The 57,671-nt window shown below is 65.8% G+C and carries 51 protein-coding genes (1 of these 51 running past the window's edge); 30 read left to right on the top strand and 21 right to left on the bottom strand.

The window, feature by feature from the left end; genetic code table 11:
* Window positions 1-428 carry the 3' portion of a mycofactocin-coupled SDR family oxidoreductase gene (locus ACFVJ3_RS27270; RefSeq protein WP_378455026.1) on the top strand. 388 nt of this gene lie to the left of the window's left edge, so 428 of the gene's 816 nt are visible here — the last part of the coding sequence; its start codon lies off the left edge, out of view; its stop codon occupies window positions 426-428.
* Between the two features lie 235 nt (window positions 429-663).
* Here ACFVJ3_RS27270 and ACFVJ3_RS27265 read toward each other — a convergent pair whose 3' ends face one another.
* The 3 genes from ACFVJ3_RS27265 to ACFVJ3_RS27255 all read right to left on the bottom strand — a co-directional run bounded on the left by ACFVJ3_RS27265 (window position 664) and on the right by ACFVJ3_RS27255 (window position 3,061).
* Complete coding sequence (locus ACFVJ3_RS27265; protein WP_378455084.1) at window positions 664-1,062, bottom strand: acyl-CoA thioesterase; 399 nt, start codon at window positions 1,060-1,062, stop codon at window positions 664-666.
* Window positions 1,063-1,115: 53 nt separating this feature from the next.
* On the bottom strand, window positions 1,116-1,997 hold the full coding sequence (locus ACFVJ3_RS27260) for a hotdog domain-containing protein (protein WP_378455025.1): 882 nt from the start codon (window positions 1,995-1,997) through the stop codon (window positions 1,116-1,118).
* A 182-nt stretch (window positions 1,998-2,179) separates the two neighbouring features.
* A complete protein-coding gene (locus ACFVJ3_RS27255) occupies window positions 2,180-3,061 on the bottom strand; it encodes a PaaX family transcriptional regulator C-terminal domain-containing protein (protein WP_378455024.1) in 882 nt (293 codons plus the stop codon).
* Between the two features lie 380 nt (window positions 3,062-3,441).
* On the opposite strand from ACFVJ3_RS27255, the gene ACFVJ3_RS27250 reads away from it, so the two are divergent.
* The 4 genes from ACFVJ3_RS27250 (at window position 3,442) to ACFVJ3_RS27235 (ending at window position 11,332) form a co-directional block, all read left to right on the top strand.
* Complete coding sequence (locus tag ACFVJ3_RS27250) at window positions 3,442-4,719, top strand: nitrate/nitrite transporter (protein ID WP_378455023.1); 1,278 nt, start codon at window positions 3,442-3,444, stop codon at window positions 4,717-4,719.
* 1,025 nt (window positions 4,720-5,744) lie between these two features.
* Window positions 5,745-6,371 carry a TetR/AcrR family transcriptional regulator gene (locus tag ACFVJ3_RS27245; RefSeq protein WP_378455022.1) on the top strand — a complete coding sequence of 209 codons (627 nt, stop codon included), beginning with the start codon at window positions 5,745-5,747 and terminating at the stop codon, window positions 6,369-6,371.
* A gap of 33 nt (window positions 6,372-6,404) precedes the next feature.
* Window positions 6,405-8,114 (top strand): AMP-binding protein, encoded by a 1,710-nt coding sequence (locus ACFVJ3_RS27240; RefSeq protein WP_378455021.1) that lies wholly within the window; start codon window positions 6,405-6,407, stop codon window positions 8,112-8,114.
* A complete protein-coding gene (locus tag ACFVJ3_RS27235) occupies window positions 8,111-11,332 on the top strand; it encodes a carboxyl transferase domain-containing protein (RefSeq protein WP_378455020.1) in 3,222 nt (1,073 codons plus the stop codon). The genes ACFVJ3_RS27240 and ACFVJ3_RS27235 overlap by 4 nt, the downstream gene beginning before the upstream one ends.
* A 21-nt stretch (window positions 11,333-11,353) precedes the next feature.
* Here the strand turns inward: ACFVJ3_RS27235 and ACFVJ3_RS27230 are convergent, their stop codons facing one another.
* The 10 genes from ACFVJ3_RS27230 to ACFVJ3_RS27185 form a co-directional block, all read right to left on the bottom strand.
* Window positions 11,354-12,355 (bottom strand): MDR family oxidoreductase, encoded by a 1,002-nt coding sequence (locus tag ACFVJ3_RS27230; RefSeq protein ID WP_378455019.1) that lies wholly within the window; start codon window positions 12,353-12,355, stop codon window positions 11,354-11,356.
* Window positions 12,356-12,443: 88 nt separating this feature from the next.
* Window positions 12,444-13,514, bottom strand: coding sequence for an L-idonate 5-dehydrogenase (locus ACFVJ3_RS27225; protein ID WP_378455018.1), 1,071 nt, complete (start codon window positions 13,512-13,514; stop codon window positions 12,444-12,446).
* Window positions 13,515-13,549: 35 nt separating this feature from the next.
* Complete coding sequence (locus ACFVJ3_RS27220; RefSeq protein WP_378455017.1) at window positions 13,550-14,488, bottom strand: sugar kinase; 939 nt, start codon at window positions 14,486-14,488, stop codon at window positions 13,550-13,552.
* Window positions 14,485-15,102 (bottom strand): bifunctional 4-hydroxy-2-oxoglutarate aldolase/2-dehydro-3-deoxy-phosphogluconate aldolase, encoded by a 618-nt coding sequence (locus ACFVJ3_RS27215; protein ID WP_378455016.1) that lies wholly within the window; start codon window positions 15,100-15,102, stop codon window positions 14,485-14,487. The genes ACFVJ3_RS27220 and ACFVJ3_RS27215 overlap by 4 nt, the downstream gene beginning before the upstream one ends.
* Entirely contained in the window at window positions 15,099-16,478 is a 1,380-nt protein-coding gene (locus ACFVJ3_RS27210) for an MFS transporter (RefSeq protein ID WP_378455015.1), read from the bottom strand. The genes ACFVJ3_RS27215 and ACFVJ3_RS27210 overlap by 4 nt, the downstream gene beginning before the upstream one ends.
* Before the next feature lie 50 nt (window positions 16,479-16,528).
* Window positions 16,529-18,064: a mannitol dehydrogenase family protein gene (locus ACFVJ3_RS27205; protein WP_378455014.1), complete on the bottom strand. Its 1,536-nt coding sequence runs from the start codon at window positions 18,062-18,064 to the stop codon at window positions 16,529-16,531.
* A gap of 5 nt (window positions 18,065-18,069) precedes the next feature.
* Window positions 18,070-19,287, bottom strand: a complete 1,218-nt coding sequence (manD, locus tag ACFVJ3_RS27200) for a D-mannonate dehydratase ManD (protein WP_378455013.1) — start codon at window positions 19,285-19,287, stop codon at window positions 18,070-18,072.
* Complete coding sequence (locus ACFVJ3_RS27195; RefSeq protein WP_378455012.1) at window positions 19,284-20,288, bottom strand: 2-hydroxyacid dehydrogenase; 1,005 nt, start codon at window positions 20,286-20,288, stop codon at window positions 19,284-19,286. The genes manD and ACFVJ3_RS27195 overlap by 4 nt, the downstream gene beginning before the upstream one ends.
* Window positions 20,289-21,305 carry a LacI family DNA-binding transcriptional regulator gene (locus ACFVJ3_RS27190; protein ID WP_378455011.1) on the bottom strand — a complete coding sequence of 339 codons (1,017 nt, stop codon included), beginning with the start codon at window positions 21,303-21,305 and terminating at the stop codon, window positions 20,289-20,291.
* A 112-nt stretch (window positions 21,306-21,417) separates the two neighbouring features.
* Window positions 21,418-22,392, bottom strand: coding sequence for an LLM class flavin-dependent oxidoreductase (locus ACFVJ3_RS27185; protein ID WP_378455010.1), 975 nt, complete (start codon window positions 22,390-22,392; stop codon window positions 21,418-21,420).
* A 141-nt stretch (window positions 22,393-22,533) separates the two neighbouring features.
* On the opposite strand from ACFVJ3_RS27185, the gene ACFVJ3_RS27180 reads away from it, so the two are divergent.
* On the top strand, window positions 22,534-23,661 hold the full coding sequence (locus ACFVJ3_RS27180) for a nitric oxide synthase oxygenase (RefSeq protein WP_378455083.1): 1,128 nt from the start codon (window positions 22,534-22,536) through the stop codon (window positions 23,659-23,661).
* Here ACFVJ3_RS27180 and ACFVJ3_RS27175 read toward each other — a convergent pair.
* Entirely contained in the window at window positions 23,649-24,119 is a 471-nt protein-coding gene (locus tag ACFVJ3_RS27175; RefSeq protein ID WP_378455009.1) for a group II truncated hemoglobin, read from the bottom strand. The two genes, ACFVJ3_RS27180 and ACFVJ3_RS27175, sit on opposite strands and share 13 nt — an antisense overlap.
* A gap of 68 nt (window positions 24,120-24,187) precedes the next feature.
* On the opposite strand from ACFVJ3_RS27175, the gene ACFVJ3_RS27170 reads away from it, so the two are divergent.
* A complete protein-coding gene (locus ACFVJ3_RS27170; RefSeq protein WP_378455008.1) occupies window positions 24,188-24,766 on the top strand; it encodes a TetR/AcrR family transcriptional regulator in 579 nt (192 codons plus the stop codon).
* An 8-nt stretch (window positions 24,767-24,774) separates the two neighbouring features.
* Here the strand turns inward: ACFVJ3_RS27170 and ACFVJ3_RS27165 are convergent, their stop codons facing one another.
* Both ACFVJ3_RS27165 and ACFVJ3_RS27160 read right to left on the bottom strand, forming a co-directional pair.
* A complete protein-coding gene (locus ACFVJ3_RS27165; protein ID WP_378455007.1) occupies window positions 24,775-26,199 on the bottom strand; it encodes an MFS transporter in 1,425 nt (474 codons plus the stop codon).
* Entirely contained in the window at window positions 26,196-26,651 is a 456-nt protein-coding gene (locus ACFVJ3_RS27160; protein WP_378455006.1) for a MarR family winged helix-turn-helix transcriptional regulator, read from the bottom strand. The genes ACFVJ3_RS27165 and ACFVJ3_RS27160 overlap by 4 nt, the downstream gene beginning before the upstream one ends.
* Window positions 26,652-26,909: 258 nt before the next feature.
* Here ACFVJ3_RS27160 and ACFVJ3_RS27155 point away from each other — a divergent pair, with 258 nt between their 5' ends.
* Window positions 26,910-28,106 carry an Ig-like domain-containing protein gene (locus ACFVJ3_RS27155; RefSeq protein ID WP_378455005.1) on the top strand — a complete coding sequence of 399 codons (1,197 nt, stop codon included), beginning with the start codon at window positions 26,910-26,912 and terminating at the stop codon, window positions 28,104-28,106.
* Between the two features lie 9 nt (window positions 28,107-28,115).
* A complete protein-coding gene (locus ACFVJ3_RS27150; RefSeq protein ID WP_378455004.1) occupies window positions 28,116-29,525 on the top strand; it encodes an FAD-binding protein in 1,410 nt (469 codons plus the stop codon).
* On the opposite strand, the gene ACFVJ3_RS27145 is transcribed toward ACFVJ3_RS27150, so the two are convergent.
* Complete coding sequence (locus ACFVJ3_RS27145) at window positions 29,513-30,769, bottom strand: lipase family protein (RefSeq protein ID WP_378455003.1); 1,257 nt, start codon at window positions 30,767-30,769, stop codon at window positions 29,513-29,515. The genes ACFVJ3_RS27150 and ACFVJ3_RS27145 overlap by 13 nt on opposite strands.
* Window positions 30,770-30,805: 36 nt before the next feature.
* Between ACFVJ3_RS27145 and ACFVJ3_RS27140 the strand changes: the two genes are divergently transcribed.
* The 7 genes from ACFVJ3_RS27140 (at window position 30,806) to ACFVJ3_RS27110 (ending at window position 36,868) form a co-directional block, all read left to right on the top strand.
* The gene (locus ACFVJ3_RS27140) at window positions 30,806-31,786 is read left to right on the top strand and encodes a zinc-binding alcohol dehydrogenase family protein (RefSeq protein WP_378455002.1); all 981 of its coding nucleotides are present in this window, start codon (window positions 30,806-30,808) and stop codon (window positions 31,784-31,786) included.
* 54 nt (window positions 31,787-31,840) lie between these two features.
* Entirely contained in the window at window positions 31,841-32,371 is a 531-nt protein-coding gene (locus ACFVJ3_RS27135; RefSeq protein ID WP_378455001.1) for a MarR family winged helix-turn-helix transcriptional regulator, read from the top strand.
* A 226-nt stretch (window positions 32,372-32,597) separates the two neighbouring features.
* Window positions 32,598-33,752 carry an acyl-CoA dehydrogenase family protein gene (locus tag ACFVJ3_RS27130; RefSeq protein ID WP_378455000.1) on the top strand — a complete coding sequence of 385 codons (1,155 nt, stop codon included), beginning with the start codon at window positions 32,598-32,600 and terminating at the stop codon, window positions 33,750-33,752.
* A gap of 25 nt (window positions 33,753-33,777) precedes the next feature.
* Complete coding sequence (locus tag ACFVJ3_RS27125) at window positions 33,778-34,575, top strand: SDR family NAD(P)-dependent oxidoreductase (protein WP_378454999.1); 798 nt, start codon at window positions 33,778-33,780, stop codon at window positions 34,573-34,575.
* A gap of 153 nt (window positions 34,576-34,728) precedes the next feature.
* Complete coding sequence (locus tag ACFVJ3_RS27120; RefSeq protein WP_378454998.1) at window positions 34,729-36,051, top strand: cytochrome P450; 1,323 nt, start codon at window positions 34,729-34,731, stop codon at window positions 36,049-36,051.
* 69 nt (window positions 36,052-36,120) lie between these two features.
* Entirely contained in the window at window positions 36,121-36,438 is a 318-nt protein-coding gene (locus ACFVJ3_RS27115) for a 2Fe-2S iron-sulfur cluster-binding protein (RefSeq protein WP_378454997.1), read from the top strand.
* Window positions 36,439-36,442: 4 nt separating this feature from the next.
* Window positions 36,443-36,868, top strand: coding sequence for a DUF2834 domain-containing protein (locus tag ACFVJ3_RS27110; protein ID WP_378454996.1), 426 nt, complete (start codon window positions 36,443-36,445; stop codon window positions 36,866-36,868).
* 63 nt (window positions 36,869-36,931) lie between these two features.
* Here the strand turns inward: ACFVJ3_RS27110 and ACFVJ3_RS27105 are convergent, their stop codons facing one another.
* Complete coding sequence (locus ACFVJ3_RS27105) at window positions 36,932-38,245, bottom strand: NlpC/P60 family protein (RefSeq protein WP_378454995.1); 1,314 nt, start codon at window positions 38,243-38,245, stop codon at window positions 36,932-36,934.
* A gap of 366 nt (window positions 38,246-38,611) precedes the next feature.
* Between ACFVJ3_RS27105 and ACFVJ3_RS27100 the strand changes: the two genes are divergently transcribed.
* The 14 genes from ACFVJ3_RS27100 to ACFVJ3_RS27035 all read left to right on the top strand — a co-directional run bounded on the left by ACFVJ3_RS27100 (window position 38,612) and on the right by ACFVJ3_RS27035 (window position 54,054).
* Window positions 38,612-39,715: an NAD(P)-dependent alcohol dehydrogenase gene (locus ACFVJ3_RS27100; protein WP_378454994.1), complete on the top strand. Its 1,104-nt coding sequence runs from the start codon at window positions 38,612-38,614 to the stop codon at window positions 39,713-39,715.
* A gap of 52 nt (window positions 39,716-39,767) precedes the next feature.
* Window positions 39,768-40,562, top strand: coding sequence for an MlaE family ABC transporter permease (locus tag ACFVJ3_RS27095; protein WP_378454993.1), 795 nt, complete (start codon window positions 39,768-39,770; stop codon window positions 40,560-40,562).
* A gap of 141 nt (window positions 40,563-40,703) precedes the next feature.
* A complete protein-coding gene (locus ACFVJ3_RS27090) occupies window positions 40,704-41,480 on the top strand; it encodes an MlaE family ABC transporter permease (RefSeq protein WP_378455082.1) in 777 nt (258 codons plus the stop codon).
* 1 nt (window position 41,481) lies between these two features.
* Window positions 41,482-42,645, top strand: a complete 1,164-nt coding sequence (locus tag ACFVJ3_RS27085) for an MCE family protein (protein ID WP_378454992.1) — start codon at window positions 41,482-41,484, stop codon at window positions 42,643-42,645.
* Window positions 42,645-43,646 (top strand): MCE family protein, encoded by a 1,002-nt coding sequence (locus ACFVJ3_RS27080; protein WP_378454991.1) that lies wholly within the window; start codon window positions 42,645-42,647, stop codon window positions 43,644-43,646. Before ACFVJ3_RS27085 ends, ACFVJ3_RS27080 begins: the two co-directional genes overlap by 1 nt.
* Complete coding sequence (locus ACFVJ3_RS27075; protein WP_378454990.1) at window positions 43,646-44,647, top strand: MCE family protein; 1,002 nt, start codon at window positions 43,646-43,648, stop codon at window positions 44,645-44,647. The genes ACFVJ3_RS27080 and ACFVJ3_RS27075 overlap by 1 nt, the downstream gene beginning before the upstream one ends.
* The gene (locus ACFVJ3_RS27070; RefSeq protein WP_378454989.1) at window positions 44,647-45,861 is read left to right on the top strand and encodes an MCE family protein; all 1,215 of its coding nucleotides are present in this window, start codon (window positions 44,647-44,649) and stop codon (window positions 45,859-45,861) included. Before ACFVJ3_RS27075 ends, ACFVJ3_RS27070 begins: the two co-directional genes overlap by 1 nt.
* A complete protein-coding gene (locus ACFVJ3_RS27065; RefSeq protein WP_378454988.1) occupies window positions 45,858-46,997 on the top strand; it encodes an MCE family protein in 1,140 nt (379 codons plus the stop codon). The genes ACFVJ3_RS27070 and ACFVJ3_RS27065 overlap by 4 nt, the downstream gene beginning before the upstream one ends.
* The gene (locus ACFVJ3_RS27060; protein ID WP_378454987.1) at window positions 46,997-48,484 is read left to right on the top strand and encodes an MCE family protein; all 1,488 of its coding nucleotides are present in this window, start codon (window positions 46,997-46,999) and stop codon (window positions 48,482-48,484) included. The genes ACFVJ3_RS27065 and ACFVJ3_RS27060 overlap by 1 nt, the downstream gene beginning before the upstream one ends.
* Window positions 48,460-49,056: a hypothetical protein gene (locus tag ACFVJ3_RS27055; RefSeq protein ID WP_378454986.1), complete on the top strand. Its 597-nt coding sequence runs from the start codon at window positions 48,460-48,462 to the stop codon at window positions 49,054-49,056. The genes ACFVJ3_RS27060 and ACFVJ3_RS27055 overlap by 25 nt, the downstream gene beginning before the upstream one ends.
* Window positions 49,053-49,583 carry a hypothetical protein gene (locus tag ACFVJ3_RS27050; RefSeq protein ID WP_378454985.1) on the top strand — a complete coding sequence of 177 codons (531 nt, stop codon included), beginning with the start codon at window positions 49,053-49,055 and terminating at the stop codon, window positions 49,581-49,583. The genes ACFVJ3_RS27055 and ACFVJ3_RS27050 overlap by 4 nt, the downstream gene beginning before the upstream one ends.
* Before the next feature lie 56 nt (window positions 49,584-49,639).
* The gene (locus ACFVJ3_RS27045; protein ID WP_378454984.1) at window positions 49,640-50,680 is read left to right on the top strand and encodes an ABC transporter ATP-binding protein; all 1,041 of its coding nucleotides are present in this window, start codon (window positions 49,640-49,642) and stop codon (window positions 50,678-50,680) included.
* Between the two features lie 61 nt (window positions 50,681-50,741).
* The gene (locus tag ACFVJ3_RS27040) at window positions 50,742-52,187 is read left to right on the top strand and encodes an aldehyde dehydrogenase (protein WP_378454983.1); all 1,446 of its coding nucleotides are present in this window, start codon (window positions 50,742-50,744) and stop codon (window positions 52,185-52,187) included.
* A gap of 199 nt (window positions 52,188-52,386) precedes the next feature.
* Complete coding sequence (locus tag ACFVJ3_RS27035; protein WP_378454982.1) at window positions 52,387-54,054, top strand: AMP-binding protein; 1,668 nt, start codon at window positions 52,387-52,389, stop codon at window positions 54,052-54,054.
* Between the two features lie 141 nt (window positions 54,055-54,195).
* Here ACFVJ3_RS27035 and ACFVJ3_RS27030 read toward each other — a convergent pair whose 3' ends face one another.
* From ACFVJ3_RS27030 to ACFVJ3_RS27020, 3 genes are all read right to left on the bottom strand, one after another.
* Window positions 54,196-55,344 (bottom strand): response regulator transcription factor, encoded by a 1,149-nt coding sequence (locus tag ACFVJ3_RS27030; protein ID WP_378454981.1) that lies wholly within the window; start codon window positions 55,342-55,344, stop codon window positions 54,196-54,198.
* Complete coding sequence (locus tag ACFVJ3_RS27025) at window positions 55,341-56,420, bottom strand: response regulator transcription factor (RefSeq protein ID WP_378454980.1); 1,080 nt, start codon at window positions 56,418-56,420, stop codon at window positions 55,341-55,343. Before ACFVJ3_RS27025 ends, ACFVJ3_RS27030 begins: the two co-directional genes overlap by 4 nt.
* Window positions 56,421-56,628: 208 nt before the next feature.
* Window positions 56,629-57,468, bottom strand: a complete 840-nt coding sequence (locus ACFVJ3_RS27020; protein WP_378454979.1) for an extradiol ring-cleavage dioxygenase — start codon at window positions 57,466-57,468, stop codon at window positions 56,629-56,631.
* Between the last annotated feature and the right edge of the window lie 203 nt (window positions 57,469-57,671).

Below are 57,671 nucleotides of genomic sequence, written 5' to 3'. Positions count from 1 at the left end.
TCACCGGCGCCTGGAACACAATGGTTGTCTCTGCACCACATCTGATCTCAAATGGCGGAGGATCCATCGTTTGCACGGGTTCTACCTGTGGAGTCAAGGGCCTGCCATTCTTTGCCCCCTATGTAGCGTCTAAGCATGGGTTGGTCGGCATCACGAAAACATTGGCCAACGAACTTGCCCAGCACAACATTCGGGTCAATATTGTGCACCCGGCGGGTGTCGCCACCGAGCTCACGAGTGGGCTGGCACGCATCGGTGAGCTCATCGATTCCAACCCACGGTTCGGGGGAACCTTCATGAATGCGCTTCCAGTCGAACGACTCGAAGCAAATGACATCAGCAATGCGGTCCTTTTCCTCGCGTCCGACGACGCCCAGTTCATGACCGGCACCGAGCTTACCGTCGACGCAGGGAATACCAACTTCTAACTCTCACGGCTCAGTTTTGCGGCACCCGGCCCCGGCCCGGTGAACGTGTAATGGCTGGCCTAGTACCCCTGGTTCAGCTCGATGTAGACGACGTCCAGGCTCGCCGCACTCCCTGACTGCGCCGGGTCCGGCACGTCGCCGTGCGGGCAGGGGGTCGGTGGGCGACGGAACCGTCGGGGAATATTTCGGAATCGACCTCAGCCGATTGTCCGGCTGAGCACCCTGATCTCGGTGCTCAGACAGCGGCCGGACATGACTGCTGCGGGTCTACAAGGTTCAAGATGCTGTCCGGCCACGGCGTCGCTCGAGAGTCGGTAGGGAGGACATGCACGGAGGTGAACGTTCCGTGGGCGGCACGAGCGCGAGGTTGTCCGTCGAATTCTTCTCCGTAGACGTCGAATTCGAATGTGATAGAGCTTCGTCCCACTGCGCGTATGCGGACTGTTGTGGTGACCTGCTGGCCGAACCAGAGCTTCGATGTGTAGTTCACAACTTGCTGAACTCTGGGCATGCTCGGGAAGTGCTCGAGCAAACCCACATGGCGGTACAAGCGGACCTCACAGGCCTCCACCCATCGCAAAATCGATGAATTGTGGTGATGCCCTGCAGCATCGGTGTCGGACCACTCGACCATCGTTGATAGTGTCGCCGATCGTGGCGGGAACTGTCTGTCGGTGCCGCTGCTGGTCACGGGCGCTCCTCCGTTGCGGACAAGAATGTGCCTTGCCCTGAGGTCAGGACGCGGCCCGACAGGGTCTGCACGGCAGCGTTTACTGTGGTGATCCGTCGGCCCCGACGTTCGGCCGTGGCACGAAGAAGCACCGTGGCGTCAACGGCCGGAACGATGGGCCGCTGATAAGTCAGAGTGAGGTCGAGCAGTTCCGGAGCCCCAGGTGCGCGTTGAGTCCCGGAGTGCCCGACGAGGGCTCGCATGGCGTGGTCGATCAGGCTGATATGAAGCCCACCGTGGACGATGCCGTGCTTGTTACACAGCGCCGCGGGAAGTTCCGCGGTCAGTGTCGATGTTTCTTCGTGCCGGACCGACGCGGTGATGCCGAAGATCTCGTCCAGGGACGGTAAATCCGGGACCACATTGGTCCGGACGGCAGAGTCCCTCACGAGCGGGGCCGAGGGCCCAGGCGGGGGCTGTCCGGGAACAACGAGGAAGCGCGCAGTTCCCACAGCGATATCCATGCCATCGGGCCCGCGGAGGCGAACGCTGCTCAGACCGGTTCGGTGGTCGGACGAGATCGTCTCTCCGTGCGCCGTCACCACGGCCCCAGGCGCGGGAACCGCTCCCACAGCATCGAGACGCAGGTCGACTGTTCGCACGTCGAATCCCTGCGCGAACAGTCGGCCCAGAGCCTGCGCCGCAGCGGAATCCGCCAAGATGCCCAACCAGCCCAGCGGTATCTCCGGCGCCGAGTCGAACCGCGGAAGGACCATCGCAGCCGTAGCCCAGTCCTCGCCGCGGGCCGTCACTCGACAGCCGGTGAGAATTTCAGCTGGGTGCCGCGGTTCGTGTAGACCGATCTCGAAGTCACGCGGTTCGAGAGACAGCGACGTCACAACCGGTTCCTTTCAGAAGGGGGAGAGTGGTAGCGATCGGTTCGGCCACACGCCGCCCCTTTCTAATATTCTACAAATACCTTTCGTTAGTCAAGTGAAATGTAGAATTTTTACTCGCTGGCCACATCGCCGGCCGGAGCCGCCGCCCGGAGCACGGGTTGAACCCGATGGAAACCCGGCCGTCAGCCAGCTTCTTCCGCGGCCCAGGCCTCCCACTGAGCCTGGGCTGCGTCGTGCCAGCGCGCATGGCCTTCGATGAAGGCGTCGACCGCGCACGTCGCAGGCCAGTCCGAGGGCAATAGCGACGCGGGCAGGACAGGATCGAGGAAGGGAAAACGGCGCCACTCATGGACGAGTGCCACCTGAGCCACAAATGTCTCCGCCGGGGTCAAAGGCGCCATTCCCGCGACCCAAGTAGTGAAGTCGCGATATTGTGCCGCGAGCTCGTCGAGTGTCCAGGCCGCAGAGATCAGGCTTTGAACGTCCTCGACGGGAACCCAGCTGCCGATCCAAGCAAATGCGTTGGATCGAAGACCCAATTCTTCGAGGACCCCGAGGACGGCGCCTTCCTTGTCGGCGTCCGGGATTACCCAGAGACCAGGTGCCGGCGATCCCATGCCAAGCCATGTGAGCTGCGTCCGCAGACGGTGGCGCAGACTGCGTTGAACCTCGGGCACCGCGACGTTCACGACCAACCACCGGCCGTCCCAGCTCCGGTCTTCACGCAAGAATCCGTAGATTCGGTCTGCACCGTCGCGAAGCAATGTGGCACCCCGCTCGGTCAGAGACCACCGCACGCGTCGGCCCGAGCGCTCCGACTCGAGCAGACCCTCCTGCGCCATACGGGAAATCGCCTGACGAGCAGCTTTGTGCTCCACGCCTATTGCAGCGAGGGCGCGCAGCAGCGTCGAGGTCCAGACCGCTTGCCGTCGCGGACCGACGAACTCGCCCAGAATGGTGAGCAGAGCGGACCTCGCACTGGTCGAGGCAACTCCGAGCGGGCGAGCACCCACGGCAACGTCCAGGGGCGCCGCATCCGAATCGGGATACCGGACGTCAGTCATGCCTCACCTTCCCACGTTCCCAAGCCTTCAACTCAACCGCTCACCGCGCCAGTCGCCGAAGACAAGAGCCTCCTCGACCGGTCGACAGTTCCTAATGTACAAACCGACAAGCGCCATAGTCGCAGCTCGGCACGGTCGCGCGCTGTGATCCTGCCATGCACATCGAAGCATTCCAACGAGTACTTTCTACGTATCTATTACGTGTCGCAATGCTTATGTTGACTATCGGGCTCGTGCGGACTTACTGTGATTCACACAACTTCGGCCTACCTGGGTGACGTGACGCACCCCCGAGGTAGGCGCTCACACCTCGAGTACGTACACCGGTGTCGACCAGAACAGAGCTCTGCTCGACCAGGGTCCCCGAAAGGATCAGCGCCATGAGAAGCGACACCTCCATTGACATGGCAGAACGATTGACCGCCGCGTCTGCGCCGATCTCGCGGTACCGCTGGGTCGTCCTGGGTCTGTGCTGGCTGGCACTGGTACTGACCTCGGTCGACCGGTCAACATGGGGACCCGCATCAGTATTCGTCGGCGAGGACCTCGGGGTCCCCCTGGCAAGCCTGGGCACCTTCGCAACCGCCTACTACATCGGGTATGTCCTGTCGAACGCTGGCAACGGCTTCCTCACCGACTGGGTGGGTGGGCGCGCGATCGTCACCACCTCCCTGATCGGGGCCGGCATCTTCATGATGATCTTCGGATCGACGACCTCGGCGTCCGTCGGCATCGCGGTACAAGCAGCTGTCGGACTCTTCGCCGGCGCCGACTACGCTGCAGGCGTCAAACTGATCACCAGCTGGTTCCGCCCCGAAGAGCTCGGTAAAGCCATGGGCATATTCCTGTCCGCGACATCCATCGGCGTCGTGGTCGCGAACTCCACCGTCCCGATGCTGATCGAGCACTTCGCCTGGACGACGTCCTACCACGTCTTCGGCGCCCTCTCCGTCGTCGCCGGCGGCATCTGCTGGATGTTGCTCCGTCCCGGCCCGGTCGACTTGCGGGCCGAAGCCGCGGAGTCCAGCGCCACCGGCGCGGTCATCATGACGATCCTGCGCAACCGCAACCGCAATCTCATGCTCGTCGCGGTAGCAGGCTTCGGCGGATGCTGGGGAACCTACGGCTTCATCACCTGGTCGAACACCCTGATGATCAAGGGACACTCGGTAACGCCCGCAACCGCAGGCTTCATCGTTGCGCTCTTTGCCGCACTCGGCGTATTCGGCAAACCCCTCATCGGCATTATCTCGGACCGTTTCAACGGCGCACGCAGAGTTCCCGCCATGATCGTCCTCGGATGCTTCGCGGTTACCCTGCTCATCTTCGGCATGCTCAGCACTCCGCTCGGCTTCCTGATCGCGGCCCCCTTCCTCGGACTGTCCGCGTACTGCTACCTGCCCTTACTCGTGGCACTGATCCCGCGACTCGTGTCAAGCCATGTCGTGGGTTCCTCCGCCGGCGTCTCCAATGCCTTCTGGAACATCGGCAGTGTGCTCGTCCCGATCACGGTCGGAGCCGTGTTCGCGGCATCGGGTAAGTCCTTCCTCGCCGCGTTCGCGACGCTCGCCGCCGGGCCACTCGTGGCAGTCGTCGCGTTGTGCTTCGTCAACGAACGACCTGGCTCGGTGTCCGTCGTCGTCAACCGCAACGCTTGACCGCAGGCCTGTCACAGGGTTCCGTCCACTGAATCGCGCAGACAACTATAGTTACGATGGCGACGGGTTGTATGCCGCCCGGATATGAGGGGCGCGTACAACTCTCATCGGGTCACAACTTATGCACCAGTGTCCGAAACAGGGCTTGGGGTGACGGCCCGGCTCCTTCCCGGCCGGCCCAGCAAGGCCCCCACCAGCGGTCCAGACTCAACGATGCAGTGCAAACCCGTCAGCACGCAACGAAGTCCGATCCTCAGCCGCTCCGCGTCGGTAACCGCAAAAGGAGACCGGGCGGTCGTTCCTACGTATTTCATGTGAGGACCCGTCCACGAGTCTCTGGCATCGGTCAGGAACTCGTGCAGGTCGATATCGTGGCAGTGGTCATCGCGTGGTCCTTCCTCGAGTGACTTTGGACGGTCTCTCACAGAGTCACTCGATGGCCGCCGTCATTAGGCTACGACACGCCGGTCAGAGCCGAATCTGATTATTACACCACTGTTTTGGACGCAACCCCGTCGCCTTCGCCTTCCTCATCCCTGGAATGCTCCCGCTCCGACGAGCGGTAGCGCCGTCGTCATGGCAGCGGCCCTGGGTGAGCACCATCCGATGAATGATTACCTTTAAGCTCCCGGTTCCCGGTGCGCGAGAGCCGATGTCGAGCACCGTTCGACGACCGCACCGGTAACGGTGCGGTCGCATTGCTCCGAGCGAACGCATCCTTCGTATGGGAGCACTTCCCACCCGCCGTATCGCCGGCACCGACGACCCGGATCACCCGCTCCCTCGCAAACTCGTGCTGCCGACGCTCGAGTGCGGTTCCCGCACTCGACCCCGACCGCGCACTGGCTCGCCGACACACTGTGAAACGCGGGACCGAGAAACGGGCGGGATCAACTGGGCGTATGACCGACCCGCTGGCAATGGCGATGGCCGCGCATCTCATCGGCCAGCGCGAGTCGGCCGTGCCGCAGCGACCACGTGGGCCTCCGCAGCTATTGACATTGACGTCAACATCAACACATACTGTGACCGTGACCACAAGCGAGGCGCAGGAACGGGCGCGGTCGGCGCGTAAGGACAACGACGGCCCCCGCCGCCGCGAACTCCTCCGCGCCGCGAGCGCCTGCTTCGCCGAACTCGGCTACGACCGGACGACCGTCGAGGTGATCACCACCCAGGCCGAAGTGTCGCGGGCAACGTTCTACGCCTACTTCTCGTCGAAGGACGAGGCGTTCCACGCCGTCGCCGCCGACGTGTGCGAGGAGTTCCTCGAGTCGCAGCACGTGGAAGGACCGGCGAGCGAGGACCTGCGAGAGGTGCTGCGCACCACCACCAAAGCGTTCGTGGAGGCCGTGTATGCCAACGGACGCGTCCTCGAACTGATCAGGCACCGCGCCCGGCTCGACCCCGAGGTCGGCCGAAGCTGGACCACCGTGCAGACCCGGCTCATCCGCCGCTACACCCGGTTCATCGAGCGCATCATCGCCACGTGTGACGTCACGCCGTGCGCGCCGCCCGCCCGCATCGCGCAGACCCTCGCCGACGCCCAACTCGCGGGCGCCGCCCGACTGGTGGACGCGACGGCCCGCGAACAACGCCGGTACACCGCCGACCTGACCGCCATCTCCGAAAGACTCATCGGCTTCGCCTAGCAACGACCATCCGCACAGAATCGGGAGTTCGGTATGCCCACTTCGCCTTCGAGTGACCCCGCGGCCCTGGAATCGGCCCTCGCCGAGATACGCGAACTCCAGGACGCCGCGTGGCCACCGCAGGTACCGCGGACAGTCGAGTACCCGATCGAGGGCCGCACCGTGATCGACTACTTGCGGCACTGGGCGACGGCACGACCGGAGACGGTCGCGATCGACTTCTACGGGCGTGCCATCACCTACGCCGAACTCGACGAACTGTCGGACCGCTTCGCCGGCTGGCTCCTGCAGCGGGGCGCGGCCGCCGGCGACCGCGTCGGCGTCCATCTCACCAACTGTCCGCAGTTCCATGTCGCCTTGCTCGGGATCCTGAAGATCGGCGCCGTCCACGTCCCGATCAACCCGTTGTTCCGGGAGCACGAACTCGCGTACGAACTCGACGACGCCGGCGTGGAGATCCTGCTGACGCAGGATTCGTTCGCACCCATGGTCGACTCCGTGCGCGGCCAGACCGCGTTGCGGCACGTCGCGATCACCGCCCTGTCGGACCTGCTGCCCGCCGAACCCAGCGTCGCACCGCCGTTCCCCCTCACCTCCGCACCCACCGATTGGGTGGAGATCGTGAACTCCCCACGCGCCGAACCGATTCCGATGGAGCCCGACGCGTTGGCGGCACTGAACTACACCGGAGGCACCACCGGGATGCCGAAGGGCTGCGAACACACGCAGGCGCACATGGTCTACACCGCCGCCACCGCGACACTGGCCGGCGGCAGGCAGGTGGGCGAGGCTCCCCCGGTGATCCTCGGGTTCCTGCCCGTCTTCTGGATCGCCGGCGAGGACTTCGGCATCCTGTATCCGCTGATCAACGGCGGCACCGTCGTGCTGCTCAACCGCTGGGATCCGGAGGCCGCGGCGACGCTCGTCAAAAGTCGTGGTGTGACGTCGATGGTGGGGACGGTCGACAACTATGTGGAACTGATGGATCTGCCCGGCTTCACCGAACGGGACTTCTCCACCCTGGACAACGCGATGGCCGTGTCGTTCGTACTCAAGCTCGACCCCGCGATTCGCGGTCGTTGGCGCGACGCCACCGGTCACGTGCTGCGGGAGGCCAGTTACGGAATGACGGAGACGCACACCGCCGACACCATCACGCTCGGTTTCCAGACCGACGACGAGGATCTGCTCAGCGAGCCCGTGTTCTGCGGACTTCCGGTTCCGGGCACCGACGTGCTGATCGTCGACGAGGCCGGGGCACCGGTGCCGTTGGGGCAATCCGGACAGATCATCGTGCGCAGTCCGTCGCTGCTCACCGGTTACTACGGCAAACCCGACGCCACCGTTGCCGCGCTGCGCGACGGATGGCTTCAGACCGGCGACGTCGGCAAGCTGAACGACAAAGGCGCACTGCACTATCTGGCGCGCAACAAGGAAATGATCAAGACCAATGGAATGAGCGTGTTCCCCTCCGAGGTGGAGGCACTGCTCATGCTGCATCCCGACATTCAGTCGGCCGCGGTGGTTCCGAAGCCCGATCCGGGCAAGGGTCAGGTACCGTTCGCGTTCGTCCAGCTCCTCCCCGACCGTCAGGTCTCGGGTGAGGAACTGCGGGAGTGGGCGGCCCGGAACATGGCCACCTACAAGGTCCCCACCGTCGAGGTGCTCGACGCCCTACCCATGACGGCGACCGGGAAGGTCCGCAAGGCCGACCTGTTCGCTCTGGCCGAGGAGTACAAGTGATCCTGCTGGTCGCCAATCGTGGCGAGATCGCGCTCCGCATCATCCGCACCGCCGAGGAGATGTCGGTCGACACCGTCGCCGTCTACGCGGAGGACGACGCGGACAGTCCCCATGTGCGCGCGGCGACCGAAGCGGTCGCGCTCCGCGGTGCCGGCCCGTCCGCCTACCTGGATACTCCGGCCATTCTCGACGCGGCCGCGGAGTTCGGTGCCACCGCGGTGCATCCCGGCTACGGATTCCTCAGCGAGAATGCCGAATTCGCACGCGCCTGCGCCGAGGCCGGGCTTGCCTTCGTGGGTCCGAGCCCCGAAGTGCTCGACATCTTCGGCGACAAGTCGTCGGCACGCGAGGCCGCCGTGGCCGCGAAGGTGCCGGTGCTCGCCGCAACGAACGGTCCCACCGACCTGGACGGCGTCCGCGCGTTCTTCGCGGATCACCCGGGCGGGATCATGATCAAGGCGCTCGCGGGCGGCGGCGGTCGCGGCATCCGTGGCGTCCGGAGTGCGGACCGGATCGAGGAGGCGTACCGGCTGTGTGCGTCCGAGGCGCAACTCGGATTCGGCAACGCGGCACTGTTCGCCGAGGCACTTCTCGACGGCGCCCGGCACATCGAGGTGCAGGTGGTGGCGGCACCGCAGGCGGGCGTGACGCGGGCCCTGGCCGTCGGTGACCGCGACTGCAGCGTGCAGCGCCTCCACCAGAAGCTCGTCGAGATCGCCCCCGCGCAGGGGCTCGACCCGGGACTGCGCAGCGAACTGCACGAGGCAGCGACCCGACTGTGTGCCAGTGTCGGGTACCGGGGACTCGCCACCGTCGAATTCCTGGTGTCCCGCAACGGCTTCGTCTTCCTGGAGGTCAATCCCCGAATCCAGGTGGAGCACACGGTCACCGAGGAAATCACGGGCCTCGACCTCGTCGCCGTGCAGATCGACATCGCCCGGGGAGCCGACTACGGGGAACTGTCGCTGCCCGACGGGATCAGCGCCATGGGGCTCGACACGTCGGGCACACACGCTGCCGCGCGCGGAATCGCCATCCAGGCCCGGGTGAACATGGAGACGATGCGCCCCGACGGTCAGGCCGTCCCCGCCGCGGGCACCCTGTCCGTCTTCTCCCCGCCGACGGGACCGGGTGTCCGCGTAGACACCTACGGGCGGCCCGGACTGTCACCGAGCCCGCGGTACGACTCGCTCCTCGCGAAGGTGATCGTGCATTCGCGGGGCGCGTCGTTCTCGGCCGCGGTGCGCAAGGCGGATGCGGCGCTCGCCGAGTTCGTCGTCGAGGGCGTCCCCACCAATATCGGCTTCCTCCGGGCGATTCTGGCGGATCCGGGCTTCGCCGACGACGTCGTCGGCACCGACCATCTCGCCGAGCGGATGAGTGCGCTCGTCGACGCCGCCCAGGTGCACCAGCCGGCGGAGGTGGCGTCGGAGGCGCTCGAGTTGCGGGCGGGTGAGGACGTGCTGCGCGCCCACCTGGCCGGGACCGTCGTGGAGTCGACCGGCGAAGGTGCGGCCGTCGAGTCCGGTGCCCAACTCGTGGTGCTCGAGGCCATGAAGATGCAGCACGTGATCGCCGCCCCCGCGGGCGCGGTGGTCGAGCGGAATCTGGTGTCGCCCGGGCAGACCGTCAACGCCGGCGACCCGCTGATCGTGATCCACCGCACGGGGTCGGACGCCGGTGACGTCGCCGACAGTGCAACCGATCTGGATCGTGAGCGCGCGGACCTGGCAGAGATCCGGCAGCGACACGAGGTGACCCTCGACGCCGCCCGGCCCGCCGCGATCGCGAAGCGCACGAAGCTCGGGAGGCGCAGCGCACGAGCGAACATCGACGATCTGGTCGACCCCGGCAGCTTCGTCGAATACGGGCCCCTGGTCCTGGCCGCGCAGCGCAGCCGCCGCTCCGAGCAGGACCTGATCGAGAACACCCCCGCCGACGGTCTCGTCGCCGGGCTCGCCACCGTCAACGGTGACGTGTTCGGTCCGCACGACGCCCAGGCGGTGGTGCTGTCGTACGACTACACGGTGCTCGCCGGAACCCAGGGCATGCGCAACCACGCGAAGACGGATCGGGTGATCGAACTCGCCGGCCGCAAGCAGGTCCCGGTCGTCCTGTTCGCCGAGGGCGGCGGCGGACGGCCCGGCGACACCGACGCCGGCCCGGCAGCGGGATTGGACCTGAACACCTTCCGGTCGCTGGCGGCACTGAACGGGAAGGTCCCGCTGGTGTCGGTCGTCTCCGGACGCTGCTTCGCGGGCAACGCCGCCCTCGCCGGAGTCTGCGACGTCCTCATCGCCACCCCCGACGCGAACATCGGCATGGGCGGCCCGGCGATGGTGGAGGGCGGCGGACTCGGTGTGTACCGGCCGGAGGACATCGGTCCCGTCGACGTGCAGCGGCGCAACGGCGTCATCGATCTGCTCGCCCGGGACGAGGCGCACGCGGTCGAACTGGCGAAGAAATACCTGTCGTACTTCCAGGGCGCGCTTCCCGAGTGGGAGGCACCCGACGAGCGGCTGGCACGCCACGTCGTCCCGGAGAACCGGTTGCGCGCCTACGACGTTCGCAGTGCCGTGGAGGCCATCGCCGATGTCGGCTCGGTCCTCGAACTGCGCCGCGACCACGGCGTCGGCATCGTCACCGCACTGATCCGGGTGGAGGGTGCGCCGTACGGGCTCGTCGCGAACAGCAGCCACCACCTCGGCGGCGCGATCGACGCGGTCGCGGCGGACAAGATGGCCCGCTTCCTGGAGCTGTGCGAATCGTTCGGCCTGCCGGTCGTCTCACTGTGTGACACACCGGGATTCATGGTCGGCCCCGACTCGGAGAAAGAAGCCACGGTTCGCCGGTTCGGCAAACTGTTCGTCGCGGGCGCGCGGATGACCGTCCCGTTCGGGACCATCATCCTGCGCAAGGGGTACGGCCTCGGCGCGATGGCCATGGCGGGCGGCTCCTTCCACGCGTCCGAGTTCACGGTCGCGTGGCCGACCGGCGAGATCGGGGCGATGGGACTGGAGGGCGCGGTGCGGCTCGGATTCCGGAAGGAACTCGAGGCCATCGACGACCCCGCCGAGCGCGACACCGCGTTCGCGCAACTCGTCGACGCCGCCTACCAGCACGGGAAGGCCCTGAACGCGGCGACGATCTTCGAACTCGACGACGTGATCGACCCGGCCGACTCCCGTGCCTGGATCGTGCGCCTCCGGCGCCCGTGAGTACTTATTAACCGCGGGACGTTAATAAGTACTCACGGGGGCGAAGCCCACAACGGCCCGGCCCGAGTAGGTGCCGGCTCGCACCTGGTCGATCACCGAGACGACGTCGGCGATCGGAACGTCGTGGGTGATCGATTCGAGCCGGGACGGTGCGAGGTCGGACGCGAGACGGCCCCACAGCCGACGTCGCTGCTCGATCGGGTACTGCACCGAGTCGATGCCGAGCAGGCTGACACCGCGCAGGATGAACGGCAGGACCGTGGTCTCCAACTTCGGTCCGCCCGTCAGCCCACTCGCCGCGACCGCGCCGCCGTACTCGATGGTGCTGAGCACATGTGCGAGGGTGGCGCCGCCGACGCAGTCGACTGCGGCGGCCCACTCGGCCTTGCCGAGCGGGCGCGGCTTCGTGTCGGGCTCCGGGAGGCGTCCGATCACCTTGCTCGCACCCAGTTCGGTAAGCAGTTCCGCCTTCTCCGGCTTTCCGCTCGACGCGACCACCTCGAAGCCCGCCGCCGACAGCAGGTCGACGGCGACGGTGCCGACGCCGCCACTCGCGCCGGTCACGAGCACCGGACCGTTGCCCGGCTCGACGCCGCGGGACAGCAGTGCCTCCACGCTCATCGCGGCCGTGAAACCGGCGGTCCCGATCGCGGCGGCGGTGCGGGTGGACATGCCGTCGAGTTTCACCACCCAGTCGGCCGGGACGCGGGCGAACTGCGCGTACCCGCCGTGGCGGGCGGTGCCGATGTCGTAGCCGTGGGCGATGACCGTGTCACCGACGGAGAACTCCGGCGACTGCGACTCGACGACGGTGCCTGCCACGTCGATGCCGGGCACGATGGGGTACTCGCGGACCACTCCGCCCTTCGGCGTGAGCGCGAGCGCGTCCTTGAAGTTCACGCTGGAGTATTCGACCTGGATCGTGACCTCGCCCTGCGGCAGGAACGACTCGCCGACCGTCTCCTGGGAGAGGCCGATGGCGCCCTCGTTCTCGCGAGCGATCCAGGCGGTGAATTCCTTCATCAGCTTGCTCTCCTGACCTCGGGGGTGCGTCGAGACCATCATGCGACAGCCGTGCCCCGCAGACGAGGCCGGGGCGAGAATCCCGGGATCAGAACCGGAGGAGCACCTTGCTCGACGAGGACGCATCCTTGGCCGACGCGAACGCGGTGAGCGCATCGGCGACGTCGTACTCGGCCGTGACGATCGGATCCACCACCAGCGAGCGGTCGGCGAGGGCGGCCACCACCTCGTCGATCTCGTCGTTGAACCGGAACGAGCCGACCAGATCCAGTTCCCGGGTGATCGCGATCGATACGGGTACCGGCTGATCGCCGGAGGGAAGCAGTCCGACCATCACGACCCGGCCGCCGCGTGCCGTTCCGTGTATCGCCGACGCCAGACCACGATGGTTGCCGGAGCATTCGATGGTGACATCTGCTTCCACCGCGGCGACGGCGTCGGCGTCGGTGGCGGTGAGGGTCGCGTCCGCGCCCACGGCGCGCGCGATCCTCAGCGGGTACTCGTGCATGTCCACCGCCGTGATCTTCCCGGCACCCGCTCGCTTCAGTACCGCCACCACGAGCGCGCCGATGGGTCCGGCACCGATGACGAGGACCGACCGGTCCTTCACGTCCCCTGCCCGCGCGACCGCGTGCCACGCCACGCTCGCCGGCTCGGCCAGTGAGGCCAGACGAAGATCGAGACCCTCGGGAAGAACCCGGAGCATGCGAGTCGGGACAGCGACGTGGCTGACGAACAGCCCGTCCGCGTGCGGAAAATGTGCCGCGCTGCCCAGGTACGTGCATCCGGGGGAAATATTGGGGCGATCGGCCGGATATTTCGCGCTGTCGCCGCCGGGCGTCGCGGGATGGATGGTGACGGGAGTGCCGACGCCGGGACCGCTTCCGTCCGTTGCGCCGATCAGTACCGTGCCGGACGCCTCGTGTCCGAGCCGCATCGGTGCGCGGAGGATCGACTCGCCGGCGGCGCCGTGCTGCCAGTAGTGGAGATCCGATCCGCAGATCCCGCCGTAGGCGATGCGGATCACCGCTTCGTCCGGCTTCGGTGCGGCGATCGGCACCTCCTCCACGCGCAGGTCCTGCGCACCGTGGGCGACGACCGCCTGCGCGTGCGTCGGAACCTCGGCGGCTTCGGAAGCGGTGGTCGGGCTGGTGTTCATCGGTGAAGTCCAGTTCTGTCGGAGATCGGAGCTTGTCATCGGGTGACGGGTTCCGCGGAGGTGAGGAGGCCGAGTTCGTCTCGTCGGGGCATGCCCTCCCAGTCGCCGGACACGGTGCACGCGAACGCCCCGACCGTGACAGCGGTTGTCAGCCGGTCGGCGGGTGCCACGCCGGCCAGGCGTTCCGCGAGGTAGCCGGCGACGAAACCGTCTCCGGCCCCGACGGAGTCGACCACGCTCACCGGCACCGCGGGCAGGGCGTACGTCTCTCCGTCGATGATCGCCAGGCACCCCTGGTCTCCCAGTTTCAGGATGCTCTCGCGTGGTCCGAGGTCGCGGACACGGGCGACGAGTTCGGCGGGGGTGCCCTCGCCCACCGCGATCGCGGCCTCGTCCTCACCTGCGAAGACGATGTCCGACAACGCGATCAGCTCACGGAAGACGGGACCCGCATCGTCCGGCGACCACAGCGCGCGGCGATAGTTGAGATCGAACGACACCGGAATGCCCAGCGCGCGTGCCCGTTCGACGCAATGCAGAGTGGCCTTCCTTGCGGAGTCGGACAGGGCAGGGGTGATGCCGGTGACGTGCAGCAGGGACGCCGACTCGAGGCGGTCGTCCGCGATGTCCGACGTGGTGAGCCGCGACCCCGCGCTGCCGGTCCGGTAGTACCAGACACGGGTGGCGGTGGCGGTTCGCCGCTCCTTCACCATCAGTCCGGTCGGTGCATCCGGGTCGCGGATGACGTCGGCGGTGATTCCCTCGGCCCGGAGTTCCCGTTCGATCAGGTCGCCCAGGCTGTCCTGGCCGACACGTCCGATCCAGGTGACGTCGACGCCGAGTCGCCGCAGTGCGATCGCGAAGTTCGATTCGGCGCCGCCGATTCCCAGGTGGAGCGTGGACGCGTGGGCGAGCGGTCCGGTGTCCACCGTCCTGGTGAGGGCCATCGTCTCGCCGAAGGTCAGCACCGTCATCGCGCGACCTCCAGTTCGGCCACGACGTCGCCGAGGCGCCGGCATCGTTCGGCCAGCTGCCCGAGGTCGCCACCGCGGAGTGCGTCGCCGATCAGCGGGCCGCCGAGGCTGACCGCCACCGCTCCGGCCGCGATCCACGCGGGGACGTCCTCGATGCCCACCCCACCCGACGGGACGACCTGGATGTCGGGGAAGGGCCCGCGCAGGTGCCCGATGTACTCCGGTCCGACTACCGACGCCGGGAACAGCTTCACGGCGGTCGCACCGGCGTTCCATCCGTTCCACAGTTCGGTCAGGGTGAATCCGCCCGGGTAGATCGGGACTCCCGCATGCACGGCCGTGGCGATGACCTCGAGGTTGGTCGTCGGCGTCACGAGGAAGTCGGCACCCACGTCGAGGGCGGCGCGGGCCTGGTCGACGGTGGTGACCGTTCCGACGCCGATCTCGACGCCGTCGGGTGCGTCGCGCCGGATGCTGCTCAGGGACTCGAGGGCGCCCGGCGTGCTCATCGTCAGCTCGACGGCGCGCACGCCGTTCTCGGCGAGGACGGTCACGACGGGGGCGTACCGGTCGGCGTGCGCGGCGCGCAGCACCGCGATGACAGAGGAGGTCATGCCGCCGTCACCTCGCGGTCGGTGGCGTTGGCGGCCAGCGTGAGGTCGCGGTCGCGGGTTTCCGGCGCCATCGTCGAGGCGATCAGAACGGTCACGGCCATCACGATCATGTAGACGGCCACCGGGATCCAGGACCCGGAGAACGCCGTGACGAGGGCCGCACAGATCAGCGGTGCGACACCGCCCCCGAAGATCGAGGCGAATTCACGGCCGAGAGTGACGCCGGCGTAGCGGTAGCGGGAGCCGAAGATCTCCGGGAAGTAGCTCATGGTGACACCGACGGCGCCCTGGCAGGCCAGGATGAAGCCGACGATCATCGCCATCGTGATCAACAGGTGTGAGCCGGTGTTGAGGGCCAGGAAGGTCGGCACCGGCAGGATGATCAGAGCGATCACGATCGAGATGTACACCGGCTTGCGGCCCACCCGATCGGACAGACGACCGAACCCGTACGCCGCGATGCCGCCGCAGATGGCCCCGACCAGGAGCACCTTGGGAATGAACGTGGGGTCGACGTGCACGTCGTTCTTGAGGTACGACGCCATGAAGACCTGGTACGTGTACGACTGCGCACTGATGCCGATCGTCATGAACATGACGATGAACAGCGGCTTCTTGCCGTTCGCGAAGATCTCCTTCACGGGCGTCTTCGGAACGTGGTGCTGCTCCTTGAGTTCCTGGAACACCGGGCTCTCGTTGAGCTTGCGACGGATGACGAATGCGGCGACGGTGACGAACAGACTGCTGATGAAGACGAGACGCCAGCCCCAGGACAGGAGCTGCTCCTCCGGCAGGAGTTGCGCGGCGATCCACGCGACTGCGCCGAGCGCCGTGCCCAGCGCGGCTCCGGTCATCACCAGGGCGGCGAGCCGACCTCTCCTGCCTATCTGCGCCGTCTCCGTCAGAAGGGTTGCACCACCGGACTGTTCGGCTCCCGCGCCGAAGCCCTGGAAGAACCGGCACGCGACGAGGAGAGCGGGCGCGAGCAGCCCGACCTGACTGTAGGTGGGCAGCAGGCCGATACCCAGTGTCGCGCCGCCCATGAGCATCAGGGTCGCGACGAGAACCCACTTGCGGCCGAGACGCTCTCCGTACCGCGAGAAGAACAGGCCGCCGAGCGGACGGGCGAGAAACCCGACGGCGTAGGCGCTGAAGCTCGCGAGGACGCCCGCCGCCGGCGAGATGTTGGGGAAGAACAGGGTGTTGAAGATCAGCGCCGAAGCGGTGCCGTAGATGACGAAGTCGTACTGCTCGAGCGTCGTGCCGATGAGCCCCGCCCACGCCGCCCGGCGGACCGCCGACGGGTCTGCCTGGGGTGTACCGCCTGCGCGGCCGGGAGTTTTCGGGTTCACCGTGGGGTCGAGTGTAGTGTCCATGGATTCCTCCATTGGTGGTTCCCGGAAATGTCCGGGCAGGGGTGAGGGAGTCAGATGGTCGCGCTGGACTGCAGCGACGTGATGGTCCCGAGGTCCGGGACCGGGTCGGATGCTTCGCCGGCGGCGACTGCCGGACCGTGGCGGGCGATGATGTCGACGAAGTCGGCGATCCGCGAGACGAACTCGGTGTGCGAAGCGAGAGTGCTGGGAAACAGGCCTCCGTCGACGAAGACGGAGCGAACGAATTCTGTAGTGGACGCGGCGTTGTCGGCCATTCCTGCCAGGCGCGGTCGAGCGGGGTCGGTCATGGATCGTGCGTGGGGGCCGGGATCGAACCCGGGCAGCGGGGCGATGCAGCAGAGGTATGCCGCCACCGTGAGAGACAGGTATTGCGGGACGGTACCGCGGCCGAGGTGTTCGAGTGCCGGGATCGGGATGCGCTGCGCCAGCTTGACCGATCCGTCGGAGCCGACCTGCGAGGTGCGATGTCCCAGAGCGGTATTGGACCAGCGCGAGAAGAGCTGCCGGATGTAGTCGTCCGTGTCCACCGATTCGGGAACGGTGACCGTCGGCAGGTACTCGTCGCACAGGATGCGCCGTGCTGCGGCCTCGACGAACGGCTGCGCCACGGACTCGGGGATGGTGGCCCGCCCGTCGAGTGCGCCGAGATAGGCGATGAGTGAATGCGTCCCGTTGAGCAGTCGGACCTTCATCAGCTCGTACGGCTCCACGTCGTCGGTGAACAGCGCGCCACCGTGCTCCCAGGCGGGACGGCCGGCAGCGAACCGCTCCTCCATGACCCACATCGTGAACGGCTCGGCGGGGACGGCGATCGTATCGCGCACGCCGAGGTGTGCCAGTGCCGCCTCGTTGTAGTGGTCCGAACCGGAGGGCACGATCCGATCCACCATCGAGTTGGGGAACGTCACGGACGAGTTCATCCAGGACAGCAGGTCGTCGCGGAAAGGCGGCGCGAAGGTGCCGACGAACTCGCGTACGAGCCTCTCGGTCTGGCGCCCGTTGGACAGCAGGTTGTCGCAGCTGAGGATAGTCACCGGGGCGGCGTGTGTGCTCGCCCGCAGGGCCAGTCCGCGGGCGATCTGCCCGATCGTGGTGCGGGGCGTCCGCACTCCGGCGAGGTCGCGGCGAACGACGTCGGAGTCGAGGTCGAGGGAACCGGTCTCGGGTGACACGGTGTACCCGTGTTCGGTCACCGTGATCGTCACGATCTTCGTCGCCGGGTCCGCGATCGCGTGGACGACGGACTCCGGGTCCTGTTCGGCCACCAGGGTTCCGGTGTGCGAACCCGGGACGCTCACACGAGAGCCCTCCGGCGAGATCTCGACGACGCTGTACAGGAGGTCCTGTGCGTTCATCGCATCGGCGACGGTGCGCGAGCGGTTCGCGACACCGAGAATGCCCCACGGTCCGGGTTCGCGTTCCATCGCGAGCGCGGTGTACACCGCCTGGTGCGCGCGGTGGAAGTTGCCGAGGCCCAGGTGCACGATCCCCGTGCCTTCCGGCACCCGCCGGTGGATCAATGCCGCAGCGGGAACATTTCGGCGCGAGAGTGTCGGTTCGGACATGCTCGTCACCAATCCGTCATGGAGCCGTCGCGGCGCCGGGCGACCGGAAGGTAGGCCTGCTCGTACGGATACTGCTCCGCGAGTTCTTCGTTCATGCTCACTCCGATACCCGGAACGTCGCCGGGGGTGAGGTGCCCGTCCGAGAACGACCACGCGTGGGGGAAGACCTCGCTGACGAGCGGGTCGTAACCCATGTACTCCTGGATTCCGAAGTTCGGCGTCGCGAGTCCGAGGTGCAGGCTCGCACCCAGCGAGATCGGTGACACGTCCGACGGGCCGTGCGGTCCGCCGCGAACCTGGTACACCTCGGCGAGCGCGAAGATCATGCGGACGTGGCTGATTCCGCCTGCGTGGACGATGGCCACCCGGATGAAGTCGATCAGCTGTTCGGTGATCAGGTGCTGGCAGTCCCAGATCGTATTGAAGACCTCCCCGATCGCCAGGGGTGTGGTGGTGTGGTTGCGCACCAGACGCAGCGCATCCTGGTTCTCGGCCGGCGTGACGTCCTCGAGCCAGAACAGGTCCACGTGTTCGACCGACTTCCCCAGCCTCGCAGCCTGCTGCGGGGTGAGCCGATGGTGGGCGTCGTGCAGCAATTTGAGTTCGGGGCCGACGTGTTCACGAACGGCTTCGAGGATCCGGGGTGCATGGTTGAGATACGCGTCGGTGTCCCACACCTCCTCGGCCGGGAGGGCGCCCCTGCTCGCGGGCTCGTAGCCCTCGGCGCCCTGGTGCACGCCGTACACCGAATCCAGTCCGGGAACCCCGGACTGCACTCGAATCGCCTGAAAGCCCTTCTCGCGCTTGGCGTCGACGGAATCGAGCAGCGCGGGCGCGTCCCACCCGGTCGCGTGGGTGTAGGAGAGCACCCGGTCGCGGACGGCACCGCCGAGCAGCTGGTAGACGGGCTGGCCGAGGGTCTTGCCCTTGATGTCCCAGAGGGCGACGTCGACGGCTCCGATCGCGGCCATGGTGACGGGTCCGCGCCGCCAGTACACACCGCGGTAGAGGTATTGCCAGGTGTCCTCGATCCGCGCCGGGTCACGCCCGATCAGCAAGGGCGCGACATGGTCCCGGAGATACGACGCGACGGACAGTTCCCGGCCGTTGAGCGTGGCGTCACCGTAGCCGACGACGCCGTCGGCCGTGGTGATCTTCAGGGTGACGAAGTTGCGGGTGGGGCTGCAGACCAGCACGTCCGCGGAGATGATCTTGTCGGTCATGCTCGTGATCCTTTCGAGCCGACGGCGGGAGCGACGACGTTGCGCAATTGCTCACCGCGGGCGAGCCTGGTGATGTTGCCGGCGATGTCGTCGACGCGGCCGACGAAGGTCTGTTGTGAGACCCCGGAGGAATGCGGTGTCATCAGGATGTTGGGGAGTTCGGAGAACGGCAGAGCGCTGGGCGTCCCGCGACCGTCGGGGCCGGGATAGTCGTACCAGACGTCGATGGCCGCAGCCGCGATGGACGCCGAGGACAGTGCGTCGAACAGTGCCTGCTCCTGGACGAGAGGCCCACGGCCGACATTCACCAGCACACCGTCGCTGCCCAGTGCGCGCAATTCCTCGACGCCGATCATGCCCCGCGTCCGGTCGTCGAGCGGTGCGGACACCACGACGACATCGGATTCGCCGAGGAGACGACCGAGCTGGGAAACGTCTGCAGCCCAGTCCAATCCCATACTCGGCGCGTCGACGTTGCCACGACCGGTCACGGCCGTTCCTGCCGCACCGAACGCTCGGAACAGATTCCACGTGGCGTGGCCGATATGGCCGAACCCCACGAAGCCCACTCGTGCGCCCTGCAGCGAATTCGACTGCGTGAGACGGTCGTCGTAGACCGAGGTCGCCCAGACACCCTGCCGGAGTGCCTTGTCCTGGGCCGCGAAACCGCGCCGGAGCATCACCGCGGCCGCCACGACGTACTCGGCGATCGACTTCTCGTGATGGAAGGTGTTCGCCACCAGCACGTCCGGCGCCAGGGCGTCGAATGCAACGTTGTCCGTGCCTGCGCCCGCGACGTGGACGAGACGCAGCTGCTCTGCAGACGACGCCATGGGCGGTGTGAACTTTCCCCCGACGTAGACGTCGGCGTCGCGCAGATCCTCGATCAGGGCGGCCTCGTCGAAGCTGCCGTGCCAGGACAGTTGCGCCTCGTCGGGAACTGCGGCCTCGAGCCGGGATCGGTGCGGAATCAGGTTGCTGTCGGCAACAACGATTTTCATCTAGCGGCTCTCTTTTCCGGGGCGGAACACCCGATCGTGCGCCGGTCCGGCCGAAGCACGGACGACCAGTTGAGTGGGGAGATGGATTTCTCGGACATCGGAGTCCGGCTCGTTCGCGCGCTGGAACACCAGGTCCAGACTCAGCACGCCGGCTCGTGCCATCGGCACGTTGATGCTCGTGAGGGCAGGGCTGGCGAGTTCGGCCAGCGGCGAGTCGTCGATGCCGATGACGCTCAGGTCGGCCGGCACCGAGAAGCCCATTGCGCGGACGCCGTTCATCACTCCGATGGCCATCGGATCGTTGTGTGTGATCACTGCGCTCGCGCCCGTCGCGATCACGCTCGCGGCCGCGGCATGGCCGCCCGCGAGGGTTTCCTGCTGCCAGCCGAGCAGACTCAGCTGCACATCCCGGGTCTTGCAGAATTCCTCGACCGCGGCGACGCGACGCTGGTTCGACCAGGACTGCGGCGAGCCCTGGACGTAGGCGAGGTGCTCGTGCCCGAGGGCGACGAGGTAGTCGATGGCCTGGCGAATTCCGTCCTCGGAATCCGCCACGATGCAATCACATTCGGGTGACGAGCGGTTGACGAGCACCAAGGGGGTGTCTCCGGCGAGCTGCACGATGTCCGATGCGGGCAGCCGCGGAGCGCAGACCACGAGCGCGTCGACGCGACCCTGCAGCTCGCCGAGAACCTCACGCTCACGGTCGGCGCTGCCGTCGGTGTCGGTGAGGAGCACCGTCTGGCGCCGGTGCCACCCCTGCGCCTGCGCCGCCTTCACGAAGCTCGCGAACACCGTGTGCCCGATGTCGGGCACCACGACCGCGACGGTGGTGGCGGTGGGGCGCACGACGTCGTTGCGGGTCGGTGACGCCGCCCGGTAGCCGATCTCGTCGGCGACCGCGATGATTCGCGCGAGCGTGTCCGGTCCAATTCGGTCCGGGGCACTGAACGCCCGTGACGCGGTGGACAGGGATACCCCTGCGCGTTGTGCGACCTCGGTCAAGGTGGGTGCCACGGTGCTACCGCCTCGCTGTTCGTTGTGACTGCCGACACACACTATCCATCGCCTTGCGCAAGATTGTCAATACTTGCGCAAGACTTGCGGCAACCGTGAGCGTCCTGCGCGTTCACACGTCCAGGAGCGACAGCTGCTGGTCGGATTCGAACAGCGCGGCCCGATCGAACGTCGACGTCGAGGCCAGGAGTTCGTCCGCGCCGGTACGCGCGACCAAGGCGTCGAGCGCGACCTTCACCTGCTCGGCGGTGCCGTGAACGGAGGTCGCGATCGAGGCGTCGACCTGCTCCTGCAGCCGCGGAGTCCACGCCTGACCCCGGATGTCCGCGACCGATTCGAGCGGCGGGAACTCGCCGGTCCGGCTGGACTGTGCCAGCGCCCACGCCTCCGGAAGCAGCAGTCCGCGGGCCCGGGCTTCGTCCTCGGCGATCATGACCTCGAGCGAGACGATCACGTACGGGGACCGATGTCCCGCGGACGGGACGAAGCTGTCGCGGTACCGGTCAAGTTCCGGAACGCGGGCGCCCGACCCTCGGAGGATCGGCCCACCGACCACCACCGGTAGACCCGCCTTCGAGGCGAAGTCGAGCCCGCGCCGGGTGGCGAGAACGAACATCGGCGGTGGGCTGGTCACGTGGGGCCGGGCCGTCACGGCGCCCTTGCCGTCGAGGTAGCTCCGCACCTCGTCGAGGTCGTCGGCGAACGTGTCGGGGGCGTTGCGATCGCGCCGCAGTGCCTCGCGCACCGGCTTGGTGAACCCCAGCGACCGTCCGACGCCCAGGTCGATCCGGCCCGGATACATCGCCTCGAGCATCAGGAACTGCTCGGCCACCACGAGAGGCTGGTGATTCGGCAGCATCACCCCACCCGAGCCCAGCCGGATCCGGTCGGTGCGCGCGCCGAGGGCCGCGAGCAGCACCGGCGGCGACCCACTCGCGATGCCCGGCACGGCGTGATGCTCGGCCACCCAGAACCGATGGAACCCGAGCTGCTCGGCGCGCACAGCCCGCTCGATCGTCCCGGTCAGCGCGGCAGAATCGGGCGCACCGCGGCGCGTGCGGGACCGGTCCAGAATCGAGAGCTTCACCTCCGGGGGAACCGCCGTCCTGCCGGAGGTATTTCCTCACCCCGTCCGCACTCGGTGGAGGAGTGTGCCCGCTTCGCTGACATACTGACCGCCGCAGGATCCACGATCGCCGGGAGGTCAATGGTGAGCAGCACAGGGACTATGTCGTACTCGCTGGACGTCACGTCGCGGTCCGCAGCGCAGATGCGGGAGTGCGCAGAGTTCTTCAGCGAGCCCGAGCTGGCCCACCTGCCCACCGCCCGCCTCGCGGACGCGCTGGAGTCGCTGGCCGAGACGGGCCGCTACGAGCACACCGTGGAGGAACTGGAAGTCGGCTCGCAGCTGGCGTGGCGCAACCACGCCCGGTGCGTCGGTCGCAAGCACTGGCGCACGCTGAAGCTGATCGATGCCCGGCACGTCACCACCGCGGACGAGATTGCGGAGGCGTGCTGGGAGCACCTGCGGGTCGCGACGAACGGCGGCGCCCTGCGCTCGGTCATCACGGTCGGTCCCCTACCGCTGGCGGACGGACGCGAGTACAAGATCGTCAGCCCGCAGCTCATCCGGTACGCCGGCTACCGCCACGCGGACGGGACGGTGACCGGGGACCCCGCCCAGGTCGGAATCACCGAGGCGGTGACGAAGATGGGGTGGCGGGGCGCAGGCACGCCGTTCGACGTGCTGCCGCTGCTGGTCAGCACCCCCGACGAGACGCTGCGCTGGTACGAGATTCCATCCGAGCTGGTGCTCGAGGTCGAGATCGAGCACCCCGACTACGCCTGGTTCGCCGATCTCGGTCTCAAGTGGCATGCCGTGCCTGCCGTGTCGAACATGCACTTCTCGGTCGGCGGGCTGACCTACCCACTCGCCCCGTTCAGCGGCTGGTACGTGAGCACCGAGGTCGGGGCCCGCAACCTCAGCGACCAGGATCGCTACGACATGCTGCCGACCATCGCCGACCGGCTGTGCCTGGACACGACGTCGGAACGAACGCTGTGGCGCGACCGCGCACTGGTCGAGCTGAACCGCGCCGTGATCCACAGTTACCGGCAGGCCGGTGTGCACATGGTCGATCATCACACCGTCGCGAAGCAGTTCATCAGTCACGTCGAACGCGAAGAGTCACTCGGCCGGAAGTGCCCGACGGACTGGTCGTGGATCAACCCGCCGATGTCGGCGGCGCTGACCCCCACGTTCCACCGGCTCTACGACGCACCCGACATGGATATCCGTCCGAACTTTCTCCCGGCCGCCAGCTCGGGTTGCCCGATCTCCGGTCAGCCGCGGTAGGGCGGGGCGACGCCCCAACCCCAATGCGGGACGGGCGCGTGCTCGACCACCTCGGCGCCGGGGCTCGAGTTCTGCAGCGCGAGCCTGGTCCCCCACTCGACGTATGCCATGAAGGCCGAGCGGAATTCGGGATCGGACGGCAACTTCGCGTCGTCGGCGGCGAGACTCATCGTCGCGGCGAAGCGGTGCCGCTGCTCCGGGCTGATGCCCAGACCGATGTGGTGTCGCAGCATCCGCTCGTAGCCGCCGAGCCGGTCGGTGTAGCCGGGTGGACCGCCGAACACCTCGCACCACCAGAGTGTCACGTTGCGGCGATGCTCCTCGTGTACTCCGCCGGGGAACATCGGGGACAGCAGTTCGTCGCGCTCGACCCGGTCGTAGAAGGCGTCGATCAGCCGCCGGAACGACTGCTCACCGCCCGCCCATTCGAACAGGGACGGTGTTTCCTGATCGCTCATGGGAGCTCCTCATCTCCGTCGTCTCCATTACAATACACATCAGTATTGGATTGAAACGAGGTTCGAACATGACCGTTACCGGGCGCAGCCGCGACACCGACATCGACACTCGCGTGCTGAAAGTGGCGGGCAGGCAATTGTCCCGGGCCGGATACGACGCGATGTCGATCGCCGCGATCGCCGCGGAGGCCGGCACCACCCGGCAGGCTCTGTACCGGCGGTGGGCGTCGAAGTCGGAACTCGCCGCGGCCGTCGTGGCGCAGTTGGCCGACGAACAGTCGGGGCGGTCGTCGGCCGATCCGTTCGGGGATCTGGTGCGCGAGCTGACCGACTTCCAGCGCGGGGTGTCGCGGAGCGGCCGGTTGTCGTTGGTCGGCACGATGCTGCAGGACACGACGGACACCGACGTCCGCGCGCAGTACCGCGCCCGGGTGGTGGCGCCGCGCCGGCGCCGCATCCGCGCAATCCTGGACCGCGCCGCCGAACTGAAGCTGATCGACGCGGACGCCGATCTCGACGTCGCCGTCAGCATGGCCACCGGCAGTTGGTACGGCCGGGCGTTGGCCGGTGATCGCCCACCCGCCGACTGGCCGGCCCGGACCGCGACACTGATCTGGCGGGCCGTCGGCGGGGTGCCGCCGACCTGACGCGGTTGCTACGCCGTCGACGCGTTCGTCGACCGCCGGTCCCCCATGTTCCGTGACATCAGGACACCGGCGAGGAGGAGAACGCCCGCGACGGCGATGAACCAGCCCGTGCGGTGCAGTCCGTCGTCGCCGACGACGTGACCGGCGGTCGTCTGTAGTACGACAGCCGACAGGTTCGCCCCGATGTACTGCACGGTGCGGTACATCCCGATCGCCGTGCCCACCTCCTCGACGGACGTGACCGAGCTGATCAGATTCTGATTGCCGATGTTGTTGAATCCATTGGGTATTCCCAGTACTGCGGCGACGAGCAGGAGCACGACGATCGGGGCGGTGCTGCTCTCCACGGAGGCCAGAAGCAGGCCACCCACCAGGAGCGCGCACGTTCCCACGGTGAGCGTTCGGCGCACCCCGTACCGCCGGTACGTTCGCGACGCCAGCAGCGTGGAGCCGATGCCGACCACCGCGACGGGCAGCATCGTCAGACCCGCTTCGGTGGCGCCCATTCCGCGGGAGTACTGCAACCACTGCGGGATTCCGAAGAAGACACAGTAGAACGCCGTGTAGGTGAGGAGGGTGCGGGCGAGTGTCGCGCTGAGCGCACGGTTTCGGGCCAGGGCCCGAACGTCGATGAACGGTTCGTCCGCCCGCCGTTCCCATTGAACGAACAGGGCGAGCACCAGGGCCCACACGGGGATCAGCCACCACACGGGATCGGTGGTGAGCGACAGCAGGAACAGCATCGTCGACGAGACGAGCGCGAGGAACAGCAGGACCCCGGCCACGTCGAGCGCGTGCAGCAGTTGCCGACCACTGACCGACACACCGCCGATGAAACCGACCTTCGCGAATTTCGTGACCGCCACCGCGCTGAACGCGACGATCGGAAGGTTGATCCACATGATCGACTGCCAGCCGAACGCCCCGACGAGCAATCCGCCGAGCGTCGGGCCCAGCGCCACGACCGCCTGGCTGCAGATCGCGAGCGTCGTGATCGCGGTGCGCGGCTCCGCGCCGTGCCGCTCCGCATACCCGCGGATCATCGTCATGGCGTTGGGATACTGTGTGGCGGTCCCGATTCCGACGAGAATGCGGGAGAAGATCAGCCAGCCGACACTGGGCGCGAGCAGACCGGCCACGGAGCCCAGCGCAACCAGGGCGAGGCCGCCGAGGTACACCTTGCGGGCGCCGAGCAGCGCGCCGAGTTTCCCGGCCATCGGGGCGGTGACGGCGGTGGCGATGTAGAGCGCCGAGATCACCCACGTGATCCCGGACGAGGAGCCGAACTGGGCGGCGATGCCGACGATCGCCACCGCGATCATCGACGAGTTCAATGGTTGGAGGATGCTGCCGGTGGCGACGGATCCGCTGACCCGGAACGGTACGGACGGGGACTTCTGCGCGAGTGCGGTATCGGCGACGGTCGCGCTCACGAGTTCATCAGTGACTCCTGCTGCGGCGCCGACTCGGGCGTTCCGGCGAGTCGGCGGAGCAGCCGTCCGGCGATGAAGAGCAGGTCGCGCTCGGCGTCGGTGAATTCGGCGGCGAACGCGGCCGTCAGCCATTCGCTACGCCGGGATCGGTCGTCGACGAGGGTCTGCAACCCCAGCGCGGTGATCGCGACTATGCTTGCTCGCGCATCCTGGGGGTCCACGGTCCGGGAGACCATTCCGGACCCCTCGAGCATCGAGACGGTCCGTGCGATTGACTGCGGCGCCACTTGCTCGAGGTCGGCGAGAGCGCGCGCGCTCATCGGACCTTCCCGGTCGAGGTGCGCGAGGGCCTGGAGCTGCGAGGGCGTCAGCAGATGCCCGGCGCGCTGGGTGCGGATGCGCCGGGTGAACAGAACAACGTCCTCACGGAACCGATCGACCTTCTCGTCCATTTTTCGCCTCTCACTCGCAGTGCGTGTTCATTAGCCAGTCTAGCTGTTTTATTCCCGCGGCTCAAGCAGGGATTTCTGCGGCAAAGGGGCGACTCAGGCACGAAAATTAGTCAGCACTGCTGCCTAACTCATCGAGGGGAGGATCCGCGCGCGCGAATTCCTGCAGGTAGGGCACGCGCGGCAGGCGTCTCACAGAAAACTCCGAGACAATCGCTGGCAGTATGAGGACGGCGAGCGCTGACCCAGATCCGAAAGAAGGTGATCGTGACTCTTCGCACACGGACAGCCGGCATTGTTGCGGTGGTGGCCCTGACGTTCCTGGCCACGGCGTGCACTATCGGAGACACCGGCACGTCGGAAACCCCGACCACCTCACAGACCGCGCCCGCCTCGATTGCCGTCCCCGCTGCCGACGGGGCTCCGATCAATCCGACCACCCCGATCGTGGTCACCGCGACGGGCGGCAAGCTGACCTCCGTAACCGTCACGAATCCCGCGGAACAGAACACACCGGTCGCCGGGAGCCTCACGCCCGACGGCACGAACTGGACGAGCAGCCAACCTCTCGGCTACGGGTCCACGTACACAGTCGTCGCGGACGCGGTCAACCCCGACGGCGCCCCGGTCGAGCAGACGTTCACCGTCACGACGTTGACGCCGGGCAGCACCGCGTACGCGAACGTCGTCCCGGCACCCGAGGTGGTCGCCGACACCGGCATCGGCGTCGGCCAGCCGATGGTCTTCCAATTCACCGCACCGGTCGCGAACAAGGCCGAGGCGCAACAGCGACTGCACGTGACGACGACACCGCCGCAGCCCGGCGCCTGGTATTGGACCGACGACCAGAACGCACACTACCGAGCGGCGGCTTACTGGGCACCGGGCACCAAGATCCACATCGAGGCCGACGTCTACGGCGTCGATCTGGGCGACGGCGTCTTCGGCGCCGAGAACAACTCCGCCGACTACACCGTGCACGACTCGTGGGTCGCCAAGGCAGACGGCGCGAGTGAAATGCTCACCGTCTTCCACAACGGCGTTCAGGAAAACGCGATGCCGATGAGTCTCGGCTCCCCCGACCATCCCTCGCACGAGGGTCCGCACGTGATCTCCGACAAGCAGCAGAGCATCATCATGGACTCCTGCACGTACGGGGTCTGCGCGGGCGATCCCGACTATTACCGCGAGAAGGTCGATCTCAACCTGCGGATCTCCAACGACGGTGAGTTCGTCCACTCGGCGCCGTGGTCGGTGGGCGATCAGGGCAGCAGCAACGTCTCCCACGGCTGCGTGAACCTGGCTCCTGCCAACGCCCAGTGGATGTTCGACCATTTCGGTATCGGCGACGTCGTCGAGGTCACCAACTCGGGCGGACCGCTCCTGCCCGTGTGGGACACGTACGGGGACTGGGAGGTCCCGTGGGATCAGTGGCAGGCAGGTAACGCAACGGGATAGGAGGCGCTCGTGAATTCACCATCCGCGGAATGTGTCGCGCAGTTGAAGGCGGTTCTCCCGCACCGGGTTCATCTGCCGGACACGGACGACTACCGCAGCGCATTGGGCAGAGTGTTCTTTCCCGATGCCGCGAGACGCCGTCCGTCCTGCGTCGTCGAACCGGTGTCCGTGGAGGAGGTCTCCACCGTCATGAGGGTTACGCATCGGACGGGCGGCACCGTCACCGTCCGCGGCGGCGGGTTGAGTTCCAACTGCGTCGCCGACGACGCCGTCATGCTCGACCTGTCGGCGCACCTGAACACGGCCCGACCCGACGACGACCGGGTGGTCGTCGCCGGCGGCGCCACCGTGGGAGCCATGCTGGACGCCCTCGCACCCACCGGGCGGGTGGTGCCGGTGGGGATCGTCGGCCACGCAGGCTTCGGACTCGTCACCCGAGGCGGTGTCGGATACCTCACGCGCAGTCTGGGATTGACACTCGATCAGCTGGTCGAGGTCGAACTCGTGCTGCCGTCCGGCGAAGTCGTCCATCTGTCCGAAGCCAGCACCGGCGACGAGGCGGATCTGTGGTGGGCGGTCCGGGGTTGCGCACCGTGCTTCGGCGTCGTGACGTCGGCGGTGCTCCGGACCCACCCGGTAGGTCCGGTGTGGGTCGACCGGATGGTGCTCGGACTCGAAGCGCTCGCCACCTACTTCCGTGTCGCACCGACGCTTCCACGGGACACGACGATGGGCGCGGTACTCGGTTACAGCGCACTGTCTCCCGACGAACCCGTCCTCTTCGTGTACACCGCGTGTGCGAGCGGGGACGAATCCGCCATCGACCGCGCCCGGGCCGCCGCCACCACGGTCGCCGACGTGTCGGGCAGCGTGCTGTACCGATCGGAGATGTCCGGCACGTACCTCACCGGGTTACCCGAATTCGCGCCACCCGGCCCCGACGGCGAGGAACCGGAACCGATCCGGCTGCCCGAACCGGGCGAGCGCCGGGGGTCGTTCTTCGGGAAAGCCGTCTTCACCGGACCGACCCTCGACTCCGCGCTCGCGGAGGCTCTGGCCACCCAGATCCGTGGCGCGCCGACGCGGGAATGTCGTATCGACTTCCAGCACACCGGCGGTGCCCTCTCCGACGTCGGCGACGCCGACACCGCGTTCTGGGGCCGAAGCAGCGAGTGGAACATCCCACTCAACGCCATCTGGTCCGACCCCTACGACGGCGCCGCCTGCCTGTCCTGGGCGGGCGGCACCCTCGACGCGCTCGCGCCCCACACGATCGGCGTCTACAGCGTCGAACTGCGGCCCGGTTTCCCCGAGACCGGCGCCGAGATCGACGCGGCCTACGGCGGAAACCTTCGCCGACTACGAGAACTGCGGCAGAGGCACGATCCGATGGGGGTGCTCACGCACTATCCGCTCTGAGATTCGGAGGTGTACACACAATCGTCCACGGCAGCCCGACCGGCGAAACGTGCTGCAAGGAAGTCGATCGCACCCGGCGCTCCGGAGATCAGCGTGGTGTTGTGACTACCGCCGGGATACCGCACCACCTGCACCGCGCTACCCGCGGCACAGGACTGTCGAACGAAGTCGTCGTGGACCGTGACGGGCACCAGTTCGTCCCCGTCCGCGTGATAGCTGTAGATCGGCGCCCCGGCAGTGCCCACGGCAGGGCTGTTCTCCGCGAGAGCATCTCGTAATACCGGAACGTCGAAGGGGCGAGGGTCGACGGTGTAGTCGCGCAGCGACCGGAACGCGTAGGTCGCGATGAGATCTACGGTGCATGCCGCGCTGCTGGCCTGCATGGTTGCCCGGCCCTGTGTGGTGAACAGCTCGCTCAGGCGCATCTCGGGATACGCACGATCGATGCCGGTCACTCCACCGAAGGTGAGGCCGAAACCGTACCCGCCATCGACATTCCGCATGGTTGCCTCGAGGTCGGCAGGTAACCCGCCCAACGCTATTCCGTCCAGCCCCAGCTCGGGAGCATGGGTCTGCCGGAGGTGCGCGGCCCAGGCCGTGGCGAAGGCTCCACCGGAGTAGCCCCACAGGCCCGTCGGCGCGTTCACGTCCAGTCCTGCCGGGACGAAATTCCGCGCGGCGCGGATGCCGTCGAGAACCGCGTAGCCCGACTGTGGTCCGGCGAGAAACTCGGATTCCGGTCCTTCGTAGTCGGCGGTGACGACCGCCCAACCACGGGACAGCAGATACGCGATCATCAGTGACTCCGATGCGGCGTTCGACGTCGCGGCTCCGAGCCCCGCAGTCAGCGCGTAGGACGGTGCGCACCGAGATCCGAGACTGTCTTCCGCGGTTTGATAGGAGACAAGGGGTCGGGGACCATCGCCCGTCCACGGCGTTCTCGGGACCAGGACCGTGGCGACGTCGGCCACCGGTTCTCGGTGGGAGTCGAGCGACTTGTACAACAGTTGCCAGGAATCGACCGGTATCGGCACGCTCAACGCTGTCGCTGTTGCCGGCCGTGATCGCAGAATCGTCCCGTCGGGCTGCGCCTCGTAGCCGGCAGGCTCTTGGTAGAACGCGTCCTCGGACGGTCGCGGGATCTCGGCCACTGCAGGTCCAGCCACCGCGACCAGACCCGCACTCAACGCCGTCACCGCCGCAACCAGAAGGGGGAACCACCGCCGAATGCGCACGATAAACATGCTACCGTGCGAATGGTACGACCGAAAGGACTATCTGTGGACGCCGTGGTGTTGCGAGAGTTCGGGGAACCGGACGTCTTGAAGATGGAGTCGATTTCCGATCCCGTAGCGAGCTCGGGCTGGGTCACCGTCCGCCTGAAGGCGGCCGCACTCAACTGGCACGACGTCCTCGTCCGCCAGGGCAAGTATTCGTCACCACTGCCGCACGTACTCGGCGCCGACGGCGCAGGTATTCGCACCGACACGGGCGAGGAGGTTCTCGTCCTCCCGTCGCTGTGGTGGGGAGATCGTGACGCCGCGCCGAGCGCACAGTGGGAGATCCTCGGCGATCACCAACGAGGCACGTATGCCGAGTTGGTACGGGTTCCCGCTGACTGCGTCGCCCCCAAACCACGCGGGCTCAACTGGGAGCAGGCCGCCGCACTGCCTCTCGTCGGACTCACCACCTACCGCGCCCTGTTCACGCGCGGCCGTCTCGGTGCCGGCGAGAATTTGCTCGTCCTGGGCGCGGGTGGCGGCGTCGCGACCATGGCCGTCATGCTGGCTTCCGCAGTAGGCGCCAACGTCACCGTCACGTCCTCCTCGGCGGCCAAGATCGCACAGGCACGGGAACTCGGCGCGGCGAACGGCGTGCTCTACACCGACCCCGAATGGCCGGAAGATGCTCGCCGGCTCACCCCGGACGGTCAGGGATTCGATCTCGTCCTGGATTCGGTGGGGACCTGGGAACAGTCCATCGCCGCACTGCGGCCGGGTGGCCGGTTGGTCGTGCTGGGCGCGTCGCGTAACGAGCTCGCCACCCTCGACGTCCGGCCCTTCTACTTCGGCCAGTACGAACTGATCGGGACCACGATGGGCAGCCCGCGGGACTTCGCGGGGCTACTGACACTGCTGGACACCGAAACCGTCCCACCCGTACCCATCAGCGCGGTATTCCCGCTCGCAGAGGCAGCAGCCGCGCACAAATATCTCGAACAGGGAGCCGGGTTCGGGAAGGTCGTTCTCTCGCACGACTGACCGCGGTTCTATGATCTACCTCGACGCGGTTCGGTGACGACGAGAGGACGCCCAGTGGCGAGTGAACTCCCGACGCCGGCCGACGACGATCGCCACGACGTGATCGACTGGATGCGAGCCGAATGGTCCCGGCGGCGTGATTCGGCCGATCTGGAGTTCGGAACCACGATGGCGTTGCTCCGTACGCACCAGTGGATCGTGCGCGCCATGGACCAGGAACTGCGCTCACTTCGCCTGTCGCGCAACGCCTATCTCATTCTGACGTCATTGCAACTGTCGGAGCAGCGAACTCGCACGCTCGGCAAGTTGAGCAAGTACCTCATGGTCCACCCCACCACCGTGTCGATGGCGGTCGACCAACTCGTCAAGGCGGGCCTCGTCGAACGCAAAGCCCACGCGACGGATCGCCGCACCGTTCTCGCAACCCTCACCCCGGCCGGCTTGGAGGTGGTCGAGGAAGCGAACGATCGCCTCGCCGCGGTGCGCTTCGGCCTGGCGCCCGTCGACACCGACACCCTGGAAGCGCTGATCGAACAACTGCAACACGTACGTCGCGCCGTCGGTGACGTCGAAACCGGGCACTGAGAACTACCGGACACCCTCTCGCGGTTGAGGTGTCGGACCCGGCCGCCGCATCCCCCACACAGTACGACGACCCGGCACACCTCTTGCCCCACTAGCTTTGACGCCCTACTATTCAAACCTAGAATAGTTCTCACGGGACGAGGAACGGGCCGTCCGGCTTCTCACTGCACGACAACGCTCCCTCGCCGTGATCCCCCAGCCGAGTCACGCACAGGAGCACACTCCGATGGTTTCATTCGCATTCACCGACGAACACGAAGAGTTCCGACAGACGCTCGCCGCGTTCAGCGACCGAGTCCTACTTCCCGGCTACCGCGACAGAGCCGCGTCAACGGACTTCCCCTTCGACATTCTGAAAAGGCTCGGCGACCTCGGATTGCTGGGCATCGGCCTGCCCGAACAGTACGGCGGCACGGGCACCGAAGACCCCGTTCTCCTCGGGATCGCCACCGAGACCCTGGCCTACGGCGACGTGAACATGGCATCGGCACCCGTCCAGATCGGTTTGGTCGCCTCTCAACTGGCGCTGTGCCGTAACGAGATCCAGGAGCGCTACCTCCCTCCCCTCATCAACGGTGAGCAGACCATCGCCATCGCGTTGACCGAACCAGGCTCGGGCTCCGATGCGAGTGCGCTGACCACCACCGCAACGGCAGTGGAGGGCGGATGGCGTCTGAACGGCGAGAAAACGGCCATCTCCTGGGCGATGAATGCCACTGCCGCACTTGTCTACGCGCGAGAGCCCGGATCCAGCCGTGCTCGGGGTGTCAGTTGCTTCGTCGTGCCGCTCGACGCGGAAGGCGTCACGGTCAGCCACATGCCAGGCATGGGCTGCCTTCCTCTGGGCTGGGGAGGCATTCATCTATCCGACGTCTTCGTTCCCGAATCGCATCTCGTCGGCGAACTCGGCAAGGGCTTTCACTCGGTTATGGACCACTTCGACTTCAGTCGAGCTGCCCTCGGACTGATGTGCCTCGGCGCCGCGAAACAGAGTCTGGAGGAAGCCGCCGCGTACGCGCAGCAACGAGAAACGTTCGGGCAGCCACTCTCCGAGCACCAGGGACTCGCATTCCAATTCGCTGAGCATGCAACCTATCTGGAAGGAGCACGCTGGATCTGCTACCGGGCGCTGTGGCTCCGGGAAACCGCCCAGCCGCACACGGCCCTGGCGTCGATGAGTAAGTGGTGGCCTCCCGTCGTGGCCAAGAACGCAATCGAGTTCGCCATGCGCGTACACGGAAACCTCGGGTACTCCACCGAATCGCCTCTGCAGCATCGCTACCGCGACGTCACCGCGTACCTCGTCGCGGACGGCACAGCCGAGATCCAGAAGCGCATCATCGCGAAGGACATCTTCGCCCGCGGCACAGTATCTCTCTGACCACATCACCCTGAAGGAGTTCACAATGGGAACGCATGAAATCTCACCGCCGAAAGAGCTGAAGGACAGCAGCGGGCTGATCGTCGGCGGCACGGCCGGGATCGGGCTCGCGACCGCCGTCGGCCTCGCTCAGGCCGGCGCACCGCGCATCATGGTCGTCGGGCGCAGCACGGAACGCGGACAGACTGCCGTCGAACGCATCTCGTCCTACAACTCGTCGTGCGAGGTGACCTTCCTGTCGGCAGACGCAACCACCGTCGACGGCGCCGCCCGTATCGCGTCCGAAGCCGAGCGGATCCTCGACGGCGTGGATGTCCTCGTGTCGACGACGGCCGCCGACACCCGACCGGAACTGTTCGCAAACATTCCCACCGACGACATCGCGCGCATCTTCAACCAACTCGCGCTCCCGTGCATGTATCTCGCGAGCGAAATCGTACCCCACATGACGGCGCGGAAGGGTGGCGTCATCATCAACGTCGCATCGGACGCAGCCAAGACCGCGACGCCCGGCGAGTCCGTGATCGGGGCGGCGAAGGCGGCGATCGTCATGTTCACCCGCACGCTGGCCATCGAAGCCAAGCGCAGCGGAATCCGCGTGAACGTCCTGACGCCGTCGCTGGTCACCGGCACCGGGTCGACCGAACGCATCACCTCCGACGGGTTCAGTGCCAAACTGTTCGCCAAGGCAGCACAGCAGGCCCACCTCGGCGTCCCCGAATCCGAAGACCTCGCTGCGCTCGCCGTCTTCCTCGCCTCCCCCGCCGCGCGCCGGCTGACCGGACAGGCGATCAGCGTCAACGGGGGAATCTCGGCGGCCTGAGAACTGCCTCCGAATCGGGGGCGAAACCCCTCGTCTGGGTGACGCACGGGTGCCGTTCATGCATGAGACTCGAGTCACAGCATGAACGGACACCGGGCGACCGCGCCGGTACGTCCCGGCGCTGTTGAGCCCACACCAGAGAGAAGGTTGATCATGACGACGGTCGAATCCGCCGACACCGCAACAATTCCCGATGAGATAGCACGGCAGATCGTTCTCGCCGAAGGACACACCGACGACGCGAAACTGTACGAGGCCTACCGGTGGCTGCGCGAGAACCGGCCGCTCGGGCAGGCACGCGTGGAGGGATACGACCCGCTCTGGCTGGTCAGCAAGCACGCCGATCTGATGGAGATCGAGCGACAGCCGCAGATCTTCAGCGCCGGCGGCGGCGAGAACAAGGGCTCGCACAACCCCATACTCGCCAACCAGGCGGGAGACGAATTCACGAAGCAACTCACCGGCGGAAGTCTTCGCATCCTGGACGCGTTGCCCTACCTCGATCCCCCGGAGCACTCCACCGTCAAGGATGTCGCGTTCGACTGGTTCCGGCCGGCCAACCTCAAGAAGTGGGAGGAACGCATCCGCGAGACGGCGAAGGAATCCGTCGATCGGCTCGTGTCCGGGAGCCAGGACCTCGACGCCGTACAGGAATTCGCGGTGTTCTTCCCGCTGCACGTCATCATGTCGCTGTTCGGTGTCCCGGTCGAAGACGAGCCGCGCATGATGGCACTGACACAAGACCTCTTCGGGGTCGCCGACCCGGATGCGACACGTGAGGACATCGAGAGCCTGTCTCCCGATGCCGCAGCACAGCAGTGGGCAGCGGCGATCTCCGACTTCTACTCCTACTTCGATGTTCTCGTCGAAAGCAGGCGAGCAGAACCACGCGACGATCTGGCGACTCTCATCGCGGTCGCGAAGGATGCCGACGGCGAGTACTTCCCCAAGACATTCGCCTACGGGTGGTTCGTCGCCATCGCCACCGCCGGCCACGACACCACGGCGAGCACCCTTGCGGGTTGCCTGCAGCAGTTGGCCGCGCGTCCCGACATCCTCGAGCGAGTACAGGGAGACCTCGGCTTGGTTCCCCACCTGGTGAACGAAGCCTTGCGGATCGTGTCTCCGGTGAAACAGTTCACCCGCGTCGCACTCACCGACTACGAACTCCGTGGGAGCACGATCAAGGCCGGCGACCGCCTGATGCTGCTGTTCCAGTCCGGTAACCGCGACGCCGACGTGTTCGACAACCCGGACACCTTCGACATCGACCGGCGTCCGAACAAGCAGATCGCGTTCGGCTACGGACCGCACATGTGCATCGGCCAGCATCTCGCCAAACTCGAAATGAAGGTCATGCTCGAGGAACTGCTGCCCAAGCTTCATCGCGTCGAGGTGACCGGCGAACCCAAGATGATCCAGACCAACTTCGTCGGCGGATTGCGGCACCTCCCCGTCCACCTGACGTTCGCCTGACCAGGTGGTGCGCCGAGACGGAGATGACCCTCGGCGCACCACCTTCGAGTGAGAAAGTGCCCTCAGCGCATGACGAAAGTTACCTATCACCTGCCGGACGGGTCGACGGAGCACGTCGATGTCGAACCCGGCGAGACGCTCATGAACGCAGCGCTCCGCAACAACCTTCCCGGCATCGTCGCCGAATGCGGCGGCAGTTGCGCCTGCGCTACGTGCCACGTCCACCTCCCGAAGCAATACACCCGCTTCTTCGCCGAACCGACCGACGAGGAGACGGATCTGATCGCCTATCTCGACGCCGCGGACGACGAGTCCCGTCTCTCCTGCCAGCTTGTCGTCGCTGACAGCGAGGCCGAGATCCACGTCCGCGTCGCTGACAGCAGGTGAGGTCGTGACCACGCAGTTGCGCGGGAACACCGCAATGAAAGTCCGACACGCCTTCTACGTCGTCGCCGGGATCGCGGCGCTACTCCTGACCTGGCCGTTCGCGTTCGACTGGATGCGCGACGGCGGAAACATCCTCAACCCGGTCGAATTCTTCGGAGACGGAATCGAGCCGGGCGGCACCGGCGCTTTCCTGAGCATCGACATGCTGATCGCGTGGACGGTCTTCATCGTCTGGGTGCTCACGGACACCGCACGGATCGGCATGGGCCGGAAGTGGGGCGTGGTCTTCGTGCTCTTGTCCTATATCGGCGTCTCCATGGCGTTCCCGTTCTATCTCGTTGCTCGCGAACGCTTCCTGGCGCGCGCCGCCTACGGTCGACCGGACGCGTCGACACCGGACAACCCGGCGTCCCGTGTCGGGCGAGGCTAGGGACCAACCGAGGCCCCTACGTCGAGAGCTGCTCGACGTAGGGGCCTCGCCCCGTTCGACCTCCTACGACACCACTCGCCGCGCCTTCATGCCCTCGAAGACCGGTGCGACCCGAACTACGTCACCCGTCGTCGGCGCGTGCACCATCTGACCGTTTCCCAGATAGATCGCCACATGGCCGGGCCCTCCCGAGCCCCAGTTGCCGAACAACAGATCGCCCGGACTCGCGTCGGACAGCGGGACCTCGACACCGACGTTCCACTGGGTCTCCGACGTGCGCGGGAGGATGAGTCCGGCGGTCGCGTCGTACACGGCGTATGACGTCAGACCGGAACAGTCGAACCCTCCGGAGGACGGGCCCTTCACGCTGCCGCCACCCCATACGTACGGCAAGCCGAGATACTGCATCGCTGCCTGGACGATGCGACCACCCACACCCCCCGAATCACTTCGCAGGAGTTGCAGAACCGACGCGAACCGCTCCTCCGACGCACGGATCTTCGCGACATACGGCCTGGTCTGGTTCTCGTAGTCGTCAGTCCCTCTGGGCATTCCCCCGAATTGGCGTACCGCTCCGATCCCTGCGTTGTATCCGGCGAGAGTCAGGTCAAGGGTGTCGCCGGAGACGAGACCCTCCACCTTCCACTGATCGATCTCGCTATACATGTCGCACAACAGGTTCCCGGATGCCATCACAGAATCGGCGACTCCGAGAACGTCCGCCTTTCCATCGCCGTCGGCATCCTTGCCGTATCGCGCCCAGGTGCCCGGCATGAACTGTCCGGGTCCACGCGCACCCGACGGTGACAGCGGTGAGGTGACTCCGTACCGAAACCCGTTCTCGACGGAATACAGCGCTGCGAGAACGGGCGCGGTGATTCCCTCGCAGATTCCGCCCGCCTTCGTGAACCAGGGGACGAACACGGCGATCGAGCCGATCGGCATCGGACCGGCTGCGACGTTGCTGGCGACAACACCCTCCGCGCGCGGAATTAATTCCGGCACAGTGCTGTCGGCAACGACCGACTCCTCTGCAGACCCGACCACCTCGGGCTCCGCGGATGCCCCCGGCAGCGACTCGTCGATGCCGATATCAGGAGGAACCGCAATGACGGGTGGCGGCAGGAACGGCGCCACCGCGCTCTGCGCCGTCTCGGCAGCCGTGTCGACTGCCTGCCGAGCGGGCTCGCGGGAATGTTCGGGCAGCAATTCGATGTAGTCGTCGATGGTCACGTCGACGGCTGCCGCCTGATCCGCCACCGCGGAAATCTGCTGCATGGCGAAATCTTCTGCCGCATCGGGCATATCGGCACCCTGGACGATGCCGCCGATTGCGGCGGCGACCCCCATGATGAGCGCCGAAGGATCAACAGACACTGGTTCCTCCTGAGATGGGACATCGATCGAGATGATCGCGGAATGTGATTCAAGTCTCTCTTCATGCGTGCACTCGACGCGTCACACCATGGGGTGTTTTCGGTACTTCGTCGGGGGCATCGAGTTCCCGCGGCCCACCGACTGCCGGTCCTGCGTCGCCTCCGACACACGAGCCTCGGCTCCGCGTGGAGAAGTTTCACAGGGGGACAGGACCCCTCGTGTGCCGTAGTCCCATCGGGGGTAAAAGGGGGGAGATTGGAGCGAACTTGCCGCTCATCCCTGTTTCCAGAGCTTGTGATCTACCTAACATCGCACCTACGCAAGTGATGCCCGTCCTCGGGCGAACACCTGAAATGAGGAGCAGTCGTGCAGATCACCGCCGCCGTAGTCCACGAAGTCGCGGGCGACTTCGCCATCGAGACCGTGTCTCTGAGCGAACCCGCGGAACACGAAGTCCTCGTCGAGATCGCCGGCGTCGGTCTCTGCCACACCGATCTGGCCGTCAAGGAGGGCCATCTCCCGTTCCCCCTTCCGGGCGTCGTCGGCCACGAAGGTAGCGGCACGGTCGTGAGGGTGGGATCGGGAGTCACCAAGGTCGCTGAAGGCGACAAGGTCGCCATCAGCTTCAACAGTTGCGGCCAGTGTGCCCACTGCGGGAAAGGCGAGCCTGCGTACTGCCACAACTTCATGGCGTTCAACTTCGGTGGTGTGCGCCCGGACGGCAGTTCGGCACTCAGCGTGGGGGACGTCTCGCTCGGCGGCAACTTCTTCGGGCAGTCCTCCCTCGCGACACATGCCATCGCTCATGAACGCAATGTCGTGAAGGTCGCAGACGATGCCCCTCTCGAACTCGTCGGTCCGCTCGGCTGTGGAATCCAGACCGGCGCAGGCGCGGTGTTGAACTCTCTCGACATCGCTCCAGGATCTTCACTGGTCGTCGTCGGCGCGGGTTCGGTCGGCCTGGCGGCCGTGCTTGCCGCCGTGGTCCGCGAGGTCGGCGTGATCATCGTCGTCGAACCTCACGAGTCGCGGCGCGAGCTCGCGCTGTCTCTCGGCGCGACCCACGTGGTCGATCCTGCGGACGGTGCCCTCTCCGAACAGATTCGGGCAGTGGTGCCCGACGGCGTCGACTACGCGATCGACACGACGGCCCTACTGCCCGTGCTGGACCAGATCCTGCAGTCACTGGGTGTCCGGGGCTCCCTCGGCCTGATCGGGGTCCCCGCCGACCCGACCGCCACAATCCCGATCGGCATGATGTCGACGCAGCTGTTCGGTCTGACGATCCGCGGGATCGTCGAGGGGGATGCCGACCCCGACACGTTCATTCCGTACCTTCTCGATCTGCACCGACAGGGCAAATTCCCGTTCGACAAGTTGATCACGACAATGCCGTTCTCACAGATCAACGAAGCTGTGGCCGTGCAGCATCGAGGTGAGGCCGTGAAGGTCGTCCTCGTCCACGAATGATGACCCGCTCCGCCGTATCGGATGCTCCGAAAACAATGAGGAAGGCCGTTCGATGTCAGTTGATCTGAAAGCCCGCCCGTCGAGGGCGAGCGCTGTCAGGAAAGGCATCCAGGTCGCGCCGACGGCCGTCGGCGCGTTCTACGCGACGTCGATGGAGACGTTCCGATGCATGTTCAAGCGCCCCTTCCACGCTCGCGAATTCGTTCAGCAGGCGTGGTTCATCGCCGGTGTGTCGATCATGCCGGCGCTGCTGATGGCGATTCCCTTCTGCATGATGTTCGTCTACCAGATCAATATTCTGCTGGCCGAGATCGGTGCTGTCGACCTCAGCGGGGCCGGCGCGGGTGTCGCGATCATCCGTGAAATCGGGCCGGTGGTCACCGTTCTCGTGGTTGCCGGCGCCGGTTCTACGGCGATCTGCGCCGATCTGGGTTCGCGAACGATTCGCGAGGAGATCGACGCGATGAAGGTGTTGGGAATCGATCCGATTCAGCGCTTGTGTGTGCCGAGGGTGCTGGCGTCGACTCTGATCGGGATGTTTCTCAATGGTCTGGTGTCTGCAGTCGGGTTGGTGGGCGGTTACTTTGCGACGGTCTACATGCAGGGTGCGTCGCCGGGGCAGTACGTCACGGCCATCTCGATCCTCACGGGACTGCCCGACTTCCTTGTCAGTGAGGTGAAGGCGGCGGTGTTCGGCATGCTTGCCGGTCTCGTCGCGTGTCATCTGGGACTCAACGCGAAGGGCGGACCCAAGGGAGTGGGAGACGCCGTGAACCAGACCGTCGTGTTCAGCTTCCTGCTGCTCTTCCTCGCGAACTCGGTTATCACCACTCTTGCGCTGCACTGACAGCGCTCAACACCTAGCCGCACAGGCGGCTGTCAACGGGAGAATTCTGTGTCGAAAGCTACTCGGGCCGCCGGGGCGAGACCACAAGTTGCCGGGCTCGCGCTCCGCGCGGTCGGTGCACCGGTTGGTCATCTGGAGGAGATGGGCAGGCAGCTCCACTTCTACAGCCACGCCGTCACCTCGATCCCGCACACAGTTCGGCGTTACCGCAAGGAAACGATCCGGCTGCTCGCCGAGGTCAGCATGGGTACCGGTGCCCTTGCGGTGATCGGGGGAACCCTGGTGGTCATCTCGCTTCTCACCACCGCGGTCGGCTACGAGGTCGGCCAGCAGGGAGCGACCTCGATGGGCCGCATCGGAATCGGTGCGCTGTCCGGATTCATCTCTGCATTCTTCAATACCCGGGAGGCGATTCCCGTCATCGCCGGCATCGCGCTGACCGCAACGGTCGGTGCGGGTTTCACCGCGCAACTCGGTGCGATGCGGGTGAGCGAAGAGATCGACGCCATGGAGACCATGTCGATCCCGTCGCTGCCGTACCTGGTGACCACTCGCGTCACAGCCGGGGTCATCGCGGTGATTCCGCTGTATGCGGTGGCGTTGTTCGTCGGGTACGTGGCCACGCAATTGGTCACCGAGTACCTCGGTGAGGCGAGCGGAACGTACCAGCACTATTTCAACGTCTTCCTCGTGCCGAGTGATGTCGCGTGGTCGATGGTGAAGGTGCTCGCGATGTCGGTGGTGGTGATGTGTGTGCACTGCTACCACGGCTACAACGCGAAGGGCGGGCCGGCGGGAGTCGGTGTCGCGGTCGGACGTGCCGTGCGCACATCCCTGATCTCGATCATGGTCATCGACCTTCTCGTCGGAATCGCCGTCTACGGTGGCTCCGCCGGCGCCGTGAAAGTGTCGGGCTGACATGGGTGGCCATATCGAAGAGCGGAGCCGCCGCGTCTACGCGCTCCTGGGTGTGTGTCTGATCGCGTTGATGGCAATCGCGACCGCAGTGTCTGTCGGCATCTACCGCGGATTGTTCCATTCGACCGTCCCGGTCACGCTGTACTCGGTGCGGTCAGGGCTGATGCTCGAACCCGGCTCGGACATCAAGATGCGCGATGTCGTCGTCGGCCGGGTGTCGAAGGTACAACTGGTCGACGACCGGGCCGAGATCATCATGGACATCGACGAGAGCCGAACGTCGGCGATCCCGGAGAACATCACGGCCGTGATCGATCCGACCACATTGTTCGGACGCAAGTTCGTCACGCTGGTGCAACCGGAACATCCGTCGGCGACTACCGTGTCGGCGGGGTCGGTGGTTCGGGGCACCGGTGTGGCCACCGAGGTGAACGATCTCCTCGATTCGCTGGTGACGGTGCTGCGGACCGTGGAGCCGCAGAAGGTCAACGGGACGTTGAATGCGTTGTCGACCTCGTTGCAGGGCCGCGGGGACCAACTCGGCGACATGATGGTCGAGCTCGACGCCTACTTGTCCGAGTTCAACGGCAGCCTTCCCACGTTGCAGCGCGATCTGGTCAAGGGTGCGGAGGTCTCCGACGTCCTCGCCGACGCCGCTCCGGAGCTGCTGCGGACCGTCGATCATGTGAGTACCACCGGTGACACGGTGACCGAACGGGAACAGCAGTTGAGCGCCTTCCTGCTCAGTTTCAGCGGATTCGGCAACAGCGGACGAAGCTTCTTCGAGGCCTCAGGCGACCCCCTCGAGAAATCGCTCGATGCGCTGGAGCCGACGACGGCACTGCTCGCCCAGCATGCGCCGATGTACCCCTGCTTCCTGGCGAGCATGGATCAGACCAACAGGTACCTCGAGCGCACCGTCGGCGGTAGCGATCAGGCCGGGCTGAACATTCTCGGCACTCTGCTGATGGGTGATCCGCCGTACACGTACCCGGAGAACGCGCCGAAGAACGGTGCGGACGGCGCACCGCGGTGCTATGACCCCGCGCAGGCACCCGGCCATACCGACTTCGACGACGGCAGCAAGGCCTACCAGCCCGCGCACGGAATCGAAGATCTGATCGGTAACCCAGTCGCGCAGTTCATGTTCGGAGGTGCACGCTGATGACGAAGGCACCGGGAATAAAGTTGCTGATCTTCGTCCTGGTTACGTCGTTGACGGGATTCGGTGTGGCGACGGTGGTGGGCAATATGCGCTTCGGCAGCACGAACACCTATCAAGCCGTGTTCTCGAATGCGTCCGGACTGGGCAACGGCGAAGACGTCAAAGTCGGTGGTGTGCCGATGGGAAAGGTGAAAGAGGTGGAGTTGGCCGGAGACGGCACGGCAGTGGTGTCGTTCTCCCTCTCCACGGAACGCCCGCTGACTGCGGGGACGACGGCGCGGATCAAGTACAAGAACCTGATCGGTGACCGTTACGTGGAGCTCTCGAACGGGCCCGGTGCGATCGGAGCGCTCGACGGCCCGATCCCACTCGAGCAGACCACGCCGGCGCTCGACCTCGACCAGGTGGTCAACGGCTTCCGGCCCCTCCTACAGGGTCTCGACCCGGATCAGACCAATCAACTGTCCGCCTCTCTGATCGAGGTACTGAACGGCCAGGAAGCAAGCATCGGACGCCTGGTGACTCAAATCGGCACCCTGAGCAACACATTGGCGGACCGGGATCAAGCGATCGGTCAGGTGGTGAGCAATTTCAACACCGTGGTCGGGACCGTGAACAATCGCGGTGACCAGTTCTCCGCACTGATCGACCAACTCCAACGACTGGTCGCGGGCCTCGACGGCGACCGTGACCTGATCACCAACTCCCTGGTGAACATCGACCATGTCACGGACAGTCTCGCAGGAGTTATCGACCAGAATCGGCCGGCGATTGCGCAGGACGTGGTCGCGCTGGGCGATCTCGCGGGCAACCTCAACGCGAATACCGACACCCTGAACATGGTGCTGTCCACGCTGCCCGAGAACTACCGCCTCATCGGCCGCGTCGCGGGTTACGGAAGTTTCGTGAACTTCTTCGTCTGTGGTCTCGCTATCAAGTACGCGCCCGGGCCCGGTGGACTCACACCGATGTTCAAGGCCCCCGCAGAAAGGTGCCAGTGATGGCTCAGAAGTCATTCCTCGAGCGCGATGCGTTCCGCATGGGCCTGATCGGAACAGCCGTGCTGATCGGAGTCCTGTTTCTTGCGCTCAACTTCAACTCGATCCCCGGCATCAACAGGGCCACGAATTACCATGCCGAATTCGCCGATGCCAGCGGCCTCGCAGTGGGTGACACCACGCAGATCGCCGGCGTGAAAGTCGGAGAGGTGAAGAAGCTTTCGATCGCCGATGGAAAAGTCGACGTGGAATTCGACGTGGACAGCGGTGCGGTCGGGCTCGGTGAGGACGCGACGGCGGCGATCAAGGTCGAAACTGCTCTCGGTCGGCGGTACGTGGAGATCACTCCGGGACGTCACGGCGAACTCGCCGACAACGCGACCATCCCGCTGGCCCAAACCAGCTCCGGATACGACATCACCCGGGCGCTCGAGGAGGTCACCGACAAGGTGTCGGAGACCGACACCGTCAACCTGTCCGGCGCACTCGAGCAGGTCTCCTCGGTTGAAGACGAGCTTCCGCCCGACCTGCGGTCCTCTCTCGACGGCCTGTCCCGCCTGTCCGACACGGTGGCGAGCCGCGACGACGAACTGCGTCAGCTGCTCTCGGGTGCCGCCGACGTGTCCCGGATCCTCGCGGACCGAGACGTCCAGGTCGCCACGCTGTTCGGCCAAGGGCAGTCGCTCTTCACCGCACTGAACAGCCGGGCGGACACCATCCATCGCGTGCTCGTGCAGTCACGTCAGGTGGCCGATGCACTCACCGGGCTTTCCCGCGACAACGCAGCAACACTCGGACCCACTCTCGATCAGTTGAAGACTCTGGTGGCCACATTGAACAGCAATTACGACAACATCAACGCATCGCTGACCGGCCTCGAACGGTTCGCGAAGCAGGTCGGCGAAGCGGTGGGCAGCGGTCCGTTCTTCGGGGTGCTCCTCCACAACATCGTTCCCGCCAACCTCTCCGGGCAGCTTCCGGGGAGCTTCGGGGGGCCGCGCTGATGGCATCGGTACGTGAGATGGCACGGGCACTTCCGGCGAGACTGCTCGCCGTGGTGATCGCGGTCGCCCTCGTCGGGTTGCTGACCGCCGCCTGGATCCAGAATCACTCCATCAACCACGTCACGGCGTATTTCCGGAACACCACCGGCATGTACGTCGGGGACCGGGTGATGATTCTCGGTGTCGAGGTCGGCCGCATCACGACGATCGAGCCGGACGGTGAGCGGGTCCGGGTGGAATTCGACTACGACAACGAGTACGACGTCCCCGCCGACGCGAAGGCGGCGGTGGTCGCCCCGACTTTGGTCACCGGTCGCTACATCCAACTCGCACCTGCGTACTCGGGTGGGGCGACCCTTTCCGACGGTGACGAGATTCCCCTCGACCGGACCGCTGTCCCGGTCGAGTTCGACGAGATCAAGAAGCAGGTGGTCAAGCTCAGCGAGGACGCCGGCCGCACTCCGGAGCATCCGGACGGTTCGCTCAATCGCTTCGTCAGCAGCACCGCCCGGACACTGGACGGGACGGGCACAGCGCTGCACGATTCCCTCACCCACCTCTCGGACGCCGCCACCACCTTGAACGCGAGCGGCGAGGATCTGTTCGGCACCGTCGAGAACCTTCAGAAATTCACCACCGCCCTCGCTGCCAGCGACCAGCAGATCCGGGCGTTCAGCGGCGAACTCGCAGACGTGTCGGGGCTCCTCAATGCCAACCGCACCGAACTCGACGCGGTGCTGAGCAGCATGCTGACGACGTTCCAGGAAGTCACGAAGTTCATCGAGGACAACCGTGGCGCGCTGGTCGACAATGTCGGGCAGCTCGAGGACATCACCCGGTTACTCGTCGACCGCCAGGACACCCTGATGTCGATCCTGCACTCCGGTCCGACGGCACTGTCCGACTTCTACAACATCTACGATTCCGACGCCAATTCGTTGACTGGCGCGCTCGCTGTGCCTGAGATGCCGGACCCGCGCTCGCTCATCTGCGCACTCTTGACCACGGTCGATGCTCCGGGCGACGAATGCAACACGGCTGCGGGCGCTTTCGCGGCACCATTGGTCAACGCCGCGGTGCGGCAGGCGATACCGGCAGCGGTTCCCGCCCCACTCCCCCCGGGGACCACGCCGGGCGCTCCCGCACCGAATGATCCCGTCGCCTCCATCACCCAAAGTCTGCAGAACCTCATTCTTCCGGAGGGACCACGATGACGAACTCTCTGCGGAGATCGGCGCTCACGGCGACCATGCTCGTCGCCGTCGTGGCCGGGGCGGCCGGCTGCCGATTCGACGGAATCAATTCGATCGGGCTGCCCGGCAACGCGGTCGGAGGCGACGCCCACGAGGTGACAGTCGAGCTGGCGGACATCCAGAATCTGGTCGGAAACTCACCGGTGAAGGCCGACAACGTCATCGTGGGAAACATCAGCCACATCACGGGTGACAACTGGGGCGCCAAGCTGACCCTCGAGCTGGATCCGGACGCAGAAATCCCCGCAAACGTCAGCGCCAAGCTCGCGCAAACCAGTGTGCTCGGCTCCCAGTACCTCGAGCTGACCGTGCCGCCCGGTACGGAGGCTGTCGGCAGACTCGCCGACGGCGACGTGATCCCCCTCGCCCGCACCAGTCAGTACCCGTCGACCGAAGAGGTGCTCTCGGCACTTGCGCTCGTCCTGAACGGAAGTGGCTTGCAACAGATTCGCACCGTGACCTCCGAGCTCAATCACGTTCTGGGTGGCCGGGAGGAATCGCTGCGCAGCCTGTTCGGCAACCTCGAAGAGTTCGTCGGCGGTGTCGACCAACAGCGCGACGACATCGTCCGGGCGATCGACGGACTGGACCGCCTCGGCGCTGAACTCGCCAGTCAGAATCAGACGATCGACCGGGGGATCACCTCGATCCAACCGGCACTGCAGGTACTCGACGAACAGCAGAAACAACTCACCACGATGCTGAACGACGTGGGACGGTTCGGTGAGGTCGCCACCGAGGTGCTCGAGAGCAGCCGCGACGACCTCGACGCCAATCTGCGGTCGCTGCAGCCGGTGTTGTCGCAGCTCGCTGCGGCCGGCGACCACCTCCCGGAAGCGTTGAAGATCGCGGGAACGATCCCGTTCCCGGTGACAACCACTCAGCGCGCCGTCAGGGGCGACTACATGAATCTCTTCCTCACCCTCGACGTCAGCGCCGAGACGGTTGGCGGCAAGGTCCTCGGCAGCATCCCCCTCGACGAGCTCGCGGGACTGAACCCTGCCCGCCAGGCCGTGGATCCTCTCCTGGCACCCACCGGTGCAACGACATCCGGCCGACCCGCGACGTCCGCACCGCAGAACGGAGCACCACGCTGATGAGATCGAAACTCGTTCGCTTCCAACTCATCGTGTTCACAGTGGTGGCAGTTCTCGCCGTCGGCAACGCCGCAGTCAACTACCTCGGGTTGAAGAGGGTCACCGGGATCGGGATGTACACGATCACGGCCGAATTCGATCGCGCCGGAGGCCTCTACGTCAATTCCCTCGTTACCTACCGCGGCGTCGACGTCGGCGTCGTGAAGTCGATCGACCTGGGCCCCGATCGGGCGTCCGCAGAATTGCAGCTGGATTCGGACTTCGCGATTCCCAGCGACAGCCAGGCATTCGTCCGCAGTGTCTCGGCCATCGGCGAGCAGTACCTGGACGTGGTTCCGGCGTCGTCCGAGGGTCCCTTCCTCGCGGATGGTGATGTGATCACGAAGGAGAACACCGAAATCCCGGTGCCTGCCTCCGAGGTCGTCGACAAGGTGAACGTGCTCCTGTCGGAGCTGCCCAAGGACGATCTCCGAGTCACCGTCGACGAGGCCTACACCGCCTTGGACGGCGCCGGACCGGCCCTGTCGCAGCTCATCGACTCCTCGCGGCCCTTGATCGAACTCGCGCAGGCGAAGATCGGCACCACGAGGACCCTGCTCGACGACGCCGAGCCCGTCCTCGAGGCCGGAATCGACTCGCGGGCAGACATCGCGAGCTTCTCCCACGATCTCTCCTCGTTCTCCGAGCAGTTGGTGATGAGCGACTCGCAGGTCCGCGGTGTCCTCGACAACGGATCACAGTTCTTCGACACGGTCAGCGGCACACTCGACGACGTCCGACCCACCGTTCCGCTGCTGCTGGCGAACCTCCAAACGGTCGGTGAGGTCGCGCGAGTGAACATCCCGGGTATTGAGCAGATCCTGGTGATCTACCCGGCCGTGTCGGCATCGATCAACTACATGCACCGGGGAGTCCAGGGCGAGGACCGGGTGTACGGTCAGGGCGCCCTCGACGTCAAGCTCGGCAACTCCGCGAACCCGCTCCCCTGCACCGAGGGTTACCAGGAAACGCAGCGTCGCGACCCCAGCGATGTCAGCGCGATCCCCGCACCGGAGAATTCGTACTGCAAGCTGCCGCAGGCCGACCCTCGGGTCGCACGAGGGGCACGGAACATCCCCTGCGCGACGAATCCTGCGGTGCGCACCGCGGAAATCGCGAACTGCCCTGGGGGTCTGCCGTCCACCTGGCCGGAAATGCTGGCCCGGCCCGGCCAACCGTACGTCCCGCCGTCGACCGACACCGGCGCTCCGAGCACCGGACCGATCTCGACCCCGCCGACCCCGGACGCCACCGAACCCGGGACCGCCACGCCGGCCTCGTGGACGACCCCGCAAGGCTTCACCGGTAGCAACGGATCCCTCAGCGTCCCCTATGACCCGGTCACCGGAAACTTCCGGGCACCGAACGGCGATCTCTACTCGATCGCCAGCGTTTCTGCACCACACTCGAAGGAGGAATCAACATGGCAGGCACTTCGGCTCCGGTAGAGGTCGAGACCCACCTCGACCAGCCCAGCCTCGACCGACCCGGGGACGACGTCCCGGCGACGACAACCGACTCCGAGGAGCGGGTACCGACGCGCGGATTCCTCATCGGCCTGGCCGCGACCGCGGTGATCGCGATCGCCGCCCTCGTCGTCGGCGGCGTCTCGTGGACCAACCTACGCACCGAACAAGCCGCACAGTCCCGAGGCGAGCAGGTCCTCGAGACGGCGCGGCAGGTGGTGGTCAACCTCGTGACACTGCGGCATCAAAGCGTGGACGAAGACATCCAGCGCGTCGCGGACGGCACCACAGGACCGTTCCGGGACCAATTCACCAGCGCATCGGGAAGTTTCGGTGACGTATTGAACCAGGGCCAGGTCGAGTCGACCGGTGAAGTAAAGGAAGCCGGACTCGTCGAGTCCGACGACGACCACGCCGTGGTCCTCGCCGCCGTGACCTCCACGGTCAAGAACACCGAGGCACCCGACGGCGAGATCCGCGTCTACCGCATGAAGGTCTCGCTCGATTCGGTGGACGGCAACTGGCTCGTCTCAGATGTGGAGTTCGTAGCATGAGAAACACACTCACCCGGATCCCCGAGGCCATAGCCACCTGGTCCTACGCGCGTCGACGAGCCACCCGCTACCTCGCCGTGCTTCTCGCCGCCGCACTGGTCGCGGTCGCGGCCGCCATCACCCTCCAGGTCCACGATCACCGCCAGATCAACAGCGCGGAGGCACAGGCGCGTGAACGCGCCACTCAGCTGGTCGCCGACGTGTTGTCGTACGACTTCAACACCATCGACACGCATTTCACCGACGTACTTCCCAGTCTCGGTGGCGATCTCCGCGGCCAGTTCGACAGTGTCGGCAAAGAGGTCATCATTCCGTCGGCGAAACAGCGCCAGGTCGTCACCTCGGCGACCGTCGTCGAATCCTCCATCGTGTCCGCGTCGAAAGACGCGGTGATGCTGCTGTTCTTCGTCAACCAGTCGACCACCAGCACCGACAGCGCCGCACCGAAGTTGGACGGAAGTCGCGTGCGGGTCGGCATGACCGAGCAGGAGGGTACGTGGGTCATGACGGAGATGACTCCGGTCTGACCGCTTCCCCGAAAAGCAGGGATCAGTCGATGTTTTCGCAAACCTAGGAGGTAGTCGTGGGAGTCGAGGTATCCGTCGAGGGACTGACCAAGTCGTTCGGCTCACAGAGAATCTGGCAGGACGTCACGTTGACCCTTCCCACCGGTGAGGTCAGTGCGTTGCTCGGGCCGTCAGGTACGGGTAAGTCGGTGTTCCTGAAGTCGCTGATCGGTCTGCTCCGCCCGGAGCAGGGCTCGATCGTGATCGACGGCACCAACATTCTCGAGTGCTCGTCCAAGGAGCTCTACGAGATCCGCAAGCTGTTCGGTGTGCTGTTCCAGGACGGTGCCCTGTTCGGCTCGATGAACCTGTACGACAACGTGGCGTTCCCGCTGCGCGAGCACACCAAGAAGTCCGAGTCCGAAGTCCGCAAGATCGTCATGGAGAAGATGGAACTCGTCGGCCTGCTCGGAGCCGAAGACAAGCTGCCCGGCGAGATCTCCGGTGGTATGCGCAAGCGCGCGGGCCTGGCCCGGGCACTGGTGCTGGACCCGCAGATCATCCTCGTCGACGAGCCGGACTCGGGTCTGGATCCGGTGCGTACCACCTACATCTCGCAGACGTTGATCGACATCAACGCCGAGATCGATGCGACGATCCTGATCGTCTCGCACAACATCAACCTCGCCCGCACGGTGCCCGACAACATCGGCATGCTGTTCCGCCGGCAGCTGGTGATGTTCGGCCCCCGCGAGGTGCTGCTCACCAGCGACCAGCCGGTCGTCAAGCAGTTCCTGAACGGCACCATGATCGGCCCGATCGGCATGTCGGAGGAGAAGGACGAGGCCACCATGGCCGCCGAGCAGGCCATGGTCGACGCCGGCCACCACGCCGGTGGTGTCGACGACGTCGAGGGCATCGTCCCGCAGATGAAGGCGACGCCGGGGATGCCGTTCCGGCAGGCCGTCACCCGCCGCCAGGAACGCGTCCGCGACATCATGCACACCCTGCCGGAGAACGCACAGATCGCAATCCAGGAAAGCTTCGAGGAGAGCTTCGGCCCCTACGACGACACCGAGGATTTCTCGATCTACGAAGAACCCCTCGAATCCGTGTGATCCAACTTCCCAGTTCACGACTCGGCAACAGAAACATCCAGATCAACGAGAGGAACCCGTCATGACGACGAACAACAACGCCTTCTTCATCGGAGGCGAATGGCATGCGCCCACCTCGAGTGGCGTGATCACGGTGGTATCGCCCAACGACGAACAGGTGGTGGGCCACACCCCCGATGGCGCCGAACCCGACATGGACGCCGCCGTGGACGCGGCACGCCGGGCATTCGACGATCCGACCGGGTGGTCGCAGTGGGAACCGGCACGGCGAGCGCAGGCGCTGGGACGCCTGGCAGATGCGCTCGACAAACGGGCCCAGGAGATGGTCCAGGCGGTGAGCTCACAGAACGGCATGCCCGTCGCGGTCGCGGAGAAGCTGGAAGCGGTTTTCCCGCAGATTCTGCTCCGCTACTACGCCGGCCTGATCGAGAACGACTCCTTCGAGGAGACGCGGCCGGGTCTGCTCGGCGGATCGACTCTCGTGACCAAGACCCCGATCGGCGTCGTCGGCGCGATCGTCCCGTGGAACTTCCCGCAGGCGCTCGCCGCGTTCAAATACGCTCCTGCCCTGGCTGCCGGGTGCACGATCGTCATCAAGCCGTCCCCCGAGACGGTCCTCGACAGCTACGTTCTCGCGGAAGCGATCGAAGAGGCGGCCCTGCCGGCGGGCGTGATCAACATCGTGCCCGGTGGTCGCGAACTGGGCGCGTACCTGGTCTCGCATCCCGGCATCGACAAGGTGGCGTTCACCGGGTCGTCGACTGCCGGCCGCAACATCGCCGAAGCCTGCGGCCGACTGCTCCGGCCTGTCACGCTGGAACTCGGTGGAAAGTCGGCGGCGATCATCCTCGACGACGCGAATCTGGATCTCGCCACCGTCGGCGAACAGCTGTTCGGCGCGACCATGTTGAACAACGGCCAGGTCTGCTACCTCGGCACCCGCATCCTGGCACCGCAGTCGCGCTACCAGGAAGTGGTCGACACGTTCAGCGCTCTGGCCGGGTCACTGACCGTAGGGAGTTCCCTCGACCCCGCCACGATGATCGGACCGATGGCCAGCGTCCGGCAGCGCGACCGGGTCGAGTCCTACATCGCGAAGGGCAAGGGCGAGGGCGCCCGGATCACGGTCGGTGGTGGACGCCCCGCGGACCTCGAGAAGGGATGGTTCGTGGAACCGACCATCTTCGCGGACGTCGACAACAACTACACGATCGCCCAGGAGGAGATCTTCGGCCCCGTGCTGTCGATCATTTCGTATCGGGACGACGAGGACGCTGTCCGCATAGCCAACGACAGCGACTTCGGTCTCGGCGGCACCGTCTTCACCGCCGATCACGACCACGGGGTTGCCGTCGCCCGGCGCATCCAGACGGGAACCGTCGGCATCAACGGCTACCTTCCCGATCCGACGGCGCCCTTCGGGGGAGTCAAGGCCAGTGGTCTCGGACGCGAACTGGGACCGGAGGCCCTGTCCGCCTACCTGGTGCCGAAGTCGATCTACCTGTAAGGGTCTGTGCGGGTGCGGCGCTCGCGGCGCACCCGCATCGCTCCACGCACCACTCATCCCAATGGGGTATTTCCCTCACCTCGAAGGATGAGAACGCGTCCGATTCATACCTATCCCCTCTCGGTCGGCATTATGGTTCGACCAATCACTTTGGCCTGTCTCCTGTCGAGGAGAGGCACCTGAAAGCAAGGATCCGCACATGGATGTCATGGAACACGCGGGCGCGATTCTCCCCGAGGACCGCTACAGTGCGAGCACCCTCGAGGCGTTCCGATCGAACGGGTACTGGCGCGACGAGAGCCTGGCCGAACATGTGGATCGCTGGGCGATGATCGACCCGGACTTCGTCGCCGTCACCGACGGATACGGAACTCTCACGCGCGGTGAACTTCGAGCGCAGGCGTACCGTCTCGCCGCGTCCCTGCAGAAGCTCGGTGTCGAGCGCGGTGACCGCGTTCAGGTCCAGTTGCCGAACTGGAACGAGTTCGTGGTCATCTACGTGGCGCTCGCCCGGATCGGGGCCGTCCTCGTGCCCACCATGCCGGTGTACCGGCACGACGAGGTGCGGTACGTACTGGAGCACTCCGGAGCCAAGATCTCCTTCGTCACCGAGGAATTCCGGAAGTTCCGGTACACGGACATGCTGGCCGAGGTGCGTGCCGAAGTGCCCGGCCTCGAGCACGTCGTTGTTGTGCGCGGGACGGCAGGCGCCGGCGAGATCGTCTTCGATGAGCTGATTGCCGGCAACCATGTACCCGGCGACGACGAACTCGGACCGCCACCGCCCGCGGATGCTGCCCACGCCATCATCTACACATCGGGAACCGAGTCGCGCCCGAAGGGCTGCCAACATACCTTCAACACACTGTCTTTCACCGCTCACGGACTCGGCGGGCAGGTTATGGGCCTAAACCCCGACGACGTGATGTTCATGCCCTCCCCCGTCACCCATGCGACAGGACTGGCCGTGGGTGTGGCGACACCGTTGATCCTCGGAAGTGGGATCCACCTTCTCGACGTGTGGGAGCCCAACGAGGGACTCCGGCGTATCGCGGAGTTCAAGACGACAGTGAGCATGGCCGCGACACCATTCCTCCAGATGGCACTCGGCGCCATCGATGCCGGTGCCGACCATGACGTCAGCGCGATGCGACTCTGGGTCAGTGCCGGCGCACCGATACCCGAAACACTTCTGCGGGAATGGAAGACGGCACTACCCGACTGCACACTCCTACCGGTATACGGCAGTAGCGAAGGGCTACTGGTGACGGCAGTGCGTGTAGACGACCCAGACGAGAAGGTGCTCTCTTCCGACGGGCGGGCCTTCGATGGTGTCGATCTCGAGATCCGCGACGAAGAGGGTGCTGTGGTTCCGGCGGGCGAGGAAGGCCAGATCTTCTACGGAGGCCCGGGAATCTTCCTCGGATACTGGCGCGACCCCGAGCGCACGGCCGCGTCGGTCGACGCACGTGGGTTCCTCTCCTCGGGTGACCTCGGCCGCGTCGACAAAGACGGCTACCTCCGAGTCACGGGACGGATCAAAGATCTCATCATCCGCGGCGGCATGAACATCTCGGCACGGGAGGTGGAGGAACACCTCCTGGCACATCCGCACATCATCGCGGCGGCAGCTGTGTCCATGCCCGACGTGCGTCTCGGCGAGAAGGTGTGCGCTTTCGTCGTCGCCAACGGCCCCGCACCAACTCTGAACGAACTCGCCGACTTCCTCCGAATCGAGCGCAAGGCCATGGTGCAGAAGATTCCCGAGAAGCTGGTTATCGTCGATCAACTCCCCACCACCGCGACCGGGAAGATCCAGAAGTTCCTTCTCCGAGAGCAAGCGGCCGAACCGGTTGCCGACGCCTAGGTCCTGTCAAGGGCACAACGCCGCCCCCATTGCCGAGGCAACGGGGGCGGTATTCGTCTACGTGGTGAGGCTGTCAGCAACGCACAAACTTCGGTGGCCGCGATGGTCTGGCTGCGCGCGTGGGACTTTCGTGGAACCTGTTCATCGTTGACCGGTGATCGCGAGATAGCGGTAGATCGCCTCGGACCGGTTCATGGCGCCCAGCTTGCGAAGTATCTTCTTGACGTGCGTCTTCACCGTGAAGATGCTGATGACGAGCTCGTTCGCGATCTCGGCGTTCGATGCGCCCCGGACCAGCAACGTGAACACCTCGCGCTCACGAGTCGTCAGCGATTCCAGCGCAGCGGGATTCAGATCGCCGTGGGACGTACCGGGCAACGACGAGACCTGCTCGGCCGAGGTCTCGTCGAGAAAGCTGACATCCGCGTGTTCGAGAAGCTCGGCTTCGCGGGCTTCCTGTTGCAGGCGTTGGACTATCACATTCTTCTGTTCACTGAGGCGGTCGGCCAGCATCGCCCGTTCGAACAACGTCCCGAAACCGCGGGCATATGCCCCGAGCGTGTCCCGGACCACAACGTTCACCGGGTCCCCGGAAGGTCGACTGCCGTGCACGAGACCGATGACACCGGTCGAAACGGTGATCGGGGCAACCACATAGGAGTCGGCGGCAAGCATCTGCACGACCTCGTCACTCGGCCGAACGTCGGCGTTCGGCCCTGCGAGTACCGCGGATCGGGTCTCGCACGCCCGGCTCTCGGCTGATTCGAAGCCGAGGGGTAACGCCTGTAAAGAACTCAGGTCCCCGTCCGACCTCGTCGAGCTGTGGAGTTCGAGCGCAATCCACGTGCCGTTGTGTACCTCGGACAAGAGTATTCGGTCGAGTTGCGCTGCGTTCGCAGCCTCGAAGCAGATTCGTTTACGAAGACCGGCAACGGACTCCGAGCCGCGTAACCGCCGGATCGCGCTGGCGAACTCGGCGGGTTGCACGGCGTGACCCGGACCTTCGTGCACCGTGCGAATCCGCATGCGCGTCTCCTGAAGGTCGACGATGAGGCGACCGAGCGCTCGTTGCTGCTCGGGGCCGAGCTCGGGGAACTTCGACAGAGCAGATTCTGTGGCCTCGTCGAGGAGCGCCATCTGGGTGCCGAGCGAGACAACGCGGATCTCGTGGGAGCGGGGGCCGACGCCGTAGTCGTCGCGCAGCCGATCGAGGAGAACGATGACCGCGTGTGACAACTCGCGGTCGGTCGTCGACCTGACGGTGGCTCGCCCCTCCGTCTTCCCTGTCATCTCGCTCGTCGGGCCTGACTCGAGTAGAGGGCCGTCGCCGCGGCACGAGTCGGTGCGTGCAGCTTCTTGAGCACGGCTTTTACATGCGACTTCACGGTGCCCTCTGAGATGACCAGTGCCTGCGCAATCTGATTGTTGGTGGCCCCGGTTGCGAGGTGGGACAGGATCTCACGCTCCCGGACGGTCAGCATGCTGTTGATTTCGAGCACCCGGTTCTCTGCCGGCTCGTCGGTGGAACCGTCGACCCTTGCTGCAGCCTGATGAGAGAGAATCGCATCCGCCTTCGAGATCCGGTCCAGCATCGTCTGGGTTGCGTCGAACGACTCCTCGACCCGGGCCCGCTGCAGTTGGATTCGGTGCTTCAGCACCGCTTGTTCGTAAACGATGGCCAGAATGGTCGCGAAGGTGTCCAACCGATCTCGGTCGTCCGGATCGAGAACATCCACCGACCCTGGCCGATCGGCGTGGAGCAGTCCGATGACCTTGCCTCCGGACATGACGGGCGCCGCGACGTACGCCGACGTCCGAGATCGACTGACGATCTCCCTGTGCGTGCGGTCGTCGTCGGCTGGGGCCGCGACCAGCGCGGGAACTCGGCGTCGGACCAGCTCGGTTTCCAAAGGCGCTTCAGCCAGGGACAACACCGCAGAGTCGACGTAGTCGGAGAAGTCGAGAGGTGAGCCGTCGAGCGCGGGCTGCAGATAGAGGCGGCGGGGCTGCCACAGAGAACCGGAAACAGCTGAGATCATCGAGCGTGCGAAGGGTAATTGTGTACACACCACCTCCGGCGCCGCCTCGATGATCTGTCTCGGGGGAAGTCCCCGGAGCGTCACTGCAGCGTCGTGCACCTCGCCCAGCTCCGCGATCCGGCGAATCGCCTCTGTTCTCGCGATCTCCTCCTGAAGACGTTCGATGTCGACGAGAGCCTGGCAAGCGTCTCCGATATCGGTCTCGGCGAGCTGCCCCTCGGTCAGCGCGTCGACAAGGCGACGTCGTGTTGCTCCGAGCGACCCTGACAACGTGGGAGAGCCGAGACCGGCGTGGTGATCGTGGTCGACCAGCAGCTTCCTGGCCATACCGATACACTCAGCCGCTTGCTGCACGAGATCCGCTTGATCAGGATCCATTGACGTCTTCGTCCGGCTCACTTCTCGTCACACCTCCGGCCGCATTGGCACACCACTCGACATGATTGTTGTGACTGGCATCACTCTGCAGTCTAGCCCAATCGCCTAACTATAGTCCAATGGTATGACCGATTAGCTCGACCGCGGGCACGCTGATCTACCCTGAGTACACGGCAAATGCCTTGTTGGAGTTGAAGACGTCAGTCACCACGAGGTCGGACCACTCCCGGCGCAGGCCGAGCTCCTCGACCGCACCGAGCATGCAGAACCAGTTGAGAATTTCGTGCTGGCCGGCGTCGACGACCTCTGTGCTGGTGTAGTTGCGCATCAGCGCGAAGTCGTCTTCCAGCAGCGCCTTGTAGATTCGCAGGTCGGCTTCGGTATCGGGACGCATATGCCACAGCTTGTCGGCCAGGAAGGCGTGCGACCAGCTCGAGGAGGCGACGAACGCCACCCTGAGATCGCGGTCGCGGAAATGTTGCGCGACCGCTCGACCTACTTGGAAGCACCGTGCCGGCGTCGGGCCCGAGGGGTCGAGGACCTCCGATTCGATGTCGGCGAACCTGGCCAATCCACCTTTGCGCGCGATGGCGTGCTGCCCATAGCAATTGACCGTCATCGGGATGAAGGGGTATGACATCTCGGCGCCTGCGTTGGCGTAGTCGAGGAACAATTGCGTGTTCAGAATGGCGTGCGGAAAATGTGCGGCAGTGCGCTTCTTGTACGAGTAGGCCATGTCGAATCCGCGCTCGATCAGGCCGTCGGCGAGTTGTCTGGCTCCCGACGCGTCACCATGCATCACGATCTCGAAATCGTCCGGCTTCCCCCAGAAGTTCGGACTGCCTCTCTCGTTCATCACCTCGAAGGCGGGCACCTCGAGGTCTCCGTAGGCGAGCACGCAGAACGGTGGCACCACCTCCTCGCGAAAATTCTCGTACTGGTCGTCGCCCCACACCACGACGACGTCGGGGGCGAACTCGTCGACCGCGTCACGCACGCGAGCCAGATTCGCCACCAACTCCGCACGATGCGCCGCTGCGGCAGCGGTTCCACCGTCGTCGGACCACTCGCGACGCATACGGTCCGGCCAGTGGGCCGGGTCCTTCGAGGTTGTCCCGGGTCTCGTAGAAGTTTAGGTGGCGGTCCCCCCGCTCGAGACCTGCCGTGTGGTAGGTGTCGGGCGTCCGCCAAAGACACACC

It is taken from the genome of Rhodococcus sp. NPDC127593, from assembly GCF_042671975.1.
Classification (GTDB): domain Bacteria; phylum Actinomycetota; class Actinomycetes; order Mycobacteriales; family Mycobacteriaceae; genus Rhodococcus_F.
The sequence above is the reverse complement of the archived record's forward strand: the minus strand, read 5'-3'. Positions and strand labels throughout refer to the sequence as shown.

Coding starts and splice junctions, on each gene's coding strand:
- ACFVJ3_RS27265 (WP_378455084.1), bottom strand. CDS start 1,062: ATGGTCGAGTGGTCCGACACCGATGCTGCAGGGCATCACCACAATTCA.
- ACFVJ3_RS27255 (WP_378455024.1), bottom strand. CDS start 3,061: ATGACTGACGTCCGGTATCCCGATTCGGATGCGGCGCCCCTGGACGTT.
- ACFVJ3_RS27250 (WP_378455023.1), top strand. CDS start 3,442: ATGAGAAGCGACACCTCCATTGACATGGCAGAACGATTGACCGCCGCG.
- ACFVJ3_RS27240 (WP_378455021.1), top strand. CDS start 6,405: ATGCCCACTTCGCCTTCGAGTGACCCCGCGGCCCTGGAATCGGCCCTC.
- ACFVJ3_RS27230 (WP_378455019.1), bottom strand. CDS start 12,355: ATGAAGGAATTCACCGCCTGGATCGCTCGCGAGAACGAGGGCGCCATC.
- ACFVJ3_RS27225 (WP_378455018.1), bottom strand. CDS start 13,514: ATGAACACCAGCCCGACCACCGCTTCCGAAGCCGCCGAGGTTCCGACG.
- ACFVJ3_RS27220 (WP_378455017.1), bottom strand. CDS start 14,488: ATGACGGTGCTGACCTTCGGCGAGACGATGGCCCTCACCAGGACGGTG.
- ACFVJ3_RS27215 (WP_378455016.1), bottom strand. CDS start 15,102: ATGACCTCCTCTGTCATCGCGGTGCTGCGCGCCGCGCACGCCGACCGG.
- ACFVJ3_RS27210 (WP_378455015.1), bottom strand. CDS start 16,478: ATGGACACTACACTCGACCCCACGGTGAACCCGAAAACTCCCGGCCGC.
- ACFVJ3_RS27205 (WP_378455014.1), bottom strand. CDS start 18,064: ATGTCCGAACCGACACTCTCGCGCCGAAATGTTCCCGCTGCGGCATTG.
- manD (WP_378455013.1), bottom strand. CDS start 19,287: ATGACCGACAAGATCATCTCCGCGGACGTGCTGGTCTGCAGCCCCACC.
- ACFVJ3_RS27195 (WP_378455012.1), bottom strand. CDS start 20,288: ATGAAAATCGTTGTTGCCGACAGCAACCTGATTCCGCACCGATCCCGG.
- ACFVJ3_RS27180 (WP_378455083.1), top strand. CDS start 22,534: ATGTCGTACTCGCTGGACGTCACGTCGCGGTCCGCAGCGCAGATGCGG.
- ACFVJ3_RS27175 (WP_378455009.1), bottom strand. CDS start 24,119: ATGAGCGATCAGGAAACACCGTCCCTGTTCGAATGGGCGGGCGGTGAG.
- ACFVJ3_RS27170 (WP_378455008.1), top strand. CDS start 24,188: ATGACCGTTACCGGGCGCAGCCGCGACACCGACATCGACACTCGCGTG.
- ACFVJ3_RS27160 (WP_378455006.1), bottom strand. CDS start 26,651: ATGGACGAGAAGGTCGATCGGTTCCGTGAGGACGTTGTTCTGTTCACC.
- ACFVJ3_RS27145 (WP_378455003.1), bottom strand. CDS start 30,769: ATGTTTATCGTGCGCATTCGGCGGTGGTTCCCCCTTCTGGTTGCGGCG.
- ACFVJ3_RS27130 (WP_378455000.1), top strand. CDS start 32,598: ATGGTTTCATTCGCATTCACCGACGAACACGAAGAGTTCCGACAGACG.
- ACFVJ3_RS27125 (WP_378454999.1), top strand. CDS start 33,778: ATGGGAACGCATGAAATCTCACCGCCGAAAGAGCTGAAGGACAGCAGC.
- ACFVJ3_RS27120 (WP_378454998.1), top strand. CDS start 34,729: ATGACGACGGTCGAATCCGCCGACACCGCAACAATTCCCGATGAGATA.
- ACFVJ3_RS27115 (WP_378454997.1), top strand. CDS start 36,121: ATGACGAAAGTTACCTATCACCTGCCGGACGGGTCGACGGAGCACGTC.
- ACFVJ3_RS27095 (WP_378454993.1), top strand. CDS start 39,768: ATGTCAGTTGATCTGAAAGCCCGCCCGTCGAGGGCGAGCGCTGTCAGG.
- ACFVJ3_RS27090 (WP_378455082.1), top strand. CDS start 40,704: ATGGGCAGGCAGCTCCACTTCTACAGCCACGCCGTCACCTCGATCCCG.
- ACFVJ3_RS27085 (WP_378454992.1), top strand. CDS start 41,482: ATGGGTGGCCATATCGAAGAGCGGAGCCGCCGCGTCTACGCGCTCCTG.
- ACFVJ3_RS27080 (WP_378454991.1), top strand. CDS start 42,645: ATGACGAAGGCACCGGGAATAAAGTTGCTGATCTTCGTCCTGGTTACG.
- ACFVJ3_RS27075 (WP_378454990.1), top strand. CDS start 43,646: ATGGCTCAGAAGTCATTCCTCGAGCGCGATGCGTTCCGCATGGGCCTG.
- ACFVJ3_RS27070 (WP_378454989.1), top strand. CDS start 44,647: ATGGCATCGGTACGTGAGATGGCACGGGCACTTCCGGCGAGACTGCTC.
- ACFVJ3_RS27065 (WP_378454988.1), top strand. CDS start 45,858: ATGACGAACTCTCTGCGGAGATCGGCGCTCACGGCGACCATGCTCGTC.
- ACFVJ3_RS27060 (WP_378454987.1), top strand. CDS start 46,997: ATGAGATCGAAACTCGTTCGCTTCCAACTCATCGTGTTCACAGTGGTG.
- ACFVJ3_RS27055 (WP_378454986.1), top strand. CDS start 48,460: ATGGCAGGCACTTCGGCTCCGGTAGAGGTCGAGACCCACCTCGACCAG.
- ACFVJ3_RS27050 (WP_378454985.1), top strand. CDS start 49,053: ATGAGAAACACACTCACCCGGATCCCCGAGGCCATAGCCACCTGGTCC.
- ACFVJ3_RS27040 (WP_378454983.1), top strand. CDS start 50,742: ATGACGACGAACAACAACGCCTTCTTCATCGGAGGCGAATGGCATGCG.
- ACFVJ3_RS27035 (WP_378454982.1), top strand. CDS start 52,387: ATGGATGTCATGGAACACGCGGGCGCGATTCTCCCCGAGGACCGCTAC.
- ACFVJ3_RS27030 (WP_378454981.1), bottom strand. CDS start 55,344: ATGACAGGGAAGACGGAGGGGCGAGCCACCGTCAGGTCGACGACCGAC.
- ACFVJ3_RS27025 (WP_378454980.1), bottom strand. CDS start 56,420: ATGGCCAGGAAGCTGCTGGTCGACCACGATCACCACGCCGGTCTCGGC.